This window comes from Halomicrobium urmianum (assembly GCF_020217425.1).
GTDB classification, from domain to species: Archaea; Halobacteriota; Halobacteria; order Halobacteriales; family Haloarculaceae; genus Halomicrobium; species Halomicrobium urmianum.
In genome coordinates this window covers 115,343-172,142 of the sequence record NZ_CP084091.1, presented here as the reverse complement: position 1 = coordinate 172,142, position 56,800 = coordinate 115,343, and the positions used below count along the sequence as shown (strand labels likewise).

59 protein-coding genes and 1 pseudogene (2 of these 60 cut by a window edge) are annotated in these 56,800 nt (G+C 57.0%); 37 read left to right on the top strand and 23 right to left on the bottom strand.

Features of this window, described 5'->3' with window-relative positions; translation table 11 throughout:
• The 5 genes from LCY71_RS17720 to LCY71_RS17700 form a co-directional block, all read left to right on the top strand.
• Positions 1-667, top strand: partial view of an MrfA Zn-binding domain-containing protein gene (locus LCY71_RS17720; RefSeq protein ID WP_225336254.1) — the 3' portion only. Its footprint begins 1,283 nt before the window's first position; only the last 667 of its 1,950 coding nucleotides appear in the window; its start codon lies beyond the left edge, outside the window; its stop codon occupies positions 665-667.
• Positions 664-1,551, top strand: coding sequence for a phospholipase D-like domain-containing protein (locus tag LCY71_RS17715; RefSeq protein ID WP_225336253.1), 888 nt, complete (start codon positions 664-666; stop codon positions 1,549-1,551). The genes LCY71_RS17720 and LCY71_RS17715 overlap by 4 nt, the downstream gene beginning before the upstream one ends.
• A gap of 219 nt (positions 1,552-1,770) precedes the next feature.
• Complete coding sequence (locus LCY71_RS17710) at positions 1,771-2,040, top strand: DUF8139 family protein (protein WP_225336252.1); 270 nt, start codon at positions 1,771-1,773, stop codon at positions 2,038-2,040.
• Positions 2,041-2,376: 336 nt separating this feature from the next.
• The gene (locus LCY71_RS17705; protein ID WP_225336251.1) at positions 2,377-3,384 is read left to right on the top strand and encodes a DUF8098 family protein; all 1,008 of its coding nucleotides are present in this window, start codon (positions 2,377-2,379) and stop codon (positions 3,382-3,384) included.
• Positions 3,377-4,138, top strand: coding sequence for a DUF8169 family protein (locus tag LCY71_RS17700; RefSeq protein WP_225336250.1), 762 nt, complete (start codon positions 3,377-3,379; stop codon positions 4,136-4,138). Before LCY71_RS17705 ends, LCY71_RS17700 begins: the two co-directional genes overlap by 8 nt.
• An 11-nt stretch (positions 4,139-4,149) precedes the next feature.
• On the opposite strand, the gene LCY71_RS17695 is transcribed toward LCY71_RS17700, so the two are convergent.
• From LCY71_RS17695 to LCY71_RS17685, 3 genes are read right to left on the bottom strand one after another with little or no spacing between them, the layout of a single operon-like run.
• Complete coding sequence (locus tag LCY71_RS17695) at positions 4,150-4,839, bottom strand: DUF6339 family protein (RefSeq protein ID WP_225336249.1); 690 nt, start codon at positions 4,837-4,839, stop codon at positions 4,150-4,152.
• A gap of 1 nt (position 4,840) precedes the next feature.
• Complete coding sequence (locus LCY71_RS17690) at positions 4,841-5,878, bottom strand: hypothetical protein (protein ID WP_225336248.1); 1,038 nt, start codon at positions 5,876-5,878, stop codon at positions 4,841-4,843.
• A 2-nt stretch (positions 5,879-5,880) separates the two neighbouring features.
• Complete coding sequence (locus LCY71_RS17685; protein WP_225336247.1) at positions 5,881-7,779, bottom strand: hypothetical protein; 1,899 nt, start codon at positions 7,777-7,779, stop codon at positions 5,881-5,883.
• A gap of 188 nt (positions 7,780-7,967) precedes the next feature.
• On the opposite strand from LCY71_RS17685, the gene LCY71_RS17680 reads away from it, so the two are divergent.
• A complete protein-coding gene (locus LCY71_RS17680; protein WP_225336246.1) occupies positions 7,968-9,083 on the top strand; it encodes a DNA cytosine methyltransferase in 1,116 nt (371 codons plus the stop codon).
• 10 nt (positions 9,084-9,093) lie between these two features.
• The gene (locus LCY71_RS17675) at positions 9,094-9,729 is read left to right on the top strand and encodes an HhH-GPD family protein (protein WP_225336245.1); all 636 of its coding nucleotides are present in this window, start codon (positions 9,094-9,096) and stop codon (positions 9,727-9,729) included.
• Positions 9,730-9,870: 141 nt separating this feature from the next.
• On the opposite strand, the gene LCY71_RS17670 is transcribed toward LCY71_RS17675, so the two are convergent.
• A complete protein-coding gene (locus tag LCY71_RS17670; RefSeq protein WP_225336244.1) occupies positions 9,871-10,605 on the bottom strand; it encodes a hypothetical protein in 735 nt (244 codons plus the stop codon).
• A 180-nt stretch (positions 10,606-10,785) separates the two neighbouring features.
• On the bottom strand, positions 10,786-11,316 hold the full coding sequence (locus LCY71_RS17665; RefSeq protein WP_225336243.1) for a hypothetical protein: 531 nt from the start codon (positions 11,314-11,316) through the stop codon (positions 10,786-10,788).
• 352 nt (positions 11,317-11,668) lie between these two features.
• On the opposite strand from LCY71_RS17665, the gene LCY71_RS17660 reads away from it, so the two are divergent.
• From LCY71_RS17660 to LCY71_RS17640, 5 genes are all read left to right on the top strand, one after another.
• Positions 11,669-12,442, top strand: coding sequence for a hypothetical protein (locus tag LCY71_RS17660; protein WP_225336242.1), 774 nt, complete (start codon positions 11,669-11,671; stop codon positions 12,440-12,442).
• 66 nt (positions 12,443-12,508) lie between these two features.
• A complete protein-coding gene (locus tag LCY71_RS17655; RefSeq protein WP_225336241.1) occupies positions 12,509-14,035 on the top strand; it encodes a DUF8048 family protein in 1,527 nt (508 codons plus the stop codon).
• A gap of 138 nt (positions 14,036-14,173) precedes the next feature.
• Positions 14,174-16,063 carry a hypothetical protein gene (locus LCY71_RS17650; protein ID WP_225336240.1) on the top strand — a complete coding sequence of 630 codons (1,890 nt, stop codon included), beginning with the start codon at positions 14,174-14,176 and terminating at the stop codon, positions 16,061-16,063.
• Positions 16,063-17,133: a hypothetical protein gene (locus LCY71_RS17645; protein ID WP_225336239.1), complete on the top strand. Its 1,071-nt coding sequence runs from the start codon at positions 16,063-16,065 to the stop codon at positions 17,131-17,133. The genes LCY71_RS17650 and LCY71_RS17645 overlap by 1 nt, the downstream gene beginning before the upstream one ends.
• Before the next feature lie 31 nt (positions 17,134-17,164).
• Positions 17,165-17,914 carry a DUF6339 family protein gene (locus tag LCY71_RS17640; RefSeq protein ID WP_225336238.1) on the top strand — a complete coding sequence of 250 codons (750 nt, stop codon included), beginning with the start codon at positions 17,165-17,167 and terminating at the stop codon, positions 17,912-17,914.
• A gap of 198 nt (positions 17,915-18,112) precedes the next feature.
• Here LCY71_RS17640 and LCY71_RS17635 read toward each other — a convergent pair whose 3' ends face one another.
• From LCY71_RS17635 to LCY71_RS17610, 6 genes are all read right to left on the bottom strand, one after another.
• Positions 18,113-18,631, bottom strand: coding sequence for a hypothetical protein (locus tag LCY71_RS17635; protein WP_225336237.1), 519 nt, complete (start codon positions 18,629-18,631; stop codon positions 18,113-18,115).
• A 56-nt stretch (positions 18,632-18,687) separates the two neighbouring features.
• Positions 18,688-21,255: a DNA primase family protein gene (locus LCY71_RS17630; RefSeq protein ID WP_225336236.1), complete on the bottom strand. Its 2,568-nt coding sequence runs from the start codon at positions 21,253-21,255 to the stop codon at positions 18,688-18,690.
• Positions 21,255-21,638: a hypothetical protein gene (locus LCY71_RS17625; RefSeq protein WP_225336235.1), complete on the bottom strand. Its 384-nt coding sequence runs from the start codon at positions 21,636-21,638 to the stop codon at positions 21,255-21,257. The genes LCY71_RS17630 and LCY71_RS17625 overlap by 1 nt, the downstream gene beginning before the upstream one ends.
• Positions 21,639-21,819: 181 nt before the next feature.
• Positions 21,820-22,542, bottom strand: coding sequence for a hypothetical protein (locus LCY71_RS17620; protein ID WP_225336234.1), 723 nt, complete (start codon positions 22,540-22,542; stop codon positions 21,820-21,822).
• Positions 22,543-23,388: 846 nt separating this feature from the next.
• The gene (locus tag LCY71_RS17615) at positions 23,389-24,096 is read right to left on the bottom strand and encodes a recombinase family protein (RefSeq protein WP_225336233.1); all 708 of its coding nucleotides are present in this window, start codon (positions 24,094-24,096) and stop codon (positions 23,389-23,391) included.
• 443 nt (positions 24,097-24,539) lie between these two features.
• Positions 24,540-25,559, bottom strand: coding sequence for a tyrosine-type recombinase/integrase (locus LCY71_RS17610; RefSeq protein ID WP_225336232.1), 1,020 nt, complete (start codon positions 25,557-25,559; stop codon positions 24,540-24,542).
• Between the two features lie 832 nt (positions 25,560-26,391).
• Between LCY71_RS17610 and LCY71_RS17605 the strand changes: the two genes are divergently transcribed.
• From LCY71_RS17605 to LCY71_RS17590, 4 genes are all read left to right on the top strand, one after another.
• Positions 26,392-27,318: a transcription initiation factor IIB gene (locus tag LCY71_RS17605; RefSeq protein WP_225336289.1), complete on the top strand. Its 927-nt coding sequence runs from the start codon at positions 26,392-26,394 to the stop codon at positions 27,316-27,318.
• 77 nt (positions 27,319-27,395) lie between these two features.
• Positions 27,396-27,908 carry a winged helix-turn-helix domain-containing protein gene (locus LCY71_RS17600; RefSeq protein WP_225336231.1) on the top strand — a complete coding sequence of 171 codons (513 nt, stop codon included), beginning with the start codon at positions 27,396-27,398 and terminating at the stop codon, positions 27,906-27,908.
• Entirely contained in the window at positions 27,905-28,357 is a 453-nt protein-coding gene (locus LCY71_RS17595; protein ID WP_225336230.1) for a toxin-antitoxin system TumE family protein, read from the top strand. The genes LCY71_RS17600 and LCY71_RS17595 overlap by 4 nt, the downstream gene beginning before the upstream one ends.
• A gap of 55 nt (positions 28,358-28,412) precedes the next feature.
• Positions 28,413-29,222, top strand: a complete 810-nt coding sequence (locus LCY71_RS17590) for an SWIM zinc finger family protein (protein ID WP_225336288.1) — start codon at positions 28,413-28,415, stop codon at positions 29,220-29,222.
• Positions 29,223-29,279: 57 nt separating this feature from the next.
• On the opposite strand, the gene LCY71_RS17585 is transcribed toward LCY71_RS17590, so the two are convergent.
• Positions 29,280-29,831, bottom strand: a complete 552-nt coding sequence (locus tag LCY71_RS17585) for a DUF7342 family protein (RefSeq protein ID WP_225336229.1) — start codon at positions 29,829-29,831, stop codon at positions 29,280-29,282.
• Positions 29,832-29,967: 136 nt separating this feature from the next.
• Here LCY71_RS17585 and LCY71_RS17580 point away from each other — a divergent pair, with 136 nt between their 5' ends.
• The gene (locus LCY71_RS17580) at positions 29,968-30,846 is read left to right on the top strand and encodes a biosurfactant protein 1 (protein WP_225336228.1); all 879 of its coding nucleotides are present in this window, start codon (positions 29,968-29,970) and stop codon (positions 30,844-30,846) included.
• A 308-nt stretch (positions 30,847-31,154) separates the two neighbouring features.
• Here the strand turns inward: LCY71_RS17580 and LCY71_RS17575 are convergent, their stop codons facing one another.
• From LCY71_RS17575 to LCY71_RS17565, 3 genes are all read right to left on the bottom strand, one after another.
• A complete protein-coding gene (locus LCY71_RS17575; protein ID WP_225333347.1) occupies positions 31,155-31,982 on the bottom strand; it encodes an IS5 family transposase in 828 nt (275 codons plus the stop codon).
• Positions 31,983-32,340: 358 nt separating this feature from the next.
• Positions 32,341-32,718, bottom strand: a complete 378-nt coding sequence (locus LCY71_RS17570; protein ID WP_225336227.1) for a hypothetical protein — start codon at positions 32,716-32,718, stop codon at positions 32,341-32,343.
• Between the two features lie 230 nt (positions 32,719-32,948).
• Positions 32,949-33,503 (bottom strand): hypothetical protein, encoded by a 555-nt coding sequence (locus LCY71_RS17565; protein WP_225336226.1) that lies wholly within the window; start codon positions 33,501-33,503, stop codon positions 32,949-32,951.
• Positions 33,504-33,651: 148 nt separating this feature from the next.
• Between LCY71_RS17565 and LCY71_RS17560 the strand changes: the two genes are divergently transcribed.
• The 5 genes from LCY71_RS17560 to LCY71_RS17540 all read left to right on the top strand — a co-directional run bounded on the left by LCY71_RS17560 (position 33,652) and on the right by LCY71_RS17540 (position 37,183).
• A complete protein-coding gene (locus LCY71_RS17560; protein WP_225336225.1) occupies positions 33,652-34,188 on the top strand; it encodes a hypothetical protein in 537 nt (178 codons plus the stop codon).
• 169 nt (positions 34,189-34,357) lie between these two features.
• The gene (locus tag LCY71_RS17555) at positions 34,358-34,849 is read left to right on the top strand and encodes a DUF7995 family protein (protein WP_225336287.1); all 492 of its coding nucleotides are present in this window, start codon (positions 34,358-34,360) and stop codon (positions 34,847-34,849) included.
• Positions 34,850-34,851: 2 nt separating this feature from the next.
• Entirely contained in the window at positions 34,852-35,217 is a 366-nt protein-coding gene (locus tag LCY71_RS17550) for a DUF7568 family protein (RefSeq protein ID WP_225336224.1), read from the top strand.
• Positions 35,218-35,286: 69 nt separating this feature from the next.
• Positions 35,287-35,682 (top strand): DUF7567 family protein, encoded by a 396-nt coding sequence (locus tag LCY71_RS17545; protein ID WP_225336223.1) that lies wholly within the window; start codon positions 35,287-35,289, stop codon positions 35,680-35,682.
• 178 nt (positions 35,683-35,860) lie between these two features.
• A complete protein-coding gene (locus tag LCY71_RS17540; RefSeq protein WP_225336222.1) occupies positions 35,861-37,183 on the top strand; it encodes a GIY-YIG nuclease family protein in 1,323 nt (440 codons plus the stop codon).
• A gap of 1,508 nt (positions 37,184-38,691) precedes the next feature.
• Here LCY71_RS17540 and LCY71_RS17535 read toward each other — a convergent pair.
• Complete coding sequence (locus tag LCY71_RS17535; RefSeq protein WP_225336221.1) at positions 38,692-39,123, bottom strand: pyridoxamine 5'-phosphate oxidase family protein; 432 nt, start codon at positions 39,121-39,123, stop codon at positions 38,692-38,694.
• 510 nt (positions 39,124-39,633) lie between these two features.
• Between LCY71_RS17535 and LCY71_RS17530 the strand changes: the two genes are divergently transcribed.
• Positions 39,634-40,476: a hypothetical protein gene (locus LCY71_RS17530; RefSeq protein WP_225336220.1), complete on the top strand. Its 843-nt coding sequence runs from the start codon at positions 39,634-39,636 to the stop codon at positions 40,474-40,476.
• A 192-nt stretch (positions 40,477-40,668) separates the two neighbouring features.
• On the opposite strand, the gene LCY71_RS17525 is transcribed toward LCY71_RS17530, so the two are convergent.
• The gene (locus LCY71_RS17525; protein WP_225336219.1) at positions 40,669-41,094 is read right to left on the bottom strand and encodes a DUF6884 domain-containing protein; all 426 of its coding nucleotides are present in this window, start codon (positions 41,092-41,094) and stop codon (positions 40,669-40,671) included.
• A gap of 221 nt (positions 41,095-41,315) precedes the next feature.
• On the opposite strand from LCY71_RS17525, the gene LCY71_RS17520 reads away from it, so the two are divergent.
• The 4 genes from LCY71_RS17520 to LCY71_RS17510 all read left to right on the top strand — a co-directional run bounded on the left by LCY71_RS17520 (position 41,316) and on the right by LCY71_RS17510 (position 44,341).
• The gene (locus tag LCY71_RS17520; protein WP_225336218.1) at positions 41,316-42,263 is read left to right on the top strand and encodes an ArdC-like ssDNA-binding domain-containing protein; all 948 of its coding nucleotides are present in this window, start codon (positions 41,316-41,318) and stop codon (positions 42,261-42,263) included.
• A gap of 386 nt (positions 42,264-42,649) precedes the next feature.
• The gene (locus tag LCY71_RS17515; protein WP_225336217.1) at positions 42,650-43,216 is read left to right on the top strand and encodes a hypothetical protein; all 567 of its coding nucleotides are present in this window, start codon (positions 42,650-42,652) and stop codon (positions 43,214-43,216) included.
• 182 nt (positions 43,217-43,398) lie between these two features.
• On the top strand, positions 43,399-43,530 hold the full coding sequence (locus tag LCY71_RS21515) for a hypothetical protein (RefSeq protein ID WP_263654353.1): 132 nt from the start codon (positions 43,399-43,401) through the stop codon (positions 43,528-43,530).
• Positions 43,531-43,609: 79 nt separating this feature from the next.
• Positions 43,610-44,341 (top strand): hypothetical protein, encoded by a 732-nt coding sequence (locus tag LCY71_RS17510; RefSeq protein WP_225336216.1) that lies wholly within the window; start codon positions 43,610-43,612, stop codon positions 44,339-44,341.
• 383 nt (positions 44,342-44,724) lie between these two features.
• On the opposite strand, the pseudogene LCY71_RS17505 reads toward LCY71_RS17510, so the two are convergent.
• Positions 44,725-44,952 (bottom strand): annotated as a pseudogene (locus LCY71_RS17505) (site-specific integrase); the annotation flags it as partial.
• Between the two features lie 488 nt (positions 44,953-45,440).
• Between LCY71_RS17505 and LCY71_RS17500 the strand changes: the two are divergent.
• On the top strand, positions 45,441-45,728 hold the full coding sequence (locus LCY71_RS17500) for an amphi-Trp domain-containing protein (protein WP_225336215.1): 288 nt from the start codon (positions 45,441-45,443) through the stop codon (positions 45,726-45,728).
• The gene (locus LCY71_RS21740) at positions 45,673-46,137 is read left to right on the top strand and encodes a universal stress protein (protein WP_225336214.1); all 465 of its coding nucleotides are present in this window, start codon (positions 45,673-45,675) and stop codon (positions 46,135-46,137) included. Before LCY71_RS17500 ends, LCY71_RS21740 begins: the two co-directional genes overlap by 56 nt.
• Positions 46,138-46,154: 17 nt before the next feature.
• Here LCY71_RS21740 and LCY71_RS17490 read toward each other — a convergent pair whose 3' ends face one another.
• Positions 46,155-46,784 (bottom strand): class I SAM-dependent methyltransferase, encoded by a 630-nt coding sequence (locus LCY71_RS17490; protein ID WP_225336213.1) that lies wholly within the window; start codon positions 46,782-46,784, stop codon positions 46,155-46,157.
• 90 nt (positions 46,785-46,874) lie between these two features.
• Here LCY71_RS17490 and LCY71_RS17485 point away from each other — a divergent pair, with 90 nt between their 5' ends.
• A complete protein-coding gene (locus LCY71_RS17485; protein WP_225336212.1) occupies positions 46,875-47,879 on the top strand; it encodes a pyridoxal phosphate-dependent aminotransferase in 1,005 nt (334 codons plus the stop codon).
• Positions 47,880-48,188: 309 nt separating this feature from the next.
• Positions 48,189-48,674, top strand: a complete 486-nt coding sequence (locus LCY71_RS17480; RefSeq protein WP_225336211.1) for a DUF6789 family protein — start codon at positions 48,189-48,191, stop codon at positions 48,672-48,674.
• A 62-nt stretch (positions 48,675-48,736) separates the two neighbouring features.
• Here the strand turns inward: LCY71_RS17480 and LCY71_RS17475 are convergent, their stop codons facing one another.
• Positions 48,737-49,267, bottom strand: coding sequence for a methyltransferase family protein (locus tag LCY71_RS17475; RefSeq protein ID WP_225336210.1), 531 nt, complete (start codon positions 49,265-49,267; stop codon positions 48,737-48,739).
• A gap of 184 nt (positions 49,268-49,451) precedes the next feature.
• Here LCY71_RS17475 and LCY71_RS17470 point away from each other — a divergent pair, with 184 nt between their 5' ends.
• From LCY71_RS17470 to LCY71_RS17445, 6 genes are all read left to right on the top strand, one after another.
• Positions 49,452-49,673 (top strand): hypothetical protein, encoded by a 222-nt coding sequence (locus LCY71_RS17470; protein WP_225336209.1) that lies wholly within the window; start codon positions 49,452-49,454, stop codon positions 49,671-49,673.
• A gap of 242 nt (positions 49,674-49,915) precedes the next feature.
• Positions 49,916-50,770, top strand: a complete 855-nt coding sequence (locus tag LCY71_RS17465) for a coenzyme F420-0:L-glutamate ligase (protein ID WP_225336208.1) — start codon at positions 49,916-49,918, stop codon at positions 50,768-50,770.
• Positions 50,771-50,913: 143 nt separating this feature from the next.
• Positions 50,914-51,585 (top strand): peroxiredoxin, encoded by a 672-nt coding sequence (locus tag LCY71_RS17460; protein WP_225336207.1) that lies wholly within the window; start codon positions 50,914-50,916, stop codon positions 51,583-51,585.
• 341 nt (positions 51,586-51,926) lie between these two features.
• Entirely contained in the window at positions 51,927-53,351 is a 1,425-nt protein-coding gene (locus LCY71_RS17455; RefSeq protein ID WP_225336206.1) for a cytochrome ubiquinol oxidase subunit I, read from the top strand.
• Complete coding sequence (locus LCY71_RS17450; protein WP_225336205.1) at positions 53,344-54,345, top strand: cytochrome d ubiquinol oxidase subunit II; 1,002 nt, start codon at positions 53,344-53,346, stop codon at positions 54,343-54,345. Before LCY71_RS17455 ends, LCY71_RS17450 begins: the two co-directional genes overlap by 8 nt.
• Positions 54,345-54,656 (top strand): Rab5-interacting family protein, encoded by a 312-nt coding sequence (locus LCY71_RS17445; protein WP_225336204.1) that lies wholly within the window; start codon positions 54,345-54,347, stop codon positions 54,654-54,656. Before LCY71_RS17450 ends, LCY71_RS17445 begins: the two co-directional genes overlap by 1 nt.
• A gap of 37 nt (positions 54,657-54,693) precedes the next feature.
• Here LCY71_RS17445 and LCY71_RS21905 read toward each other — a convergent pair whose 3' ends face one another.
• The 3 genes from LCY71_RS21905 to LCY71_RS17435 form a co-directional block, all read right to left on the bottom strand.
• Entirely contained in the window at positions 54,694-54,873 is a 180-nt protein-coding gene (locus LCY71_RS21905; protein ID WP_505706971.1) for a DUF8073 family membrane protein, read from the bottom strand.
• A 183-nt stretch (positions 54,874-55,056) separates the two neighbouring features.
• Positions 55,057-55,788 (bottom strand): ZIP family metal transporter, encoded by a 732-nt coding sequence (locus tag LCY71_RS17440; RefSeq protein ID WP_225336203.1) that lies wholly within the window; start codon positions 55,786-55,788, stop codon positions 55,057-55,059.
• A 243-nt stretch (positions 55,789-56,031) separates the two neighbouring features.
• Positions 56,032-56,800, bottom strand: the 3' portion of a protein-coding gene (locus LCY71_RS17435; protein ID WP_225336286.1) for a ZIP family metal transporter. The gene runs 5 nt beyond the window's last position; 769 of the gene's 774 nt are visible here — the last part of the coding sequence; the start codon falls outside the window, past its right edge; it ends in the stop codon at positions 56,032-56,034.

Genomic DNA, 56,800 nt, shown 5'->3' with positions numbered 1-56,800 from the left:
CCGCCCCGAACGGTCGCGGACGGACCTACAGCCCTTCCCGCATCCCCGGGGTGAGGACAGCACCCCTGTGTACGTTGACCAAACTCCCTCTGAGGCCATCGTCCTCCAAGTGGACCGATCCGCGATCATCGAGTGGCTGGACGAAAAGGGAACAATGCGTGGTGTCGAGCGTCCCGATACAGACGATGAGAGTGACCTCAAGGAGTGGTTCTTGGAGAACGTGGACACCAACGAACTCCGTGACCACTACTCGCCCATCGAAGACGATCTCACGCGGGAAGTGTACACGCTCCTCCACTCGATGAGCCACGCGCTGATGCGGACGGCGAGCGGACAGTGTGGTCTCGACAGCAACAGCATCTCGGAGTACGTGATGCCGAGCATTCCGGCTATCTTCCTCTACGCGAGTAGCACCGAACACTTCTCCCTAGGAGGGATGCACACACTGTTCAAGACGAGGATTCACCCGTGGGTTGACGAGACTATCGCGGACGTCCAGCAGTGCGTGTACGACCCCGTATGTGAACACGAGGACGGTGCCTGCCACGCGTGCCTCCACATGAGTGAAGTCGCTTGCGAGGGTGCCAACGGGAACCTCGACCGCCGATATCTAGTCGGCGGCGACAGAGGTCGAATACCCGCGTTCTGGGAGTCAGAATACGTGTGACCGACGACCACGACGCGATTTGCACGAACTTCGCGGTGGTCCGCCAGTTCGACGACCTTGACCGTGTCGTCGCTATCCGGGACACCATCTTGGCTCTCAACCGCAGTGCCGTAACTCGGGCCGACGTAGATCGGGGATTAGAAACACCGCTGACCACCCGAGAAGCGGCTGCCCTCTTCACGTGTCTCCAGAAGAACGGAGCAGCGACTCAATCGGCGACCGACGAGCGGGGTTTTGCGGACTACACCTTCGAGGTCGATCCCTCCGAAGTAGACCGAGTACTGACCCAGCAAGCCGCGGTGATTGCATCAGACGGTCGTTCCTCCCAAACGGGTCAGGACGACGGGGTTGAGTTCGTGGCTACACTTCCGGGAGGATTCGAACCGACCTCCGCACGTGTCCGTTCGATCCCCGACATCGCATCTACCATCCGCAACCAGGTGTTCGACGCCGATTCGTCGGTACGGATCGCCAACCCGTACTTCGACCCATCACTCGAACTCGTGTCCGACCTTGCGAGTCTCCCCCGGCGAGATATCGAGACACGACTACTGACACGAGAAACCGCAGACGAGGAAGGCGATACACGAACGACGCTCAACAAGATGTGGGACCTAATCGACGAGGACCACCGCGACAACTTCGAGGTGAGAGACCTCTACCGATGGGACGAGAAACAGGGATCTCAGGCGTTTGCGACTCACGCGAAGATCGTGATCGTTGACGATAGGGTCTGCTACGTCGGAAGCGCAAACCTGACCGATACGAGTCTCTCGACTAACTTCGAGTTCGGCGTCGTCGTCGAAGGTGACATCGTTGAGGACGCTGCGACAGTGTTCGACGAAGTGTTCGAGTACTCGCACCCAGTTGATCTGCCGATATAGTCGGTGATACTGCTCGTGTTGCGGATTTACCGGCTATTTGTCTGTGAGTTCGTCTGCTTTGTTGAAACCCTTAGGAGAAGATGTGTTTCAGTAGACGCACTGAATCATAGTGGAAGTCTTGCACAGTGGTTGTTCAGGTTGCAGTCGTTGAGTCGGTCAGTACAGAGGCTACACACAACTTGAAGGAGATTTTTGTATGATGGCCCCCGCCTTACCAGTATGGAGAATATTCCCCAGCCTTCTGACTCACCATACGAAGTCGGGCAACGAGTTCGTATTTATCTGAGCGACGATGATATAGATGCACAATATCATGGTCTCGTCTGCGAAGTCATCGGGGACGATCCAGATAGCTTGGGCGACATGACTGGCCGAGATATTGATAGCCATCACTACCGTCTTCGTCGGGTTGAAACCGGTGAGGAACTCCCACTATCCTTTCGACACGAAGACCTCGTACCAGAGTCCGAATGGCCCGTTCGTGAGTGACTGGTCTCTTCCCTCAATTCTCTGAATGATTATACTCCAATAGTGAAACCGTAATGAGCAACTTGTACACGTCTCTGGATCAACTGGCCTGACAGAAACGCCAGCGGTCGGTACACCAGGTCTACTGATCGGCTGATTCATCGCGGTCCAGTTGGAACATACAAAGCCGGCTTGCTGCATCCCCTCTCTGTATTCAACGTCCGCTTCAAATCAGTTGCTGAGGGTTTCAACAGAGCCAGAAAGATACTTATGCGAGTAGCAAATTGGTGTTAGTACACTTACTCTCACGTACTTCGTGTCGAACACTCAAACGCCCATTCCCGAGGTAACACGGTAATGCATCCGGACGCCCCACCGGACGAGTCTAACGTTCTCGAAAAAGTCGAGACTGCCCTGAAACAGGCAGTGAGAGAGAACTCCGACCTAAACTGGGAGTACGGGACTCGGATCAAGCGGCAGAAGTACACGTACCTTGCGGTCAAGCACTTCACCGGTGACGATGAGGCGTTCCCGGTCACGTATAGCTGGTACAAGTTCGGGGCCGTGATGCCAGCAGCTCCGAAGTCGGGAACAGTCGGTCCAGCGAGCACGCAGATGCCCACACCAGACGCACGCGAGTCGGGGATATTCACGGCGGCTTTCGACGACATCGTCGATTTCTACCGACGCAGTGACTTCACACCCGGCTTAGACCAGGACTGGTGGTACGCGAGCGACCTGGACTTCCTCGCGGCATTCTACGAGTCACACGCGCCAGAGGAGTATCGAGACTTGTACCTGGGGAACGTGGCGCTCCGACAGCACCTCGATTCCGCCTTAGAGGAGGTTCGGACGGCTCGACGGGAATCATCAGCAGATCGGCCTTCTCCGGTGTTCGGAATAGAACAGTACGAGGACGTCGGGCGTGCTGCAGCTCGAATGCACCTCGGCTTGGTTGGTATCGACTTCCTGAGTCAGACTCTCGACGAAGTCCGAGAGTTTACGAATCTAGTAGAGGACGCGTTTCTCGTCCTCAGTCAGACGCGTGCTTCAGAAGTCACGGAGTCACAGGTGACCGTGCTGGAAGAACTGAAGCAGGTCTACAACGAATGGATCTGGGAGTATCCCGCCCTTTTGATGTCGAAAGAGACTACGAAGGGCCCGAACGCCCCGACCTTGCGGAAGTGGTCTGCCCAGAAGCACTTCTCTGTGGAGGACAACCTACAGAAACACATCGACAGTGTTAGTCAATCATGTGTGGATGCTGGTCTAGTTCCGACCTCAGATCAGTACCCGGAACACGACGACGACGTGGAAACTATCGGTCGAGCCGTCGCGCTCCAGGCGATGCGTCGAGATGAGTGAAATTGCACCCGCAGGGGACGTAGAGGACGTATTCACCGATACCTGCGTGTTGTTCGCTTACGCTGTCGAAGGGGAGGCAGACGCAAAAAAGCTCTTCGAAGACACCACTCTCGACAAAGTAGCCAGCGAGCGCATCAAACGCGAGTTCGTCTCGGTAGCTGATCGGCACCAAGACATCCACCGCGAGCTCTTAGAGTTAGCCGCGACGGACGATCTGGACGAGTACGAGCCTACCGATCTAGACCAGAAGAACGACGTTCGATACGTCATCAACCTATACTCCGACCTCACAGAGATGGACGACGTTGAAGTGGTTCGTCGATTGAACGAGCTGATCAATCGGCTGGAGAAGGCGAGAAAAGAACTCTTCGACACCGACGGAGTCCTCACTATTCTGGCCCTTGATGGAGTTGACGCTCAGCTGGTTGGCCTGCTACGTGGTGTCGTCGAGAATGAGGACGATATCAGAGTTCTCTGTGATGCAGCCGCGTGGAGCCGAAACGGCGGCTCGGGTACATTCCTCACTGAAGACACTGAAGACCTCTTGGGGAGCGACGACGATGCAGGAAGTGCTGTAGAAGGGGGTGAAGCGGATGAGAGCGGTGATGGTCTACCCGACTCCTTCGCGGATTTCTTGGGCCCAGAAAACAAGTCCGTACCGGAGCGAATCAACGATCAGATAGTAAGTCGCTACGATACTGACTCAGCGTTAGAGATCCTCTCGATAGAAGATTTTCTCACGATTGAGGCCTAAGTGAAACGCCCTTACCGAGACTCGGCAACAATCTGTCTGATCATCTCTCGTGCCTCGTTCTCCGACAGTCCTTCAAGCTGCACGTTCGTCAGTGCGTGATTGAACCGCCGTGTCGTCTCGTCTATGACACGCGACGGTTCGTCTGCGAGTTCATTACACATGGCTCGTACAGCGGGCTGGTAGCGCGCGAACCAGCGGTCGAACACCTTGTTGACCATCGTCTGGTTGGCAAAGACCGCGTCAGTCGTCGAATAATCGTCACCACGCGAAGTGAGTTCCGCGATCCACCAGAGCCGGTGGATGGCGTTCGAGTACAAGTCGGAGCCCGCACCGAGGAATTTCTCTCTCATCGCCTCCTCGGAACGATACTCCCAACGGTGCCGGACGAGATCGGGATACCGCACTACTGCCAGCCAGTGCCAGAGGCCTGGATCGCCCGCGGTTCGTCTCGTGATATCGAGACCACGGTGGATCTCTTCAGCGAGTGCGCCGTCTATAGCTGTATCGTACTCGGGGTACTCCTCTAGCACCTGCTCTACCGCCGAGTCGATCCTGTCGAGATCGGCTGTCGGACGACCCGGCATGGGCTCGACGTACTCGGTCAGTTGTTCGTCGGTGATCGCTGCCTCGCCCTGCATGAACGATTCACCGACGAGGCGACGTCCATCTTCGGTCAGTCGGTGTAATTCTGTTTCGGTCACGTTAGATCTGGAGGCCCTCCTCCATGAGATGGATCAGCTGCTCTCGTGGATCTATGTACTCCTGAAGTTCGCTATCGATCCGCTGCATTACGTGGGGAAGGGTTTGCGGGTCAGAGAGGTCGTCTTTGAGACGGTGTGTCGCTTCTGATACGTCGCTAGTTTCGTAGAGGTTGCTAGCAAACGTCTGGAGTACCATCTCCTGCCACTCGTGTTCGACCTCGCCCTCTACGTCTACAGCACTCCTAGCACGAACAAGGAGTTGTACCCACACACCGTAGCTCACCTGGTCGAGTATCACGTCACGCATCCGCGCCTCGGCCCCGACAGATCCTCTACTCTGTAGTACCTCGGCAATACGGGGATGATCGGAGTTGATCCACAACTTAGGACGACTCTCGTTCCGGAAGTCGAGGTAGTAGAGCTTGTTCCCATCCGGGAGGTGAGCGTTTTGTGAGAAACGCACTTGCTCACCGTCAATTGCAGCTCGCTCGTCGTCTTGGGGTCCATCAACGACGACGTAGTACAGCGTCCCACTGGCGACGCGGAAGTTCTTCTGGTCGGCGTACTCGTTCGAACCATCTCCCGGACGAGATTCAGTACGAACGAGATACGGACGAAGTTCGACCGTGCCCCGGACAGTACTCTTCGGGACTTCTATCGTTACGTCGTATTCCCCTGGAGTCGTAGGTGCCTCGGAGATGACGACCCGATCACGGTAGATCGTTTCGTGACAGCGAATGGTGACGTAGAGTTTGGCAGGGAGGCGTTCCCGTTCATCTTGTGGAAAGACCGCCTGAACCGTCTCCTCGGGCAGTCGAAGCTTCCCGTCGAGAGTGAGGGTCTCCCAGTCCGGATCGCCACTGCTGTCAGAAGACGACAATGCCGATGCGAGGTTGATCTCGGTCTGCCCTGGCTTCAGGCCGAGCGCTTTTCGATTCCCCTGGTCAACAGCGAAGGAGTCGAGTTCAAACTCGACTCCTTCGTCTCGGTAGCTGAACGGAAGTACCGTACTACGGTGTCGTTGGGAACGTCGGCTCACACTTAGTCCCCCTCCGGAGTCTCCAACTCCGCGAGTATCTCTAATTGGGTCGCACCCACGTCACCGTGCACTAAGTCAGCGTCACCGTCTGAATGAGAACGACCAGTGAACGAGATCTCTCGAACGTTTTCGTCGGCGACTAGATGAGCCCGTCCCTCGTCGTACGACACGGTTACGTCCGCTTGTTCGATCTCAAGGTGGTCGATAGGGATGTCGTCGTAACGGGATCCGTCCTCACCGACTCCGGTGAGTGAGATGTCGGCACTCCAACCATCGAACTCCTCTGGAAGTACTTCGACTCGACCAGAGATTGTCCACGCGTCGCCATCGTAGTGGGACGAGCTATCGATCTCGAAGACAGGGTCAGCAGGTGATGTCGTGGACCGTGGATTTCCGCTCCCGTGAATGGGGAACCTGTTCAGAACGTTGTCGGAGAGGGTGTCGCCGTTGCTTCCCTTCGAGATTAGGTGACGAAGGCCGTCACGCAGCGTTCCAAACATGTCGTCGAGTGCCGTCCGGAATCCACGCTGGTACTGTTCGCGGAGGTTCTCGGTGGATTCCCACTCGTCGTGCTCAGGCGGTTCGGCGAACCGCAGGAATCGGTCGATCTCTCGATCACTATCTGATGGGGACCTTTCCGACCGCGCTTCGCCGGCTGCTAGTACGCCGAAGAAGTTCCGGTCACCGTAGGCGACACGACTCTGGTCGTAGTACTTGACCACCATTCCCGCACCCCGGAACAGCGCGACGTTATTCATGTACGTATCGTCGTCCGCAGGGGATGCGAGGCGAGCCGACAACCGTACCGAGCCGTCGGGAGTCTCGGTCCCATCGGCACAAGGCGGTAGATCAACCGGGATGTCGAGTCCAGCAACGTCTCCGGGGTCAACCAACGTCTGAGCGTCTGTAGTCCTCTCGTCGTAAGCCTCGACGAACGGTCGAATCGCCGGGACACTCTCGACGTCGGCCGTCAGGGTCTCGTCGGGCGTTTCGACCGTGATTTCGAGGTCACCCCGATAGATCGCTGGCCAGAAGTACTTGACAGAGGCCTCAACGAACTCCTGTGCGAGGTCTTCGACGTCTGGTCGCTCGTCTCGCGTCGGGTCTTGGAACTCGACGACCATAGCGCTCGTTCCGCTGACTGCGGGCCGTTCCACGTGCAGTTGTTCCGCGAGCCGCGACGCGCGCTCTCCCCAGAAAGACTCGGGGCGCGGGCCATCGTCCGTCTCGATAGGCTGGCAGAGCCACCCCGCACCTTGGTACGTCGTATCTTCCTCCGGTAGTTGGTGTGTAGGGAACTTAGAACGGGCAATCAGTCGCGGGGAATCGTCTTCGCGCTCGCTGTGAGCCAGGTGTGAGTTGAAGACGACCGTCGAAGCGCCCGAGAACGTCCATAGTACGGACTTACCCAGGCCGTACGAGCCGCCGGCAGTGTCGTCCTGCTTGCTGCTGTAAAGCTCGTCCCGTACTAACGCGGCATAGTTCGAATCTTCGTCCCAGGTTCCGGTTAAGCCGGTCGTGTTTCTGTCTTCGACGACGAGGAGGCGGAGTTCGGCATCGGGGTCGTTGACTCGTTCGACGACCCGTTCGTAGCGATGGCCATTGTGTGTGTTTGAGACCGCTCGCATCCGTTCACCGAGTCCATCGTCCCAGCCGAGTCCGTCTAGAAACTCCTCTTTAGCGTCACCAGTGAGCGTGACGAAACGGAACGTCACTTCGACTGGATCGCCGTTCGAGAGGCCCTGATCGTTCGCGTTTTGAAGAACCTCCCGGACGAACGCCTCAGAGTCGTGGTCTACGGCGTGTTTGGTCGGATCGTCGCCATAGCGTGGTGCTCCAGGCCCACCACTGAAGAAGAACCACTTGGCCGCTTCGTTGATATGAAGTTGTTCCTGGTCCATGCTATAAACCGGTATGTTCGTACGGAACTATGACCACCTAGTTAGTATTACTGTTCCGCGTCGATGAGCTCCGACAGACGATGTGTGAAGAGGTCAAAACCGACTGACACCGGGGACGTTCGCGCGGTGGCAGGTGGGGACGACGACTTTGCCGAACGCTTATGTGATGATACGCGGGAAAGAGGGTTATGAAGGTAGCCGCAGTGGACCTGTTCTGTGGGGCCGGCGGGCTCAGTTATGGCCTCCAGCAATCCGGCATCTCGGTCGTCGCAGGGATCGATCAAGACCCGGACTGTAAGTACCCGTACGAACAGAACATAGACGGCGACTACGTCAGAGCGGACGTCCACGCGCTGGCACAGGACCCCGAACCGATTGCACAGATGTACCCGTGGGATGCGGATCTAAAGGTTCTCGCGGCGTGTGCGCCTTGCCAGCCGTACTCTACGATGGGACACTCGAAGGAAAAAGATCATGAGGACCATCAAAAGTGGGGGCTGCTGAATGAGGTATCCCGGATCGCAGAATACGTCGAACCAGACGTGGTGGTCACCGAGAACGTACTCCAGGTGAAACAAGAGGACGGCGTCTACGACTCGTTCATCCAGAGCCTCGAATCCCAAGGTTACCACGTCAACAGTGACGAGAACAAGAACGTCTACTGTCCCGAATACGAGATCCCACAGAAGCGGAAGCGGTGGGTGGTCATGGCATCCAAGCGGGGACCCCTCTCTCTACCCGACCCCCCGATCCAGAACGAGGACGACTACCCGACGGTCAAAGACACGATTGATCACCTACCACCAATCGAAGCAGGGGAAGTCTGTGACGAGAACGACGTACACAGAGCACGTTCTCTCTCAAAGAAGAATCTGGAGCGTATAGACAACATGGAACCCGGTGGAGATTGGACTCTCTGGGAAGAAGAAGGCCTCGACCACCTTCTCGCGGATTGTCACCGGAAGGCGAGCGGACGCTCGTACAAGGCACCCTACAGTCGTATGCGGCCCGACGAACCCTCTCCGACGATCACGACGCAGTTCTACAATTACGGAAGTGGTCGCTTTGGACACTACGATACGGACCAGAACCGAGCACTCTCGATCCTTGAAGGGGCTCTGCTTCAGACGTTCCCAGAAGACTACGACTTCTACGACGATTGGGAGGACGTCGGCGTGTCGAATCTGGGCCGGATGATTGGTAACGCAGTCCCTCCGAAACTCGGTGAGTACATGGGACAGGCAATCCTCTCGCACGTCGGCGCTGCTGCGCCGTCCGTCGAGTCCTCCGTCGCCGACGACTGAGAGAGAACTGATGTCGTCTGAGACGGAGCGCCGGTTTCGGGAAGACCTGCTCGAATGGGGTGAGGAGAACCTCCGTGAGTATCCGTGGCGTGAACCTGATCGAACCCTGTACGAGGTGTTCGTAGCGGAGTTCTTCCTGACTCAGACGCCGGCTGACAACGTCGCAGCAGTCTATCCGGAGTTCCTAGAACGATTCCCCACGCTAGACGAGATAGCGGAGACGAGTGAGGATGAACTCGTCGAAGCTATCGAGCCTCTCGGATTTCAAAACATGCGAGCAGAGGCACTGAAGCAGATTGCCACGACGCACGATCACCTCCCCACCGAGCCAGAATCGCTTATCGAACTTCCGCGAGTGGGCCTGTACGTAGCGAACGCTACGTTGTGCTTCGGCCGTGGTGACCAGTTGCCGGTGCTCGACAGGAACGTTGAGAGGGTGTACAGTCGGGTATTTCGAGACACGTGGCCAGAGACAGAAGCTGATCAGTTAGCGTTCACGCAGAGACTAGTACCTGACGAGGCCCGTCTGTACAATCTCGCTCTGCTTGATTTCGGTGCGCTGGTCTGTCAGACTGAACCGCTGTGTGAGCAGTGTTTCGCCAACGAGTATTGCATCTACTTCCGAGAATCGGCAAAGCAGGCGTAGCGCTACAAAGTCGCCAGCCATGGTTCTCGGGACAGAATGAGTTTCTTGGCCGATCTGCTTACGTCAATTAAAATTGGCATAGTGATCTTTTGAAACGCTCAGCCACTAATAGGACGGGCATGCTAGATAGCGAGAATGTATTCACCAATCAGAACTGCGTAAACGAGGATCGTAGTTCATGATGTCATTGTACATCTTGTTTGAAAGCTCTAGGTCTGTCTTGAACTTGTCCCTAGCATACTCATCAAACCAGTCATAGAAGTCTGCAACGGCCTCTCGGTAGTCCAGAATCTGTTCAGTCACATCAATTCTGTCATCCAGTCCTGTGATATACTCTTGTGCAGTTGCGTTCCACCCATCCCACTCTAAGAGGTCTTCCTTTTGAACGATAACTCGATAAATATCGTCTTCGTCGCCTCCAGGTGAGTGGCTAAAGCGGCGTAACGGTGGTAAGGTCCGTTTCTGGGTGTAGTGACGCAACTGCGTTAGAAAATGGGCGCGCTCCGAAAGCTCATAATCCATTATCGTTGAGGAATACGTGTTTTGGAAGGATTCGTCCCCGTACTTGTTCACGAAGCGTTGGGTATGGTTAATGAGGGAGTATATTGCAGTCACACAATTGTGGAAAAGCCGAGAGTATTCCTGATCAAAGTCTTTTCTTTCTTCAGCTGTTGTCCCCTCATACCCCTCAAATTCGTCCCACCAGCTGAACTGCTCATATAACTCATCGCAGTTCTGCATGACGGCATAAACCATATCGTTGATCCGTTCTAGGTCATTCTCAATCTGAGTTCCTTCCAAGTCCTCATATTCGAGTAGCAGTCTCTCCCGCCGGTCCAAGAGCTGTTGAAGTTGTAATGGTTCCAAATCACTCATGTGTACGTGTTAAGAAGATACATTTTGTAATCTATATTCTCGCTGAAGTTTATTGGGTCCCGGCAAAACACCAACTGATAGTACGTGTGTTTGCATACAGAGGTAGGTTCACCAAAGCCCCTTTAATCATCCACCTTGTCGGATCCATCTCTTTAGCTCATCTTCCGGACATTCAAGCCCTTAATCGTCTTCAATCGGTGCGTTAATCTCCTCCCGTAGCGTTTCTGTCGCCTCTTCATAGGCGTCCATAAACCCAATCCACGGCATCTGACGGTGATTAGGTGGGTTACGTCCTGGGTTTTGTATCTTCCACTGAATGAAATTCAGTGATTCGCGGAACCGTCCCAATGCCTCCTCCATATCATTATACTGGTCATCGGTTAGATAGATCTGGTTCTTCCGCATCACATCCCGATACTCATCTACTGCCGGCTTGATGTCATTCATAAAATCCTGCTGTGAGATTGAGGAGGGGCTGTTTGACGCCGTATTCGAATTATCATTCAAAATCCGGTGAGTCGTATCCAGTTGCTGAAAGAGCTCAACCAACGATTCAACTTTGAATCGGATCCGTTCCTGCGATTGAAGTCGCCGATCCTGGGCCGCCTGCTGCCGGTGAAGGTTCGCTAACGCACCTACGTGCTGAAGCACTGCACCGATCACCACACCCACCACACCTAGAACCGCCGAGTCAGGTAGGCCAAACACCATGAATAGGTGTGGCAAGCAGAGTCATAAGAATACTCGTATCTCTTCCGAGAGCCGGAATATCGGACCGTAGGAGGTCCCAACGCTGGCACCTTAGGAAACAACTTGTTTTGTGTTTCCGAAAACATGCCATGTACCCAGCACGCCTACTGAAACTCATCACCTTACGAGGTTTCTTCAATACAGCTGCGTGAATCGGACTATGCTTGAGTACCGTTTTCAGATAGAGGCTTTAAACTGGGCCACCTTCTAAGCGCATACCAGTGACACTCTACACGGACTCTACACAGATGTACTCTGCAGAGAGCTCTCTTAGCGGATCCCAGAGGTCTGAATACGGGATAGGTGATCCCGTATGACTTCGGATGGGGGACCGGCACGCGAAGAGCCACTAATCCTCCACTGTTTCGCGGACTACGGGACGGAATCAGAGGTCCTCAGCGACTTCGGGAACGTAATTCGTGTCGGAATCGACCCCAAGGACACAAACGAAAGTACGCCGATCAAAGCAGACGCCCACATCGAGGACAAGGAGTGGGACCTCCCGATCAAGGACGACGTTACGTTCGATCTCGGACTGTTCCACCCAGTCTGCTCACGATGGGCGGCGACGACGAGTATCTCGGGGGAACCCGACGAGCACGAGAACATGATCCCGAGCGCACGGATGCTCGCGGAGAAGTACTGTGATCACCACATCATCGAAAACGTTCCGCGCGCACCGCTTGACGATCCCGTCGTTCTGAACGGACGGATGTTCGGTATGCCAATCGAGTACAAGCGCGCTTTCGAGACCTCCTTCGAGGTTCCACAGCCACCACGTGAGAAGCGGCTCTTGACGACAGATGGACCGTCTGAGAAAGCCGAGACCTCGTCGTTCTTCTTCTCAGAACGCTCCAGAGAGTGGTGGGCGGCAGTCAAAAACTACCCACCAGGACCGTATCCGAAGAGTCACATAGCGAAGAATGCGATTCCTGCACCGTTCATCTACTACCTGGTTCGAGTGTGGTTGATGGTGTACGAAGACGAACAAGGGATTTCGGATGGGCGTGTGGACTACTCCGACTACGACGCGCGGATGGACGTCAAGCGTAAAAAGGATGACAATCGCCAGTTGGACGAGTTCTGATTTGCAACCACAGAGAAATCCGATACGGACAAGTGGGTCGCAGGGTTCGGTAAGGGGTACAGTCTGATGGACGAGAACGAGTGTCGAGTATTTCTGGATCCGGATTCGAACTCGTCCTACGTCGGGGACCCATTCGTCGGTGTACCCGTCTCCAGCGATATCGTTGAAGCCGTCGCTGCCCAGTATCACGTAGAGGCCGATTCACTCGCTAGGGGTCTGCGAGAAGTGCAAAGTACGTCTGTAATCGACGTTGAAACGCTCTTCACGGGCTTCGACCCTCTTCCTGTTGGTCGAAGCGACGACGGGTTGTTGTACGTGTTAGCAGAGGCGGACGGATGTTGGGACACTGTGGCCGGTCAAACCGGCCTCACAGAAGTTGGCCGAGACGCCGTTGCGACCGCTCACGACCGGCAGGTCGGAAAGGTGATTGGAGACCGAGAACTGAGCAGTGGGGATGGGTTCGTCGTCTCCTGTTCGGAGTTTCCCGTAGACGCTATTGACGACATCGTAGCGGTGGTGGACAAGAGCAGACTGACGAATCGACAGGCGACGACGTGGATCCTCTCACAGTACGTCCCCGGTAGTGACGCAATCGCCCGGATACTCTCGCTTCCCGAGTCAACCGTTCGGTCGGAACTCGCCACCGTTGATAAGACTACGCGCCGGAGTGCAGCTGAGACACGAACGCTCGACGTCCCGGGACCACTCACTCGACTCGAACCGGATCCCCAGGCCTCAACGTGGATGGGGCTCGATTGGTCAAGATGGTTCGACCTTCGAGACTCGAAGACACTCCGTAAAGAACTGCCACGCCGCCCAGGCCTCTACCGGGTTCGACACTCAGAACTCCCAGGTCTGATGTATGTGGGGGAGTCTGGTTCAGATGGGGGCGTTCGACAGCGCGTAGGGCTTGATCTCTCGGCCGGAGTGAGTGAATCGGGTCGGCAGACGGGAGACAAACACGGTGCTGCCAGTCCCCTTCAGCAAATTACTGAGATCGCGGGGGGTAAGATGGAGGTCTCTGTCACGACACCCCCGATATCGGCGAATCGGAGACATCGTCGGGCCATAGAGGCGACTTTGGTAGCTATTTGTCGGCGGGAGATCGGCTGGACTCCTATGGTCCAATTGAACCGAGAGCCTGCCGAGCACGTGAGCGGTTCCTACGGCGAGTTGCATCAGGAACTAAAGGACATCGCAGAACGGTCCTCGTATACCGTACCGTCCTGGCAGCCTTGGCGTGACGTGACCGCCCAACACTGGTTGGGACTCGGCTGGACCGAGAGCCGTCCGCTCTCCGAGCGAGACATGATCGACAGTAGCGGGATACACGCGTTTCGACTGTGGCGCGGGGACCAAATGGGGGAGCGGTGGAGTCAAACAGTTCAAGAAGTGGGTACGACCGGATCGATATCGAGTCGCCTATTTAAACTACAGAACGAGTATGGAGACGAGGTCCGTTTCTCTGTCGTCGCTCTCGATAGACTAAGTTCAGACACGTATCGTCGGTCCCGTGAACTTAATGAAGTCCGCCTCGATCTCATCGGTGCACACTACTTGGCAACTGGTGCTCCCCCAAGTGAACAGTTCTGATCGCAAACGTGGAACTACACCGAAAGCACACCGCACATATTTATGTCGACGGGGAAGCGTTGTGGCAATTATGAATCGTAGCGCCCACTTCTCTGATACATCTGCAGTCACATTCGCTAACACCGAAGGGGTGTCGTGATGAGCGGTCAGTGGGGATTCACAACCTCTCGACCGACCGATGCGCGATACGGTGACGACGTCGCAAAGTACGCGATGTCGCACGGTGAACCAGGGCTAAAGACGTTCGTTCGAGAGGTTCTGCAGAACTCGAACGACGCACGGTTAGACAACGATCAACCAGCACGGGTCACGTTCAAACTGGAGTCGTTAGAAGGCGACGAGGCCATAGAGTACCTCAGAGCACTCGATATCGATACGTGGTCAGAGCACGCTAAATTAGCGACAGACACAGAGAGCGGCAAGCACATCGCAGAGGCGATCAAGCGTATAAAAGACGACGAGAAGATCCGAATTCTAACTATCGAGGACCAGAACACAGAAGGTCTACTCGGTGAGGAGAACGCCGACGAATCGAACTTCACTGCACTAGTCCGTGACGTCCTGTTCAGCAGTAAATCAGGAGATACCGCCGGCGGGAGCTACGGTCTAGGGAAGGCTGTCCTCTGGCTGTACTCTGGCCTGTCACTCGTCATGTTCAACTCAACGCTGAGCGAGCCCGACCCGAAAGACCAGTCCCCTCGATTGATCGGTCGCACACGCTTACCGACGCACAAGTCGGAGGACGGAGATACGGTGTACCAAGGGCACGGTTGGTACGGCGGTTTGAACGGCGACGAGGAGGGCGCGAGGCCAGAGTCCATCTGGGGAGAAGAAGCCGAATCGATAGCGGACGAACTCCAGTTGAGTCGTCCAGACGGACCGGGAACGAGTATCCAAGTTGTAGACTTCCGCGTACCTACAGCGGAAGAGCGACTAGAAGACGAAGAGTTAGCAGACCAGATCACGGAGATGGCAATCGAATGGTTCTGGCCCGCGATTTATCGTGGTGATCTGGAGGTAGCAGTCGAAGTGGAGGGTGAGACAAAACAAGCAAGTATCGACGAGTATCCGCAGTACGAACCCTTCACAAGCTGTCTCGACGACCGCGTTGACTCGGTCAGTCAGCTGGACGAACCCGGAGATGTCGCGCAGGCGGCCATCTCACTCGACGTCCCCGAGAAGAACGACGGCAGTGGCGGTGCAGATACCCAACTCGACTTGCTGGTCCGACGTGCAGATACCGGAGAGTATCAGCATCGGAACGAGGTGGCGTTCGTCCGAGGTGCGGGGATGGTCGTCGAGTACTACGACCGAGATAGAGTCGTCGTCGGAAATCAGGACTTCCACGCCGTCCTCCTCGGTGGGCGCGCACGACCATGGGGAACCGACGAGAGTCCACGAGATGAAGACACTACCGTAGAGGAATTCCTGACCGCTGCGGAGCCACCTCAGCACGACGAGTGGGTGCGAACGGAGACACTGGCGAACACCTACTCCAGGGGGTTCCGGACCGCAGTAGAGGGTATCAAGTCTGACGTGACCGAAACGTTACGTGGACTCGTCGCGCCCGACGTTGACCGAGGCACGACTGGGCCTCAGCGTCTGGGAAACCGGTTCAATATTGGAAACGAATCACGAGGTGGTCGTTCTGATCGTGAGTCTCCCAGTAGTCAGCGCGTCACCGGAAGCACAAACATCTCGTTCGACGAGGTGTACACACACTGGTCGTTCAACGGTGAGGTGGAGCCTTTGAGCGACCAGAACGAGATACGAGCAGTCACCGTCTCCTTGATCCGGATGGCCGAGGAGAGAGCGACGTCGGACCGTCTTCCCGTGCAGAACATCTCGTCAGATACGGCTGGAGTCTCAATATCACTCCCGGAACAGAATGGAGTCCAAGTCGGGCGGCTGGAACCGGCTCCTGGAACATCGAAGATCTCCTTCGAGGGTGTGTCAACAGAAGATCACCGACAAGTCGAGACCAGATTGAAGGTGTCGGTTGACGTGGCAGAACGGAGGGACGAGTAATGGCGACTGTCAACGAGGGAGTCGAAGGAACAGAACCGGACGAAGAAGGAGAAGATGACGTCCAGACAGGCAGCTTAGTCAACCAGTCTCTCCCGCATGAGTACGAGGAAGAGGGGCTCGAATTCGATGTCGAATCGTTCCGTCTAGATGGGGCTCCTCTCGGTGATAGAGGAAACCTCGACGAGGACGACCAGTTTCTATCGCTGGTGGACGAGGGTAACTGGGAAAGTCTGGAGCTGGAAGGTACGGTTTCCGTCGAACAGGATACTGTTGAGGAGATCTTCCCGTTCGACGAGTGGGAAGAGACGCCGGGTCGCCTCGCACTGGTGAAGGAGAACCCTCTCGCAATGAGTCGGGACCGGCAGATACTCGCCGACTCTCCCCTAGATGGAGGAACCTACGAGTTCACTATGAGCATCAACCGTGACGACCACCGTGGACGAGTGAAGATCAAGCCGTTCCTCACCAGAACCGAGAAAGGCGGCTCTGGTGGGTCGAAACACGCGTCAAAGATCGGTGCACGAGTCGCTGATGGGCTCTCGTGGATCGTTCGACTTGACGAGCGGGAGGACGGTGGAAGCCTTCTTATGCCGATCATAGAGGACTTCAGCGACTACGACAGCTTCCCCGACGAGAACCATATCCACTATCTCAGCCTGGAGGCGCCGCGAAATCCCCAACTCTATCTGAACCAGGAACACCCACAGGTGGTGGAAGTTCTGAACAATACGGGAGCTACGGGTGGGCCACCACGGCTGCGCGATGTACTCTACGACTACATTGAGCACTCCGTCTGGACGCAGCTACTAATGCAGACAGCACGGGACACGAGCCCCGACACCGGCGAACCAGAGTACCGGTGGCAGGAAGACGTGTTAGACATCTTCTTGGACGATTTGTATCCCGATCTCGGGGAGGACGAAGCGGCGATCCGACTTGCCGAAGACGTTCGCAGTCACGTCGATATCCCAGATCTCGTCCAGCGGATCGAACGTGCGGTGCATCAGCAGTACGACATCCCGTCCGACACGACGAATCTTATCGAGGAGGCGATCCAGAGTGGCGACTGAACTTTACCACTTGCAGAGTGCGGCCCACCCGATGATCGACAATCGCTTCCTCGCGGGCGAGCGGGAACTCACCGAGGACGACCTTGGTCCGTACTTACAGCCGCTGGGTCGTTCCATAGACCTCAGTCCTATAGACGAGCGAATAGAGGAAATCCGTGCTGACGACGACATCGACGCTCAGGACTCACTCATAGACGCCGAGTTGGCTCCGACACTTCACCGTACACTCGACCTGACGCGCAACGAGGCGGCGGATGCCGGTCTTTGGCACTACCTTTGTGTCGTTCGATTCCCGGAGTTTGTTCACTACCGGTGGGACCACGTCTTCGATCCAGAGAGTCCAGGGAACATGGAGGAGAAGTTCCTGGGGGCTGGGACGGACGCATACTCTAACGCACTACACCGGATCTGGTGGGGTGCTGAGCTCACCTACGAGGAAGGTGAGTCTGGAGAGGTTGAGGATCGGGACTACAGTAGAACGAAGCAAGTTCTCCGTTTCCAAGAACTCGCCAACGACGTTCTAGACCACGATTTCGCACGGTACATCCCTGTTACGCACGCATGCGGTGACCTTCTCTGTCACGACACACTGAACGAAATCAAGGAGGAGGGAACGTACGACGATCCACCGTCGAACAGTAACATCGTAAGCCGGACGACGACACTACTCCGAGAGGAACTTACGGTTCGACGTGTCGAGATGATGGACGACGACGATATCGTGGAGACAATAGAGGAACTCCGTGACGACGTGATGCGTCGAGAGGCCGGCTGGTCGTAGCGCGGGACTCATTTTCGCAGCTACGCTCACCTGTAGCAGTGAATACTTCTTTGCGAATTGAGATCGTAAAGTGTCCACAAGATAGTCAGGAGAGAGTATCAACGAAGTCTTTCTGTCCGACAAGGAGGACTGTCTGGAGTATCTCTGCGAACCGACGTTACAGCCACTTGACTCAGCTTAGATAGTAGAGAGGCCGGGTTAGTAGACCGTGCCGGTCGGCCGGGCGAGCGAACGTTTCGACAAGGTCGGACCGTCCCACTCGGACGTCGTGTACATACCGAGGGGGAGCGTCCCCTTCGCGGGGTCCTCGTCGTCACTCGGGCCTTTCGCGGCGTGCCGTTCGACTAACTCCATCTCGTCGTCGTCAACCGTCGCGGCGTCACCGGTGAGCGTCACCTGCACTGCTTCACCCGTATGGGCCGGCTGCAGGTCCGTGTCGACACGGGCGTGACTCTGACTATTCGTGACGTCCGTCCCGGACGCGAACAGTTGTTCTTGCCCGAGGGCCGTCCCGAGCGCGTCCTCGCTCACGCCTAACCGGTAGATGACGTAACTCCAGAACCGCTCAGTCGTACGCCACCGCTCGGTCTCACCGTCCTTCACTATCAGATCGTGCGACGCTAGGCGCTGCTGCAGGCTGGGGTCGAGATCGCACTCGACCCACTCCCATGACCGACCGGGGCGTGGGAGATTCTCCTTCAGGTCGTCCGCGTACACCCGAACTAACCGCACTATCGACGGGTCCACACTGACCGGGGGACCGCCCGCTCGGCTCATTCTGCGGTCACCCGCAGGTGGTCTGCTGTCGATTCGAACAGTTCACCCTTCATCAGCAGCTTCTTAATCTCCTTCTCGGCCTTCTCCGGGTCGATACTGGCCTTCGCCAGTTCCGCCTTCACCCTGGCGACCGGCGCGCCCTTCCCGCCGTCACCGACTGTCTTCACTGCTTTCTTCACCGTCTGCACGCGGTCGTTCTGTGGGACCGACTCGCCCGCGTCTCCTCGGTCCTCCTCACCGTTCGGCTCACTCACGCCGTCGTCTGCGGCGTCCATCGGTTCCTGGTCATCATCCCGCGACCCGTCCTTGATGAACCGAACGTCCGTCATACCGGGCACGATCTGCAGCTTCAGGTCGGCGTCATCCGGCTGTACGACCGCGTCCATCAAGTGGTACACCGCCCCTTCCTCTAACTGCTCGCCTTCCGGGATTTCGTACCGAATCACGTCCGAGTCGTCACCGACCACTCCTTGGTCGAACAACCACGGCGCGGGGTCCTCGCGGACGTTCTTCACCGTCACGCGGACGTCGTGCCGACCGGGATCCAGATCCTCAACGTCGGTGAACTCAACTGACTCACTCACGTCCTCGTCGTCCGTGGCGTGCGGGTTCTCTAACCCGTCGTACTGCTCCCAGAACGCATTCGCTGGGAGGTACTCCGCGACTGCACCCGTGAACCGGATTCCCTTGTACACGGCCGTCCGGTCACCCTCTTCTTCCGTCCAGCTACGCGGGTCCGACCGTCGAATCTGCAGGTCACGCGCTCGCTCCAACTGGCCTTTAATCGTGTTCCGCGGCTTCTCCGGGTGGTCGTGCTCCAACGCGTACGCGTCGTATGCGTCCTTGATGTCATCCAGCGCGACACCGGGCCCGTGCGGGTCCTCCTCAATGCACGTCCGCGCGAAGTCCGCCATCGGGTCGGCGTCTTCCTCGTACGCTTCCAGGCGTTCATCCGGGCTCAGTTCCTGCCCGAGCGTGAATTCGTCGTTCACCTGCAGTCTCCGGGCACCCTCCGCCATGCGGACCGCTGCGGCGGCGAGCGTGGCCGGTGCGGTCAACTCACTCAGCAACTCCGGCTTCGACCGTTTCTGCTTCTGCCGCGGGTCGTTCGGGTCCGGGTCGTCGTGGAACGTGTACGGCGCTTCGACCGGGTACAGGCGACGCTTCAACGCGCGAGATTTCTCCGTGAACGCCGGCGGGTTGTTTGACCCGAACATCATCGTCGCCGAGTTCCGCACGTCGTACGCGGCCTTGTGCTTCGGCTCAACTTCCATCATGTCCGCACCGGTCATCGACTTCAACTCGCTGATGTCGTGAATGACGGCGTCGGACCCGCCGATTTCCGGGGCGATGTTCGCTCGCGCTTCCGCGACGCGCCACGTGCTGAATTGCCCGTCTGCGATCTTCTCCAATGTTGTCCCGGTGTGGTTATCGTCACCGAGGGCTTCCTGCACGACCGTGAAGAACACGGTCTTCCCGTCCCCGCCTTCACCGCTGAAGATTAGGAACGCCTCCGGGTGGTAGTACTCGAAGAACGAGTGCCCGGCGAACTCCCACAGCGTGCGGATGTCCGTCGTCTGGTCGGTTGCACCGAACGGCCCTGTGATGTCGCGCATGAACTCGTCGATGACGTCAAACTGGGCGAGCGACGGGTTCCACGCGGCTTCGAACCGGAACGTGAACTTGAACGCCGGGTCGTGCTCCAGCAGCGTGTACTGCCCGGTCTTCATGTAACCGTCTTCGTCCAGTTCGATGCTCTCCAGCACTAACACGCCGTTCTCGAACGGGATGAGCGTCCGGTCGTCACCCGTGGCGTTCAACTCATCGCTGTGAACCGGGTTCGCCGTTGCGACGAGGTCTCGAACCTTGTTCCACTCGGCCTTATCGCACAGCGACCCGAGTTCCTCGCGGAGTTTCTGCCTGATCCACAGCGTCCCGTCATCCTTCCACCGATTCTCACTGTGGTCGTACCGCCACAGCTCCGTGTGCTGCTCGTCCGACCGGTCGGTGATCCACATCCACTCCGTCTCCGCTTCCAACGCCTCAGCGACCTTCTCACGCGCCGTCTCTTTCCGGTGGTCACCGTACACGGCTTCCTCGTACGCGTTCTTCACGCTTCCCCACAAGACACCGGCACTAAACGCGTCACCGTCCAGGTTCAACGTGTCCACTTCACCAGTGTTCGACTCACTTACAGCGTCGCTCGGGGTGGGTTCCTCCCACTCAGTCGCGGGGCTCGACTCCTCCGCGGTATCCTTGATGAACGCGAACAGTTCCGCGGTATCGACCGACTCACTCACCCGACGACCGTCCGGGCGAAGCATCTCACGCATACTGCTCACGCCGATCCCGCTATCCTCACGGTCAGCGAACCGGATTCCGTTCTGCAGGACTTCAATGTTCTCCATACTCACCGAATTCGCGTCACTCACGTATTCACGGGCGAGCTCCTCCACGTCCGCGTCTGGGTCCGTCGGCTCGTTATCGATGAGCTCCGCATCGTACCCGTCCGCGCCCGGGATGTTCGTCCCGTCGAACTCGTCGTTCAGTTCCTCACCTGCCATTAGAGTAGCACCCTGCTCGTCTTCAATTCATTCAGCTCTCGGTACTCCTGCTCCTCCTGCCAGTACCCGTCTGCGGCGCGCATCGACTCACTCACGCGATCCTCGACCACGTCCACTCCATCGATCTCGGCTGCTTCACACTCACCGCACCGCCAGCACACGCCACCGAGCGCGACGAGTTGACCGCACTCGCACCGGGCGAGTGCCGAATCACTCACATAAATTTCACCTGTCTCGGTCTTCAGCCACAAGTCGCTCTCGGTGACCGTGTCGACACGGACCGTGCGCGGTGCACCGACCGCGACGGCGTCGATCTCCCAGCGACCGCGGCTCATGCGCGGCTGCACCGACTCACCCGGCTCGACATCGATGTTCCGAGTCATTTGGGCGTAGCACCTCCACACACGTCGTTATCCATCGTCACGTCCTCAAACGCGGCTACGGTCGAACGATCCGCCTGGCACCCGTCGCAGATCGCGGGCATGTCCGTGACGATACCGAACCGGTCAATCTCCGTGATCCACTCGGTCGTCTGCCCACAGTCCGGACACTGAGGTTCTCGGGTCACCGGTCACCACCCCCGTTACGGGAACACTCGTCGCACCGAGCGTCGTCGTACACCATCAGGGTTTCACACTCGACGCACCGAGACAGATCCTCGATGTCTTCGTCCTCAATGTGTACCTTCTCCGGGTCACCCTCGCCATCCTGACCGACCGCGTAGATTTCGACCGTGTCGCGGACCGGCGCGACGTGACCGACTCGGTACGTCTGCGAGACCGCCGTCCACTCGCCGGTGCGTGGGTCCGTGAACGTCTCGCGGTACCGAACCGGGTCGTCACGGTCGATGCTGCTCGTCTCGACGTGCAGTGATTCGCGGTGCTTGACGAGTTGGTGGTCTGCTTCGTCGCCGGTGAGCGTGAGCTGCCCGACCGGGCCTCCACCGTCCGCGACGAGCGTCTCGTCCTCGTCCTCGTCGTCCTCAATCATTGGCGGTGTCGCACCCGTACCCATCACCTGCATTGTGACGGGCGCATCCGCCATGTCATCGACACGCTCAACCTCGTCACCGTCGCCGTCGCTGGTGTCGATGTACAGCACCGCCGACGCCGGGAACCGGTAATCAATTCCGCCGTCCCGCGACTCGACGTACGCGAACACCCACCGGTCCGACTCGGTCCGGTCGTGATGCGCGACGTCGAACGCCTCGCCATTCTTCAGCACTATGCGAGCTGGCTCCAACTCATACCCGCTGGGTTCTTGACGCGGGCTCGCGTTGTCGTACATGTCTGGTTCACACGCTCCTGCGAGCGAATCACGCGAACCGGACACCGCGGGGCGGTGGTGCGCCCCGCACTTTGTTCCGACACTCACGCCCAGCCGCAGGCCCCGAGTGCGTCGATGTTTCCCGTCCGCGCTTACCCAATACTCTGCCCGTGATACGTATGAAACCTCACCAGCAACGAAAACCGAACTTCCGAGATTTAAAATTACACACTAAGCTAAACGCGGCGTGAAACACTCCTACACCGAGAATATGCCCAAATCAAGTTAGGAGATCGGATCGAAAAACAGTCAGATTAGAAGTTCCAATCCAATCGAGGCTTTAAACGTGGGGCGGCGAGCGGCCGGTTCGACCGCGGGTGTTGCCGGCGACGCGCGGTGTACGAACTTTTCATCGCACCGGCGGTCGGGCGACGTGGTCGAACGTGTCGAGTGACTGTGGTAGAGGGTGGTAGAGGCTTGCCTCACCCCCACCCTCTACCAAGAAAATCGCTACATTGCGCGGTGATTGTCTAAGGGTGGTAGAGGTGGTAGAGGGTGTTTTCAAAGTGCAGAATTCAAGACAAATACAAACACTCAGTACCCTACAGTACTCGACACACTGTGTGTCAGCTATATTGAAATTCGGAAATAGCCTCTCCCGCCTCTACCATCGTCACTCGATCATTCCGCAGCACCGGGGTTTTGCTGGTAGAGGGTTGCCCATTCCGGACCCTCTACCACCCTCTATCACTGTACGCTGATACGTCGAGCCTTCGACGGAGTTCCTGTCGAACCACCTGCGCGCGCCTCACCGTCACGGTAACACGGCGGGTTGCAGTGACTCGACTCAGAAAAACAGTGGCGGCGTTACTGCGACGGGAGCGCGGCGTCTTCGGGGAGGTCGTACAACTCGGGTCGCTTCTCGACCGCGTTCCTGATCGTCGTTCGACTCACGTTCAGGCGCGCGGCGGCACGGTGAATCGACATCTTCCCGTTCACGACTTCGTGCAGCGTGGCTTCCACCTTGTCGTACTCTGGGCCGGGGCGACGGTACCCGTTCTCAACGACGTATCCCGCTGGCGGGCGACCTCCCTTGTGTCGTTCACCGGCCGTGATCGGGTCCAAATTGCGAGCGTTATCCTTCCGTTCGAACTCGGCACAGTCTGCGAGAAGTGAGCGCAGGCGGCTGTTCGTGGGTTTCAGTGCGACGCGCCGGCTGGCGACGTGAACGCTCACGCCAGCGGCGTGCAGGCTGTCGATGGTCTTGTGAACGTCTCGAAGCGATTCACTCAGCGTGTACAGGTGCGGGACAATGATGTGGTCGTACTGCTCGTCGCGCGCCTTCCGAAGCTCTGCTTCGAGCTTCTCCGGGTACGTTTCTTCGTCGTCGCCGGTCCACGTGACGTTCGCTGTGTCGCGGAGCGTCTCGTACGTGTTGCGGTCGAACGGTGGTTGAGTGGCTTCGGTGGGGATTTCGACTAACCGGTCTCGGACGTACTCGATGGTGTCGGCGAGCTGTTCGGTGCTGTCGTTGACGTCGGTCCTGATGTAAATCAGGGTCTTGGGAAGGGGCATGATTACAGGGGGAGATAGCGTGTCATGCCTCAAAAACCGGGTAACAGGTTTCTGCCTGGGTATCTTCCTTGGTAGCTTCCGGGGTTTCTGCCAATTTACTCACTCAGAAACTGATTTGCGAGGGGTAACTACCCGGGTAAGTGCCTTTCGCAGCGGTACAGTTACCCGGGCAGATACCCGCATATCACTTCTTTGATGTGCAAAATCGGCCTTGTCATTCTAAGGCTGGTTAGAGGGTCTAAGAAACTCTCTCGTCGCTTAATCGGGGGTGTTTTACTTGTTTCTGAGGGGGGTTCTTGACACTAAGATGGGGGTAGGGTGGGCCTGAGGGATTTACCCTCCGTATCAGAAAATAGAGGTAACGCGGTGGCTGGGTTCACTCGCCACCCGGGCTTCAACTCACTCACCGCGAATCGGCTCACCGGTCACGCACCGGGCCACAACTACATACGGTAGAGTGCGTCCCTCCTCTGGTCCGGGGGCACCTGGTCATATTTGAGGGTCGTCTTACTGCTCTTGTGCCGGAGCTGGGCTTTCGTCGCCGCTAAGTCCCGCTCCGCGGTCAAATAGGTGCCTGTACTGTGCCGTAGGGAGTACAGGGTGAGCGACCGCCCGGCCGAGTCGATGCCTGCAGCGCTGCACATGCGTTTAACGAGCCGTGAGAGCGACCGACTGGAGTATCTCGTTCCTACCCGAGTGAGCCATAACGCGTCCGTGTCGTCGTACCTGTCGTCGTCTGCGCGGACATCTAACCACTCACCGAGTGCGTTCGCGGATCGTGTCGTGATGCTCGTCCGCCAGTCCTGCTCGTTCTTCGAGCTCTCTTCGCGCGGGATGCGTAGTAGTTCGTTATCGACATCGACCCACTCAGGTCTCGCGCGTCGAACCTCTACAGGACGGAGTGCGGCATCCAGGCACGCTAGGATGATCGACGCTTCCCGCCAGTCACCGGTTTCGAGAGCGGCTTCGCGCACCCGCCGGCGTTCACGCCGGGTTAGAAAGTCTCGCGGCGCGTCTCCGCCTGACGAGTTGAAGATCTGCTCGTGATCCCACTCGTCAACGTGGTGCGTCCGGTGAATCCAGTCGTGGTACCGTGCCAGCGCTTCCTCGACCTTCCCTTTCGTCGAATTGGCGACGTCTCGGTACGCGACGTTGTTCTCGACGTACGCGGTAGCGTGCGCGGGTGCCGGTGGGGTGGTGTATCGGTCCTCTCGGTCCCATACCCACGCGTCGTAACGCGCAGTCCTGTACGCGGTCTCGTACGCAGTGTAGTCGCTGTATCCTTCGTACGCTTCGGGGTTCTTCCCCTCGCGCCGAATCCAGTTGATGAACTCGTATCGGTACTCTCGGTAGTCGGCGAGTTGCTGTTCGTTGAGGTACTCGGTGTTCGCTTTCGGGGCGAGTTTGATGGTGCGACTCGGCTCGATCTCAATGGCACAGCGTTCGTTTTGCTCGGCGGTCATGCTTGGTTGCGCAAGCAAAACCGCGAGACGGGAGCGATGTTGAGTGCGCGGGACCGGATTTGAACCGGCGGACTCCTACGAGACAGCGTCCTAAGCGCTGTCCGGATAGAGTATTCAGTTTGTTGTAGAGGGAGATAATCGCGGGACTAGATCAGGCTATGTTAAAATTCAACCATTTCCGGTAAATTCTCTCAGACCTCATCTCACCCTTGATAGGGATCAGCGAACTCTAACTGCTTGATGGATTGGAACGACACAAATCGTTGATTCGATTCCTGGAGCAATCGATTCTTAGGGGAACTTGGTTGGAATTGGACAGAAACATCTCGTTCGAGGATACGCTCAGACACGTTTATTAACATAAAACCTGGTGGAAATGACATTACCTCATCTATCTGTCCTTCAATGATGTAGCGTGTCTCTTTTGTTTTCCCAAGGACGGGTAATGTCTGTGATGGACACTTTCTATCTGAACGTGTCTACCCATGTAATTTCGCCAATATTCTAGTTGGTCAGAAATTCCGCTAAGTAAACCTAACAACCCAGAAAGGCCGGCTGATGTACTTACTGGCTCCATATCGGCTTTTATCTAAGTAAATGTATATGGATTTCTACAGGATTCACGGAGAACTCTTGGAATTGGGAACGTCATCTTCACCATTTGTTAAACAGGATCTTGCTTCAGTAGTCATACAGGAAGAATCAGTCCTGACTCAGCTGGCCTAATTTCATAACCCCTTGTCAGTATAACCGTATTCCGGTAGTTTTTATTGTCCCCTCAATGGGTGAGGGGCTCGCTGTACTGGCGAGTTCCCTGATCACGGTGAGAACGATGGCAACCAGAGACATTTACGAAACTGGCTTCGACGAAGACGTCCAGACGGAATCAAGCGGTAACCAGTGTCCCGAGTGCGACGGACGGGTCACGACGAACGCGGTCGAAACGGTCTGTGAGGACTGTGGCTTGGTCATCGATGAACAGCGTATCGATCACGGGCCGGAGTGGCGGGCACACGACGACGAGGAGTGCGAACGAACGGGCGCCCCACTCACCGCCACCCGGCACGATCGAGGCTTACCGACGAAAATCGGTCGTGGTACCGACGCGAAGGGGAACACACTCTCTGGGAAGAAGCGACGGCGGCTCGCTCGGATGCGCCGTGAGCAGAGCCGTGGCCGGTGGCGATCCAAAGCCGAACGGAATCTCGCATACGGGTTGAGCGAAGTCCGCCGGCTTGTGAGCGCCCTCGATATCTCTGATTCAGTGCGCGACCAGGCGTGTCAGCTCTTCCGGAGTGCCCAGAACGAGGATTTGCTTCGTGGCAGATCCATCGAGGCCATCGCCGCGGCCAGCGTGTACGGGGCCTGCCGGTGCAACGGACTCTCCCGGTTGCTGGGCGAGGTCAGCGAGATGGCCCACGTCGCGGAATCGCGCGTCACGAACGCGTACAGAACGCTGAACGAGGAGCTGGGGCTCCCTGCCCAGCCCGTCACCCCCAGTATGTACGTTCCGCGACTCGCCTCGGACCTTGAGTGTCCCGACGAGATCCGGCAGCGGGCCCGACGGCTCGCGGAGCGGGCTGAGGACCTCGATGTGACGACTGGTGTCAATCCTGCCGGATTTGCGGCCGCCTGCCTCTACAAAGCGGGGCAGGAACAGGAGGAGGGGGTGACACAAAGTGACGTTGCCGAGTCTGGAAACGTCTCGCCAACGACTGTCCGAGCGCATCGCGAGACGTTAGAGAAGCAGGTAGCCTGACAACGCTCGCCTACAAGCACTGAGGTTAGATATTTTTCTCAGAAAACTATTTGTTCCTCTACCCCGTAACAACCAGTATGACCGAGACGTGGGATGACGTCAACGAACAGGTCAAGGCGGACTGGAAAGAAGAGACCACACCGTTCGAGCGAGTGTACGAAATCGTCGAACAGACCCACGACGGGCAGTCGGCAGCAGAGATCGCCGACCGCGCCCTCGTGAGCGAGCCAACGGCACGTCGCCACTGCAAGACGCTCGTGAACACCAGGTTCGCCGAGACGGAGCAAGACGGCCAAACGACGCTGTACAAGCGCAACAGCGACCGGGTGTTGATGTCACGGATCCGTGAACTGCGTGAGGAAGTCGATCAGCCGGAGTTACTCGACAGCATCCAGGACATGAAGGCCGAGATCCGGCGCTACGAGGACCGCTACGACGTGGTGTCACCGGAGGAACTCGCCCAGCAACTCGACGCTGACGAGACGGACGGCTGGGACGATCTTAGCGCGTGGCGCACGACGCGGCAGAATCTCGCCGTCGCGCAAGCCGCACTTGCCTACGACGAGGCTAGCCACCAGCTCGCAGTATGAACGGCGACGACCGTGCCGGCGAGTTCGGGCCGATCTATCTCCCGGCGCTCCAGCGGATTCGTGATCTGTGGCTCGAACTCGAACCGCTCGTCGACGAAACGGCGTATGACGATGCCGTCGCCCCCACGGAACTGCAGATCAGTCTTAGCGATGGACTCGGCGACGCCGAGAGCGCTCGGCTCGATATCCAGTGGAGCGAACTGGGGATGTATTCGTTTCACTACGTCGATAGCGACGACGTCAACTGGCGCTTCGATCGCCACCCCAATACACATTCTCCCGAGATTCATTTCCACTCTCCGCCCGCGGCCACGACGACGGATGCCGAGCCGTCCTGTATCGATGTGACCGAGGTCTCGCTCGTGACGCGTGCCGTCCATACGATGTGGCGAGCAGCATACGAGAACGATGAGTTAGAACGGCTGAACAGTGCGTCAAACCCACCGTAGGGATGAGATCGACGTTTCAATTTTTCCCGCTTGCGCCGGAGCACCACCCACGCACATGGACGTAACTGAGGACACAGTTCGAGATGTCTGTACGGACACGGTCTTCGAACGCGGCGAACGATATCTTTCTGAGGGCCGTATCCACGAGATTCACCGCGTCGACAGCACCGTCACCGCTGTCGTGAGCGGCAGCCGTCAGCACGACGTTCGTGTGGACCTCGCTACCGACGAGTTTGATCCGTGGTGCAACTGTCCGTACGACGGGCCGGGAGCGTGCAAGCACGTCGTCGCCGTGTTGCTTCGGTGTGTTGACGACCCACCGCCAGACGACGGCGATCAACTCGACGCTACGCTCGACGACGCCGACGCCGACGAACTCCGCACGTTCCTGCGTGACGAACTCGCGGCCGATGCGGATCTCCGCGAGCGGTTTCTCGCCCGCGTCGGTGAGCCGACGACACAGTCGGTCGACGAGCTTCGCACCGCGATCGACCGGCGATTCGAAGAAACAAATCCTGAGTACCACGTCGTCTTCGAGCCCATCGACTTCACGCAGTGGTTCGATCTCGCGAACGAGTACCGCAAGCAAGGGCGGTACGCGTCAGCGGCGACCGTCTATCGGGCCCTCGTCGAGTCGCTCGACGACAACATGGAGCGCGTCGACGGCGCCTACGGCCACTTCTCGCGTGCGTTCAGTCGGGCACTCGACGGGTATGTCGACTGTGTCGCGACTGCAGAACGGGACGCTGATGCGGTCACTGACGCCGTCGGATTCCTTGAGGAGCGGGTGACGTCGGGAACGCCGTTCCTCGCGGACCACTTCGAGAAGGCAGCAGCCGATCTCCGGGAAAGGGGGGATGAGTAGTCCTGCGAGTAGCTGTGTCGCCTTCGATGACGCCCACAAGTTCGAAGATCACGAAAATTAGTTTGTGCCGCGGCCAGCCACGTCGATCCGCTGTTCGCGAGCGGCTTCGACATCCGAGTAGAGCGCCAACGCGTGCTTGACCAGGTGACGGTCCTCCAGATTCTCCTCCCACCGCGTGATCACGTCACGGCGCTCGTGGAGTTCGTCACTTGTGAGGTCGCCGTCGGCGAGCGACTGTTCGAGCTCCTCCCATGTCTCGACGTCGTAGGTCGCCTGCCACTCCTCGATCTCCTCGGTGATCGCGGCCAGTTCGTTGCGCAGTTCCTCGCGGGTGTTCTCCTCGATGAGCATCCGGATTTCCTCGAAGAGCAGTCGCGTGTAGTCCGGCTGGTAGCGCGTCGTCTCGCCGGCCTCGACGCGACGCAGCTGGCCCTGCTCGACGAGCGCCTGGAGTTCTTCGTTGGTCGTGCTCCAGGCGGCGTCGCCCTGCTCGCTGATCCAGTTGATCGATCGGGGTTCGCGGAGTGTCTCGGCAACCGCCCGAATGCGGTCGCGGGCGCTCATCGACTCACTCCACGACCGACCGCCATCTCGCGAGGATTCTGGCATGCTTGGTACCTCTTGGAACACTGTTCGCGCTTCACTCCCACATATATTTGTACTATCTTGTATAATCAAGAGTACATTGCAGGCGAGGGCGTCCGGACGTTGAAATGCGATACCGACAGAAGCTATGAGTCAACCGATGCACAACCGATATTCCGACTTCGAGGAACTGCGGCCCACCGGCGAGGCGTCTCACATTCCGGACGAGCAGGTCAACAGGGGGTGTAACGGTGACCCCCAGCGACAACGCATGGCGACGAGTACGTGGGACTACCCCGACGAGTCGACGGACGCCGACAGGGAGTGCCAGTCCTGTGGCGCGTCGATTCCGGCTGGACAGACGAAATGTCGGTTCTGTCTCTCAAACCACCTCGATACCGAAGCCGCCAGTGCGGATGAGACGACGGACGAAACGTTCCTCGGGATCGTCCACATGGTCGTCGAGTCGACCAACCTCTACGGCGCCGTAGCGAAGGGCGAGGTTGCCGCGAACTTTCTCGCTTCCAACGACGCGGAACCGGCTGTCGACGACTACACGCTCATCTACGATCTCGACGAGACGCCTGCGACTCAACTGTCTGATCGATGGCCGTCGCTCCCCGCCGCGGTACAGCTTGACTCAACAGAGAGTGAGCAACTGCTCACAGCCGCCCGTGACCGAACAGGGTGGCACGGACAGGACGCGGTCGGGAACCAACAGCAGGCGCCGACACGGCTCTACGATCACCGTGGGAATGGCATCCGTGACCAAGTACGCCTCAAAGAGATCATTGACGACGCCGACGACGAGATATGGTTGGTCCCAGCGATCGCCCTCACTGCGATAGCAGACGAGCGTTCGGAGAGCCGACTATCATTGATACCGACGAAGACCTGTCTCGACTGTCAAGACTGCGGACGAGCGACCAACCATCAGTTCAAGGGCCAGGAATCGATTCCTGACGAGGAGTGGACGGCGCAGCCGATCTGGGAGTGCCAGGTATGCGGAACACCTCGCTACGGGCCCGTTCCCGAGTAGTGCAGCTATCAGGCGGGTTAACCAACACAGTCTGGGGTCTTTCGAGTTTCGTTGGATAATATACTGCTCGCCCCCGAAGCTGGTGAAAGTAATGTGACGCCCTTGAACTCCAATTCTTCAGATGGCATTTTGCCTGAAACAGCTGGTCAATCGGTCTGCTCACCGATCGGGCTCAGTATAATAATCCTGAGATGGATCGTAGGAAAATGGGGCATTCCTGTAGGGATGCCCTGTCTGGCTATTTGATTCAGAAAATGTGCGAGTATATGTCCCTTCGGCCGTGGTGAATCGCCAGACGTAGCTTGATTTCACGGTGTCACGGCTCGCTTGATGTTGTGAACGACACATTTCAGGACGATTTCGCGGAACTCCCGAAACCACGCTCGCGCACGCACGGCGTCGCCGAGCGTGCGCTTGATCGTCGAGAAGACGGTTTCACACGTCGATCGTTGGCGGTAGCGAGGCCCATCGATCCGCGCGTTGTGCGCGTGATCGATGGGCCGGAACTCGCGGTGTTTGATCAGTGGTCTCACGCCCTCATCGCGGAGTTTCTCGCGTAATTCCATCCAGTCGTAGCCTTTGTCTGCAGCGAGGCTGGCGAGGTCGCCCGCGTTGCGGCGGGCGACCTGCCAGCCGAGCTGTGTGTCGTGGCGTTTCTCGGTCGTACAGTGAACGTCCAGAATCGCGTGGCTTTCTGTGTCGACGAGCGCAGTCGTTTTGAGCGTCTGGACGCGGTAATTCGTCCGGCGGCAGTAGTGTTTGCTGGCGGTTTCGCGGTCGAAGAACGTCGCGTCGATGGCGGCGTGACCGCTTGGCTCGTGCAGCTGCGCCGAGAGGCGCAGCAGTACTCGCCAGAGCGCTGTCTTGATTCTGTCAAACCACTTGACTAGCGTGGAGTGGTCGGGAAGATCGGCCGCGTTGAGGCCGATCTCCCCGAGTATTTGTGGCATCTCACTCAGCAAATCGAGTGCTTCTCGGTAGGATTTTTCCAGGTAAACCCGCAGACAGTGCAGCGACACTACCGCATACTCGGCGAAGCCGCCACCCCCTTCGGGGGCGGCGACTTCGCCTCGCCCACCAACAGCATTTTTAGCTAACTGAACGACTTTGCTCGTGAAGCGGGAAATTTTCGACATAGGCATCGACGGTTTCCCGCTTCACTTTCCTCGTTCTGACGGTCGAAGCCGACGCCGTCTAGCGATTCACCAGAGCCGGACGAAGGACAACTCTGTCTGGGATGACATCGGAATCGAACACGAGCCGAATCAGGGATTCACATGGGAATTTCCCGTTACCCGAGACGGACTCTCAAATATTGCAGAAAACAACGGTTACGGAGTCTGCGCTCCAATTAATACCGGAACGTACCGATTCGTGTACTGGGGTATCTCCACAGAACAAGAGGAGAAGGAGGACTACGAAACGGATTATGCTCTTGGCACTTCTTTCACCGTTACTGACGACTAACTGAATAGGTAGCGGTTTCCCCTATGATTACATCACTTCTACGACTTTGATGATATATTCATCCCCCTCCCACGTTAGGTAGTATCCAGACTCCTCGCCCTCATGCAGAGTCTCTGCCCCATCTGGAATGGCTTCAAATACCGCGTCAACACTTTCCTTGTTTGGAAGCCCAGTAGTTGATGAACCATTCTTTTTTGCCTCCCTGAGCCCCGCAAGTAACTCCTCCGACTGATTCACCTCGGAGCCATTCAGTACCACAGGATCTTCATCGGAATACCCACTCGGTGAGTGGTATACCTCGATATAGGCGCCTTCGAATGAGTCATTCATCTCCATGGCGACGTACCCCCCACCAGCCACAACCAGCAGAAAAGCTACGACTGCGACACCGTATTTGTATTTCACACGCTACTTTTTGCATTTGAGATGTATAAAAACTAGGACATAATTAGGGTTGCTGATCGACTGCTTATGCTACGGACTGGCTAGAGGGAAAATTGCCACTAACGGTCACTGTACTTACCGAGCGATTCACCAAATCGAGGCCAGTTCTCACCACCGTATTTGGTGTGAAACAGCCGGTAAGTCGGATTGCGTAGGTACCGCGCTTATTTTCGATAAAAAGAATTGGCGTATCAAGTGGGCTCCGGTTGGCGTCGATCCAGTCGCCAATCTCTGCCAAGTACGTACAATGGAATGCCGAATACAAGCGAGTAGAGGGTGAAGATCGTAGGAACCCATACTTCTGGTGCGGCGGAGGAGAACGGACGACCGATTACGACCGTCCCGATACTGATCGGTATAACAACTAACGAAACTGCAACTAATCGGCTCTTAGTTGTGTCCATGGTTCCGACGATCAACGGAACCACCACTCCAGCCGAGAGCGCGAAGTTCCGGAAGATCGCAGATTCACTACTAAGAAGAATCGCCAGAAGAAGAGCACACACGCAGGCAACCGCGACTCCTATGACTCTGTTAATAGTGGACTGAGTAGATGGGTCAGACTGAAGATTCCACTCAACAAGAACTCCAGCGGCGATGTAGACTGCACCCCACCATCGTAAAAACGGGAAAGACGCAATATCAATACCGGGGAGGAGAGAGAGGAAATCCAAGACACTCGACGGAAAAGCCAACGCTACGAGTCCCATAGACACCACTAACGCGGCTATCTTGGAGCGGAGCATATCTGAGATAATCTCAGCCAAAGGGAAGTGCTTTGTGCGGGTGTAGAATTATTGAGTTTACCTCGGTAGAGAGTAGTTCTGCTGAATCAGTCAAACAACCCTTTGACTGACCCACAGGTATATTCCGGTATGTATATTATCTACAAACATGAACCGGCGGAAGTTGCTTATAGCGGGGGGAGGTACGGTCGGCGCGTTAGTAGGCGGGACAGCGGTCGCAAGTGCAACAAGAGCAGACATTCTCGCTGATGACGAACTGACTCAAGGAGAGGGGGAATCGGAGGAGATGGAGAACAACATCACCCGAGAGTCTGTTGAATATCTGGAATCCACGAACGAAGTTAGGGAGAACGGTCATGCACAATCGTTCAAAAAGTGGGCACGGAGAGAGTCAGCAGAAATCGGCGCGAGCGAAGTGGTGTCTGTCGCAGAGAACCGCCTCGATAAACAATTAGAGGGTGTTGGTTCAGGAGTCCGGTATTTAATTTTCGGCCCCGTTATTACCGTTGACCACTACGTTACCCGAGATCGAGACGGCTCGATAGAGAGCGAACCCAACGTCACGCTCGAACAACTGATTTCAGTAACTCCTCAAAAGATGACCATCACAGTCACCGTCGATGGTCATACCTTCACGAAAGGAATTCCCGTCGGTGTGGGACATAGTGATGTGTATCAGGGCTGATTCCGAGGAGTTAGGTGCTTTGCCTGTACTGAACGAATCTATCTACTGAGTAAGGCCTGTTTCGTACGGTCTCCTAAATCATCCTCTCCTCTGGTAGCTGTTTATTCGCGCCAGCGAGAAGGTGGCGCGCGTCGGCCCATCGACGCCGACGGGCGTCGGAGTGGTTCAGATGCATATGGTCATCTATGCGCTCGTAGAGGCATCGACAGAAAACGAAGCACTGGCTGCAGGGAAAACAGTGTTCAATCGGTTGGTTGGCGCTGAGCCGCATTCCTGCGCAGTATTCGACTATTTTGTGACCTTCGACGAGGAGGACACGTCCGTTGCGGGGAAGGCACGATGGGGGGAGTTGCCGACGGCAGCCCCCGTCGACTCCGATGACGGCGAAGACCTGCTCGAGCGTGGCTGGGAGGCAACGAAGGAAGAGTTCGAGCGTAATCTCGACCGGGTGAAGGAGGCCATCGACGAGTTCTCCGACGAGGAGATCATGCGCGACGAGGACCTCGCCCGGCACGCCTTCCACCAGGTCGGTGCGTACGACGGCCCGACGATCTTCATCTACACCGAACACGGAACCGGCATTCGCCACCGGGGACAACTGGATCGACTCCTCGAGGCGAGTGAAGAGCTCTGGATCGTACCCGCTGACGTCCACTTCTGAATATGCCCCCCATCACAAACTGGCGACGCGAAAGCCGCTCGCCAACACTCGCGTATCGGAACACCGAGACTGGTGCGCGAGCCGTCCTGCATCGAGCGCCGGATTCCTACCGGTACAAGTGGCGTGGGGCAATCCTCGTCGACGGCTACCCGATCTGGTCGCGGGGATACGAGACGAAGGACGCGACGTCGTTCCGTGACGAACTCCGGGAGCGGCCGGCTCCGGACCTCAGCTGCCCGGAATGTCCGAACGACGACGTTCGCGTCGGCGAGAAGGTAGCAGACGGGGCGAAAGTCCAGCGGTGGTACGACTGTCCCCACTGTGGGTACGAAGCCCCCTCCCGCATCATTTACGGCGCCGAACGGTGAGTGAGCGGTGGGCGCTGTTTTTCGGCCGGGCACGAGGTGGTGGCCCGGGACGGCCGGGTTTGTCAACCAATGACCCTCGAAGTACTTGACCGACACAGTGAGGCACTGTTCGAGTTCCTCTGGTGCCCCGTCTGCGGGCAGGAGGTCTTCACTCACATCCCCTTCGAGGGGGTGTTCTGCAAGAACTGCAACACCCAAGTCGAACTCCAGGAATCCCGGGAGACGCGCGGCTACGAGGAGGCCGTGCTCGCCTGCTTCGATACAACCACGACCTGGAACCTCCACGTCGACGAGAAACTGCGACGCGACCTGCCTGATGGATCGGCACGTGTGAAGATCCTCGGCGAACCCGGCGCCTACGAGGTCGACTGGTGGAGTCCGGAGCCGGGTGAGGACTGGGAGCCTGTCGAGCGCGGCGAGTTCGACGACGTGGAGGAGCCCGACGACGTGTCCGATCTAGCATAGCCTCTTCGTGGAGAACTGATAATCGAGTATTGCACTGACTCGTTGCAACTTTATCATCGTATGGTGTCTTCCCCCATCAATGTCGGATAGAGAATCGAAAGAGGATGTATGGGATCAGTGGGTGCGGAGGACAATCCTCCCAGATATCCACTCGACCACAACCCCCGATCCGGTGCCAATGGTCGACGACACCGATTCGGAACTATCGATGACCGAAGAGTACGATTCGTATCGACTGGGTCGGGGGAGTGGTGACTATCTGTATATGCTGTATCTCCTCGACGAGCCCGCAGAGGGGCCCTCTGATGTGATCCCAGTGTACATCGGTGAAACGAGCAACGTCGCGAGTCGGCTGTTGAACCACTTCAGGAAGCTTCGGGACGCCCTTCCCATTTCTGAGTGGGAAGACGATGGGTCGTGGGGCAGTTACGGGAAGTACGACCATATCGCGACTGTCTACGAGAAATCGGCGTCACAACTGTACGCGTGGGTGGTCAACGTCGACGATCTGGAGGTGGGTCCGTACGGGTATCCCACCTATCGTCACGAACTCGAGGGCAAGATGGTCGGCCTCGTCCACTCCATTCCGCGGTTCGATCACGTCTTCGCCAACCGCGATTTCGTTCCCAACCGCGTCCCTCACGAGATGGGGAAAGTGGGCCCCGACTGGGTCGATGGCGACAATCTGCCGCCCAACGAGGAAGCACAGCGCCTCGCTGACTGCTCCATCGATTCGGTGTCTGCAGAGCGCAAGAGCGATCTATGGCACGATTGGGTAGAGGACACCATCTGTCGTGACATCGACGACTCCGACGAGGCGGATCCGATTCCACTCTTCGAGACCGACGGGAATCTCACTGTCGAGACGAAGACGGCTGGCTCGTCGACGGTACTCAAGCGAAGTGACGCCATCGACGAGCGGATCCGCCGGGAGGGGAAACAATGTGTCCACAGCAATGGCGTGAGAGACGGTGAGAGCGGGCTACTGTATGTTCTGTACCAGATCCCCTCGAACACCGAGCAACCGTCACCGTCGGATATCGTTCCCCGATACATCGGGAAAGCCGAGGCGTACGGGAAGAAGAATGAACTAAGCGCGAACTTTGAGGAGATCGCCAAAGACCGTGGCGCAACGCGGAGCTTCGCTCGCTGGGGTGACGGAAGTTACTGGCACGTCGGTGAACTCTCAGAGACGGTGTTCGGGGAGACGTCGAAGAAGCTCAGCTGGGCGAGCGAACTCTTCGAAGAGGGGACGCAGACACTCAAGGAGCAGACCTACCTGTGGATCCGCGCGTGGGATTCGGACACCTATCCCGGCCCGTACGGCTATCCAGCCTACCTTGCCGAGGTCGAGCCGTTGTTGGTCGGGCTGGCCTACGAGGCATACCCCGAGCAATTACTCAATCACAACGAGGTGCCCGATCACGCCCCGGCGAATAGCCGAGACTTCGAGTTTCAACCCGTCGAGGCCCGTTCTGCGGAGACTCTCGACCAAGTGTAGTACCCTCTATGCTCGGTATTCGCTTTTCCCGCCCCTTTTGAAACCCAATTAGATCGACACTTCCCCTACTGAAACAGCTGTTAGGTAGGTATTCCTACTGACAAGAGTTGATGGTATTGGATCCAGAGTAACCACAGCGAAAGCACACGAGGCGGCTACTGCCCCGCGTGCGGGGAATGGCTATCCGAACTGTGGGGGTTGTGGGGGTGCCGGCATCCGGGGGGATTCCGGCAGGTGGAGAAACGACTTCAATTGTAAAGTATGATCGGTCGATATCCATTGCTGAAAGCGAAGTATACCACTTCGTTGTACGAAATGGGTGGGATGAATCCCCGGTTCGTCCCAACCTCCACAGCTGCCTTCCCACGGGATGTGGGAGAGTCAGTTCACCGGCCAAAAGAGGTCAGACGCTCTCGTGGCGGTGACCCGCTTTGGTCAATGGGTGTGGGTGGGTCGGGGCAGCATCGGAACCCCGGCATAGCTACGTTTGGTGGCCATTTAGAAAATATACGTCACTAAACATCTAGAGTGGGGATGGTAGTAGGCGAGGACGACCTTCGGATCACACCGGAGCGAATCGTCACCGATGCGTAGCAACCGGCCAACGATGAAACACGGGGAAAGTCCCCGTGCGGTGGGGATGGTGGGGAGGAGATGCCGGGATCCACTGTGAGGGGGTAGGACTCCGGCAAATAGTGATCCCCATTCAGCCGTCAAGAAGGTTCTCACTTTTCCCACGGATGACAAATTAATTTCCAATTCTGATTATCAACGCTGACTCCGCCAGTATCTGGCGGCGCGAGTAGCGGTTCGGACTACCTATCTACCGGTGAAGTAGCGCACGCCGGATTGGTTGAGGCGCCTGCGAAGCATGTCGCGGAACCACTTGAGGCGGTGGGCCTCCCTCAGCCGGGCGCCGCAGGCGATGAGGATGCCGGCGAGCAGCATCACAGTCAGGAGCGGTACCGGTCGCTAGTCGACGAGAATTGCATCAGAATGTTGCATCGTCTCGAGCTGGTTGTTTTCAGGCCGACGCAGTTAGAAGACCTGTTGGGTCTGTGAGCCATATTGACCACTTCATAAGATCTGCTTCCCGGTACAGCTCCGGAAACTAGTATTATAATCAGGGCCCCATCCAGCGAAATAGACAGTCAGTAGACGTGGTACAGATCACGTTGTGCACTACTTTTCTATCACTGTGACAAGGGTGTTAATGCCGAACAGAACGAGCAGAATAGCGATTCCCACGGTTGAGAGCGTCGTTTCATGGTATTAATTTGCAGATGGTAATTGAATTATGATGAGAAATCCACTTATAACTCCGATCACTCCAATCACTAACGCTGCTTTTTCCAGCGCACTTTCCACCATGAACACCACTACAGGTAAGGACATAATAGGAGCGGTGGAAGATCAAATATTACTCGCAGTTTAACACTGATACTACTCTTTCACTTGGACCAATCGGTACTTCCCACGCGTATTGACCGATCCGTGGGTCCCCTGTATTAAACCTCAGCACCAAACTTTCGACCGGTGATTTCAACAGGACGCAACCGATAAAAATCGAAGTCAAGCTCGTCGACGGACTTGTGTATGGATACGTTGAGCATGGGGACGACAGAGTTCTCCGAGAAGGCTCGCGACGCTCGAACTATTTCAGTTTCAGGCACAGCCTCGATCTCCCCCTGGACGATGACGCTGTAGGCTGTCATATCATCGGTGAATACAGTGAATGTGGCCATGTCAGTCGTTTCGATGAACGACATTTTCCGACTATCCTCGGAGTGAACAAGCTGGAAATAGAGATCCTCTCCATCGAACGCGAACGATTGCGGGACAGCGTACGTTTCTGTTCCATCACTCAATGATAGAACTCCCGTATTTTCGTCCCGTAGTAACGATTCAACTTTGGACTGCTCCATCAGCGCAGCATCCATTAATTATATCTGTTTTCTATTTCCCCTTATATTTATCCCAATCTAAAAATAATTTGTATTGGGATTGAGACATCACAACATAAAGCTCAAATGACTGTGTCCATCGAGTAGACCAAAATTTGAAGAGCCAGTCAATTAGTGCAGTGGTGGATAAAAAACAAAATGGTTATTTAACCATCTCCTTCAAGTAACCTTTCCAATAATTGGAGCGATTCCCGAATATGATACTTTTGTGTGTCACTATCATCACTTGATAGCGATAGCTCAAGATGTGATTTTATATCTCTAACAGTTCGCTCTTCACAGCTATTCATAGTTTGCTGTTGGTCATCACCTAATAAGTGCGATTCCACAATTTTCACTGATTGGGATAGCCACAGCTTGATACAGCTATTTCATGTACTGACCACCATAGGGGCAGAACCCATCAATTTCCAAGGGTTTCAACAGAGGCCTTTTCCCCGACCTTGATGCCGCAGGACGGTGGAATTACACAGCGCTTGCTAGACTATGATCACTGATCCCTCCGAGCTCGATGACCTCCTCCCCAGGATTATGAGTGACTACAACGCTAGACAGCGATTTTTCGCCGATCATCGTCTCCCTGAATATGAAGTGCTGGAGGAGTTAGAGCTGGAGGGTCGAAACCTTGCCCTGTTTCTCACGCTGACCTGTGTCACGAACCACATCCACAACGAGTCCGGTGAGAGCAAGAAGACGGACGGGACCGACGGTCTGTGGCACGTCTGTGCAGATCTCTATCAGCGACACCAGTGGGTGTATCATCCGGAGCAACTCGTCGACGACGACCGCAGAGACGAACTCGACGAGCTGTTTCAGTCACTCGATCTCATGAATAGTCGCGATCCGGACTGGTGGTATCGGAACGCGAAGGCGCTATACGAGTACTGGGACAGCGATCCACGGGACCTCCTCTCGGAGCCGAACGCTTCGTCAGCGACGACCACAACAGGCAGCTTCGATGCCCCGGCGATAGAACAGGCCGTCGAGGCGAACGACTTCCCTGCTCTCAGTGGTGAGAAGATTCGGCCGCTCTGGCTTCGCTTGATGCATGAGGAAGTACACGAACTCGAACGGATTGAGGAAGTACACATCCCCGTCGATTACCACATCGTCGGGATGACGAATCGGCTCCGCGGGGACGAGAGTACGTTTGATCCATACGAGGAAGCCGATAGAGAGACGCTGAGAAGATTCTGGCACCTCGTCTGTCAGCGGAATGGCCTCGTCCCAGTTCAAGTCGATAAACCACTCTGGTTGCTGAACAAGTACTGGGACAACGGCGGGCGAGTATACGTCGCTGAGACGTTGCGTGAGATCCGATCGAACTAGGTAGGATTACTACGCGGGTCAGGATAGCGGTCCAGATTCATCGAAGGGACGGGAGTCGGATGTAGATCTAGACGACGTTCTTCATTGAACTCTCCTGCCGTTCATGGCTTCGTTGATTGTTCGAAGCGACCAAAAGCCGTGGTAACAGGGACGTGCGGGATCTCTCCTCCGAGCTAATCGACAGGATAGAACCTAGATTCGTTCATTGTACCACGACAGTGTCTCGCCCATCCGTAGTCCCTCGGTCGGAATCTCGACGTCGACGGGCTCGTCGTTGAGTAGCGGCAGGAGCGTCTCGTAGTATGACTTCCCCGTGTGAATAACGAGAGTGTTCTCCGCTGCGAGCAGGCTATGTTCCCGGAGCTGTTCGACAACGGTTTGACTCCACTCCCGTCGCTCTTCGACGCCAGCATTGTTCAGCGTCTCGTCGTAGGGTTCGATCGGCGAGCCGTCTGGATCGAGAACATGGTGCTTCGCCGAAAGCACGTACCATTCGTCGTGGTTCTCCTCGACGTACTTCCGGGCCTTCCGGAACAGTGCGGAGGGATTGTAGAGTTCCCGTGGCGTCGACGCCGAGTCCGCCTTTGCCTTCGTGCAGCTTACTAGCCCAATCTCCATACCCCAGCGGTCCACCGTTACGGGAAAATACGTTCCCTTCGTGAACAGGTAGCCACCAGCTGCAGCAAATCGACCTTCCCACACGCCCTCTGCTTTGCCACTGCCGAGCAAAGTGTCCACTTCCCACCGGCGTCCCACGCGTTCTGTTTTTTGAACGCCTCTGAGGGGCGCGGCGCGGTCTGAACAGACGTAGTCGCGGTGAACTCAATTCGGTGTATACGATGTCTACGATCAGTGACTCGTCGGTCTCCTTCGAGCAGACCGACACGCGATCCGAGGAGATGCACAGCACAATCGAACAGTGGATCGACGAGCTCGTCGCCGGCGTCGACGACGCACAGGCCAGTGACGAGTTCCAAGAATGGCTCGACGTCCAGAGTCGGTTCCACGACTATTCGTATCGGAACACGCTCCTGATCAAGTGCCAGTGTCCCGAGGCAACGAAGGTCGCCGGCTATCGGACGTGGCAAGAGGAGTTTGACCGCCACGTCCAGGAAGGCGAGTCGGCCATCTGGATCTGGGCGCCGATCATCACTAAGCAGTGCCCGGAGTGCGAGAATTCCCCGAGCTACCACGAGGAGAGTGACTGTGAGTACGATGAGACGCCGCCCGAAGAGTGGTCGAAAGGCCTCGTCGGGTTCAAACCCGCGCCAGTGTTCGACGTTTCCCAGACCGAGGGCGAACCACTCCCGGATCTTGACCGGGAAGCGACCGGTGATTCTGACGATCTCGTCCCACGGCTCATTGACGCCGCTGACGAGCTGGACGTGACCGTTCGTATTGTCCCCCAGGAGGAATGGACTCACGGCGCCGCCAGAGGCGTCTGTGAGCAGCTCAGTCTCATTGACGCCCAGCCAATCGTGGAAGTCCGCGACCGAGCGAACGAGGCCGACCTCGCCCGGACGCTCATCCACGAATACGCACATGCCCTGTTGCACTTCGACGTCGACGACGACACCGAGCGGTCGAAACGCGAAGTCGAGGCTGAAGCCGTTGCGTACGTCGTCGGTCGGTACTGCGGGCTCGACACTAGTGGATCGGCGTTCTACCTGGCTGCGTGGGAGTCGGACGATCCGGAAATCGTTCGTGATCGACTCGACAGGATCAGCCGGACGGTCCGGGAACTCATTGAGGTTCTCGAGGGCGAGGGCGATACCTCCATAGCTTAACCAACACCAGGATACGATACTCGCTTCTATTGGTTAAGCATAGAGGCGAACTTTCCTTTTCACCTGCCTGCTCCTCCGCTCGCGATAGTTTATCTGCCCTCAATGGGCGAAGGGCGCAGTATACAGCGCACTTCTGATTACTGATGTCGACAGAACATTCCACTCGTGATAGTACAGAGACGGTCAACCAGTTCCCCGACGAGATCGACAGCTGTCCTGTCTGTGGTGACGCACTCGAACGGCGCAGTCAGGAGTCGTCGCCGAATCGCCAGACGATCTACTTCGGGTGTTCGGCATGTCGGGTTGGGACGGTCGCGATACTCGACCAGGAGGGGCCGCTCTCCGATCGGTCCCGTGATCGCCTCGAGCGAGCCCAGAGTCGGGCCATGACCGGACTCACTGCGCATCGGGTTGCCGCGTTCATCACGGATACCTTTCCAAACGGCCGCTATACGATCCAGCGGACCGACGAGCATCAGTTCACGATTGCGCTCCCTGAGACAGCTTCCCCCTGGGACGTCCTTCGGTTGGTGGAGCCCCTCTCAGTTGGCCCCCTGTCCGCTGTTCGTCACGACGGCGACGTCTTGGTCAGTGACACTCGCTGGTCGTCCGTCGACGTCGAGAACGAGCCTGATGCGGTTACTGATGGTGGAGTAGTTCCAGCGACAGTCGACAACGAGCACTCATCCGGTGAAGCGGGGAACCTCTTTACAGTCACGAGTGACGACGAGCCCAGGACAGAACGAGCAAAGACAGAGGACATGGACGTCTCGTTGCTCGAAAAGGGTGGCATCTACGAGGTTCACTCCGCGTCGGATAGCTACTATGACGTCGACGTAGTGTCGGGCGAGTGTTCCTGCCCCGATACCGCTGATCGGTGCAAGCATCTCCGGCGCGTCGATCTGGAGATCAAGGGTGGCCTCGTTCCCCGTCCCGACGGTCGGCTTCCCTAAGTACGAACAGGCGGCGACCACGCGACAGCACTCGGCTGATCACACCGTGTTTCTCGTGAATTGTCCGAACACTATCACTATTCGTGACGGTTTTTGGCTTCCTCGATAGGTGGAGGAGCAGTGCTTCTCCGGTGACTACCATGACCCAAAGACTTACCAACGAATACCGTCTACGAGTAGGTATGCAACGGCAGTCTGAGTCGGATGGGAACCAGACGCGTTCCCTTCCGGACGGCGCTCACGAGGAGATGAGCACTGCGGAGTTCTACGAGCAGATCGGCGACGAGCTCGAACGCGCCCTCGCCTCTGAGTAATCCGGCTTAGCATCTGGTGTTTCTCCCACGTATTCAGAAGTCCAAATCCTTTTGAGCGTTTCCTGTGCGTATGTAGGCGATGACATATACTCCGTCAGTATCTTCAGTCTATAACCGATATACTGACGATACATACCGTAATAACTCGCTCAAAGGGTGCGGACGAGACGCATTCTTCGGTGCAATCTATATTCTTCGCAAAGAATACGAGATTCTTGAGGCGAATTTCAAACAAGTCAGTACCGCCGCGACTGACCACTATTACTACATGGTCCCATCAGGCAAAGTTAATCAACCACGATTCCATGCGCAAATGCTTCTTTCGCGGTACTTGTCTGCCATCTACAGAACAATTGAAGTAATGAAGGTTTGCCTCGCAACCGCAGTACAATCATCCCCTACTGATGTTTTTCTCCATCCACCAATGAGTCCGGCATTGTCTCGGTGGGATAACTCCACCCAGACCGGAAAGCAACCGTGGAATCAGGCATGTGATGAAGTGATGACGCGATTCACCTATCTCCGTGGGATACGGAATGCCGCCGTTCACGCGTCTCTCAAGGGATTCACACTAGATTATGATGACACGAACGACACGGTACTGATCTCGATCAACCCAAACCAGCTTGATCAAGACCAGGCTCTCCAAGGATACGACCCGCAACACCAGTCAGCGACGTACTCCTTCACAGATACGTATCTGCGATTCGAAACCGATACAGATGAAGCCCTTCACCCAGTCGATAACATCTTTGAGTACCACAACGCCATCATCGAACCATTCATCCAAAAGTTCGCAACCGAGCTCTAACTCCATAGAAAAGGATCGACACTAGTAGAAGAGCTCGACACTATATAACGACTATCCCCATCAGTGCTAAGCAGTTCTTCAGGGCACGGTTCTTTTAGGTGGTTCTCTCCGCCTACAGCGAGAGTCTTCTCGATCGTCGGCTCATGTGGGCGTCCCTGTGGTGTCACTGACCCCTTCGGGATAGGAATTTCTTCCTCGCTAGTGTCCGAAGGATGGTCAGCTATTCCATCGAGGCTAAAGAAAGCAGGGGCATCCAGCACCGGTGTCAGAAAGGGCCTCCCGCCGACAGAATGGATTTCTGTGAAGCCGCTAATCCTATCAACTCAAATCCAACCTAGTTGTTGTGGGCACCCCCTCGCGGAGATATTGCGGTAATTGGTTTATACCGTATTCTGCTTGAGTCCTCTATCTCCAGCTGAAATGCCGAGCGTACTCCCGAGATACTCGTTCATTGAGATCGTTGACGATCGGCACTCGGTCGACGTCGTCGGGGGATGACCCCGGCCCAGTTGTCGTCACCACGGTCGCTGGCGGCCCACTCGGAGAACCGCTCGAGTTTACCCGATGCGTCGATAGTTCCCGTCGTTGCCACCGCGGCCTTTCCCCTCGTTCTAGGGGGAGCGCTCGAAGGTCGTTGAGCGACAGCACTCAGTCAGCTAATGACCAACCCTCAACAGTACTGCGAGGGCAGTCTCGACGTCTCTACCCTATAGGAAGTGCTGTCGTGAGGCAGTTGCAGCATTCGTGCTTCCCCGATGGCGCCGGGACGTATCAAAGTGGTCGTGATTACCGAGATAATCACGACCATCAAAGTTAGGGTCGGTATACCCTGTATCCCTGCGGTAGAACGGTTCTACTGGCCATTAACTAGCACCGACCCCATGTATAAATCCCATTATGCTATATTAACTTGTGAAGATGAGAAGTTGAGACTGAGGCTCTCAATGCATACGCGTTGAGACTGTTGGTTGGTAAGAAAACTGAAACGCCTCATCAACCTGGCTTATGCAGCGTATCTCTGATCTGGCACCGGTGAGCGATTCCTCCGAATAGAGAATGTCCCCTTTCGTTTATCGGGACTTCCCGCGTATCCGTACGTATGGGAGAACTCGAAACAGAAGCCGAGAAAACGCGGTCCGAAATTGTATCGTACCTCCGCAAACTCGCCGAGCAACTCGACGGCGACGACGCTGTGACGCTCGAACTCGGTGGGCAGCAGGTTCAGTTGGACCCGACGAACCCGGTGACGTTCAAACTGGAAGGGGAGTCGGACTGGTCTGAAGGAGATACCGAGTCAAAACAGAGTATCGAGTTCGAGCTCGTCTGGTGGCGTGAGGCCCAAACGGCAGAAGAAGGGGCGTTGGATATCACTACCGAGGGTCAGTAACGCCCATTCTTCCCTCAGTCCATCCTATGTACGACCAGATCCTCTTTCCCACAGACGGGAGCGAGCCAGCAGGGTCGATCCTCGACTACGCCTCCAGATAGCCGCCGAACACGAGGCAACGATCGACGTCCTCAATGTCGTAGACACCAGCCACGACAGCCTTAGCGGAATGCAAGACGATGTGGATGACGCTCTAGAGCAGGAAGGGACGAATAGCGTGAAGGAAGCAGCCCAGCGCGCGACAGAACGTGGCAATACTGTGGTCTCGGAGGTACTCCATGGTGACCCCTACGAGGCGATTGTCGAGTATAGTACGCAGTCAGGCATCGATTTGATCGTGATACCGACCCACGGACAGCGTGGATTGCAACAGTCCCTTATGGAAACTTCGAGGACGAATACACACTGAGTGGAGACCGACCGCCGCTACCGACTAGCCTTGATCCCGACGAACGACCCATCGCCATAGCCCTCTTCGATCGGCTCGATGCCGTCTACCTCATCGAGCCAGTGATAGATCGTTTGTACGAACTCGAAGTCAGTGAATCCGGCCGCTTCGAGCGCCTTGAGGAGTTCTTCGGTCGAGACGAATGTCGCCTCCCTATAGAAGGGATTCTGCTCTTTCTTTTCTTGGTAGATCCGACCGACAGGGCTGTCCTTGTCGATGTAGCCGATCACGAGATCCCCTGACTGCGAGAGGATTCGATCGGCTTCGGCCAACGTTCTGGGAATGTCGTCGACAAAGCAAATCGTCGTCACGATCAGCGCGGTATCGAAGGTGTCGTCCTGGAAAGGGAGATGCTCGGCAACACCTCTGACCACGTTGACTCCTCGCTCGCGAGCATGTTCGAGCATCGCTTCGGCCGGGTCGATCCCGACGTCGATTCCCAGCGGGGCGGCGAACCGCGCGCTCCCGACGCCGATCTCGATTCCGCGCCCGGTCGCTGGCACGAGCCGATCCAAAGCAGCCAGTTCGGACTGGTAGGCATCGTCGTGTTCCTCGAACCACCCTTCGTATCGGTCGGTATGGGTCTCGAACGGTTCTGATTTCGGCATACTCGAACGTAGACTGCGTGGCACTACCAACGTTGGGTATGGAGTTCGGAGCCGAGAAAGCTTGTTACGGACACATCCCGTCGTTCTCGTATGACAGACTCAACGACGGAGAAAGGCGGCGCTGACTTCGACGGCGTCAAACTCCTGCTGTGTGAGAACCCTTTGCCCCCGATCGACGAGGCGATCGAAGCCGCTGCGGACGAACTGCCGAGAAGTAATCACTATACAGAGCCGTACTCTGAACCGTTACGCGAGTTGCTTGGAGACCGTCTCGGCGTCCCGACCGAACACATTCACGTCAACGCTGGATCCGAGCTCATTCTCCGCCAGCTATTCGATCGATTTGGTCAGCACGTCCACCTTCTGACACCGACGTACCCGCTATTCACGGAAATCGCCGAACAGTACACCGAAACCCGGCTTCGACCAGACGAAGACTTTCAGTACGACCTTCAGGAACTGGAGTTTCCCAACGAGACGACGCTCGCAGTTATCGTCAATCCGAACAATCCGAACGGAGGCGCGTTTGACATGAGTCCGCTTCCGGATCTCCTCGAAACCAACCCTGAAACCCGGTTTCTAGTCGACGAGGCGTTCGTCGATTTCGTCGGCGAATCAGTCGCTCCTCTCGTCCCCGAGTACGACAATCTGTTCGTGACCCAGACGTTGTCGAAAGCCCACAGCCTCGCTGGCTTTCGCATTGGCTATGCGGTTCTTCCCGCCTCCGTCACCGAAGACCTGAACACAAACAACGATGCTTATCCGCTCGCACGGCCGAGCCAGGCTGCCGCGATCGCGACGCTTCAGCACGAGGCGAAGATTCGGAAGCGAATCGAACGACTCCGGTCGTGGACGACTCAACTGGCCACGGAACTCGAATCGCTTGGCGTCAGAACGTTCACAACTGAGACGTACTTTTTCCTCGCGGATTTCAGCCCGCACGATGCAACCGACGTCGCTACACAACTACGAGAGCGGAACATCTTCGTGAAACCGCTCGAAGACAGCCAGCTCGGTCCTGGATACATGCGAGTGACGACGGCCAGGCCCGAGGACAACGATCGAGTCGTCGCCGCACTCGAAGAGATTCTGTAGCCGCGTTACTGCGAGTAACCGCACAGGTTCGTGATTGAGCGAAGCCCGACAAAGCGTGGGACCTCGCGACGGTACGCTTCGTATTCATCACCGAACTGTTCTTCCAGCCACAGTTCCTCGGCTACTGACGGTTGTGCTAACGGTAGTTGTTAGTACGAGTTCTTTATTCATACATTCCTGAAACTGGAATGGCTGAATCGCTAAGTCGGATTTCGAATTAAGTGGACTGTATCTCCGTAAGAGAAGCACGCCCGTCACCTGAATCAGATACAGGCATACGTTTAACCTGCATACCGACGAAGAGTACGTATGGAGCCAGTCAGAAGTGCCCTCGGTGGCGGTGTCGCCGCTACGATTGCCTTAACGGTATTTCTTCTGGCTCTTGACGTATTTCTACAGGGAACAAATCTATTTGTCTTCGCCACCTTCACCAGTCTGTGTGCAGTCGGCGGACCCCCATACTGTGAAGCGGGCAGCACAACAGCAGCAGCAATTACATTCTTCTGGTTTCTTGCCCTCTACGTTATCGCATGGCCGCTTCTATTCGCTGGATTCACGTGGGGACTCCCCGGAGAATCGGGCTTTGCTCACGGTGTAGTTTACGGGCTAATTCTCTGGTCAGGTTATGGTATCACCGTCATCTACGAGATGGGACTTGGAGGCGAAACACTCGCCGAGAACCTCCCGATGTTGGTCATCACGGTAGTCGCGTACCTCATCTATGGACTCGTTCTCGGCGGAGGATATGACCATCTCGCGGGCCATCGAACGTTCTTGAGTCAAGAAACAACATAGGACGGGCCATATACGGTCCTCTCGAAAAACCTGCGATTCCTAACAGTGATTGACATTATGACTTAATTACTCTCTGAGGGATTTTGATAATACTGTTTAGTCCAGATGTACGGAACGGCTGTTCCATCCCTTTCTTTTAATAGTGGAATCGTTCCGGCACCTACTACTATCCAAGCAAATACTGGCAGGGTGCCGACGACCAGGTAGCTCGAGTTCACGGCGAACAGTACTCCGACGAGAACTGCGGACAGTCCAACGAGTTGTGGGTTGCGCGTATACTGGTACGGACCGTCGGTCTGAAGCTCCCCTTCGAGACCGACGGTCGTGTGTATCTGAAGTGTTCGCCCAGCCCAGCCGGCAAAGGCCGCTCCTGTCACGATGAGCAGGCCTCCTATCCAGGTCCAGAGGCGACCCGTAAACACGAAATTCCCGGCGTCGGCGTATCCGACGGTGGCGAGAGCGACGGCCGTGATTGCCACGTTGCCCCAATAGTACCAGAACGTCCAAGAGATGTCGCCGGGCGGCCATATGCGGTGCGACGGGCGGACGATACTCACGATGAGGGCCGCGATGACCGCACCCTCGGCTCCCAAGAGCAAGTACGAGCGGCCCTGCGAGTGTTAATTGCTGAGACATCTCTCCAGAGTCTTGTACATCATATCGTCCGCAACTCCCCTCAGAATGACGGTCTTGGTATCGCTGAATTAAATACCACCCTCGTTCAGTGAAGCTGACAGGAAGCACTTATTGCAAACCGTGACGTATAATACAGTTGCTATGGACCCGGAAGACCTTCAGTCGATGCTCAAGGAGAATGGAGAACTCATGGTAAAAGTCGCTGAGTTCGATGAAACCATCGAACTTCACCTTCACGACACAGAAATCGGTGACGAAACTGTGCATCTCGAACTTACCGATGGGACCCTAGAGTTCGATATCGACGCCGTCTCAGGGGCGTGGCAGCACACTCACTCCCTCGAGGATCTCGGGCTCGAATAGTCACGCCGCGTTCGACACCTACTTTCTTGCCTCAGTACGCTACTGCGGTGATGAATGGCTTCAATCCCGCAGTTCGAGACTTTGTTACACGCGAGGGTATCATAGAAGACTTCCCACACCAAATAGGAACCGCTCAGCACAGCCGGTAGGCTGGGCGGGATACATCTCAAAAAGACCTCATTTATTTCCCTCAATATGCAATAGCCCCGGCGTTGAAGTGTGATAGCTCTAATATTCAAGTGATGCCAGAAGTAACATTCCACGGCCTCGACATCGGGCGAGTTGAGCCGAACGACGACCTCGTCGATCGAATCGTCGAAACGACGGCTGAAGAGTATCCCCTGTCAGACGGCGACGTCGTCGTCGTCACCGCGAAGGTCGTATCGTTCGCCGAGGATCGACTCGTCGAGGCCGATGAGGTCGAAGTTACTGACCGCGATCGGCGAGTGGCAGACATCACTGGCATCGATCCGCGGGAAGTCTCCGTGATCTACGATGAAAGCGAAGTCATCGGTGCGATCCCGATCGCAGAGATCGGCGAAGACCTGCTGTTGGAACACGCTGTCGACCCCGAGGCGGCGCAGGAAGCACTCGAGGAGGTCCCAGCGATGCTCGTGACCGAGCGCAACGGACGACTCTGTACAAACGCGGGTGTCGATTGGTCGAACAGTCCGGGCGGGATGATGACGTTGCTGCCTGAAGATCCCGACGAGAGTGCCCGTTGTCTCCGCGAGGGGATCGAAGAACGGACAGATACAGAATTGGCCGTCGTCGTGGCTGACTCGGAAATCGCTGGCCCAGGTTCGATGGACCTGGCGATCGGGTGTTCGGGAATCGAAGCGATCGATAGCAACTTCGGACAAACAGACCTGTATGATCAGCCGAAGATTGGCGGCGTTGACCTCGTCGCAGACGAGCTCACAGCCGGGTCAGCATTACTGTTCGGACAGGCGGACGAACAGATCCCCGTTACGGTCGTTCGAGGGCTAGAGTATGAAGATGGAGAGGGTGTGCCGAATTCGGGCGGTGTCGTCCGCCGCGGACTTCGCAAGAGTGTACAACTGACGGCCCGCCTGAAGGCCCGTGAATGGTTCTGACAGCAACTCTAGGAGATACACACATCGATAATAAATTGCCATTACGTCTAACTCTTCTCTCAGACTGTCTATCCTGAAATTGTTCCCGTCGTGCAAGAACGCTCAATAGTAATAAGAACGCTCACGCCGATGTTTAACTGACGATGGAATTCGAAGAGACTTCCCGACAACCCGGTCTAGGCGACCGATTCCCCGATCTCACCGTTCAAACCTCTCACGGAGAAGTATCACTTCCGGATGCATACGAGGGCGAGTGGTTCGTCCTGTTCAGCCACCCCGGTGACTTCACTCCTGTCTGTACCACCGAGTTCGTCGCGTTCCAGCAGCGCAGCGACGAGTTCGAAGATCTGGGTGTCAACCTGATCGGGCTCTCGGTCGATCGCGTGCACTCTCACATCAAGTGGATCGAGTGGATCGAAGACGAGCTCGACGTGCAAATCGAGTTCCCCATCATCGCCGACGAGGGGGGCGAGGTGGCGACGCGGCTCGGCATGCTCCATCCCGAGATGGGGTCGAGCACAGTCCGGTCGGTCTACGTCGTCGACCCGGACGGCGTGATTCGGCTCGAACTCCAGTATCCCATGGAGATCGGCCGAAACATCGACGAGATACTCCGGTCGATACGGGCGCTGCAGACTTCTGACGAGAACGATGTTGCCGTCCCAGCTGACTGGCCAAACAACGCGAATTTCGGCGATCAGGTCCTTCTCGAACCGCCTTCCGATGTCGCAACTGCTGAAGAGCGCCTTCAGCGGGCTGACGAAGAAGACTACGACTGTCTGGACTGGTGGTTCTGCCTCAAAGACCTCGATTGACATCCTCTTGCGCCTGAAGACGCAGGACTCCCGATCGGTGGGACAACGGGGACTCGGGTTTCTCGTCGCGATTGCTCGGGCCACCGGGGAGCAACTCCCGGAAGACGATGGGGCAGACAGATCTCCCGACGGAGGGCAATGACGGTAACTCATCACCACGCCGTTGCGATAGTCGCCCAGTTCAGAAGACTGCTCTCGCAGATCTTCTGTGAACGCACCACAACAGCCAATAGATATCCCCCCGTAAAGTGGTGTAAGAGCACTTTCCGAAGGATCGCTTCACGATCCGCACTCATCCTTCCGTCTGGAAACACAGCGGAGGCGGCTATCCGACTCCACCTATGATTGACCCAGTCATCGCAAGCCGACTCCAGTTCGCCGTTACGACCATCGTTCACATCATCTTTCCCGTGATGAGTATGGGGCTTGCCCCGTTTCTCGTCTATTTCACCTGGAAGGATATTCGCACGGGCAAGCCCATCTATGAACAACTCAGACGGTTCTGGACGAAGATCTTCGCGATCTCGTTCGTCGTCGGGACCGTGACGGGCATCGTGCTCGAATTCGAGTTCGGGACGAACTTTGCTGTGTTCTCGACGACCGCCGGGGATCTGTTCGGCGGGCCGCTCGCGTTCGAAGGCATGATGGCGTTTATGCTGGAGGCAACGTTCCTGGGCATCTTCGTGTTCGGCCGCCAGCGGGTCGGCGACGCGCTGTACATGGCCTCGGCGGTTCTGGTCGGTATCGGAACCTGGCTGTCGGCCGTCTGGATCCTGATGGCGAACTCCTGGATGCAGACGCCGCGGGGGTACGAACTGGTCTCGGAGAACGGCCAGCAGCTGGTCACGCTCGTAGACCCACTGGCGGCGTACTTCAATCCGCGATTCTTCTGGATGTACGTTCACATGCAGAACGCCGCCGTCGAGTCGGTGGCGCTCGTTATGGCGGGGGTGGGCGCCTACTACGTCTTCCGCCACCACGTCTGGGGCTATCCGGTCGAACAGGTCGGGTTCTGGGAGACTACGCTCAAGTTCGGTCTCATCGCTCTCATCATCACCGCGCCGCTGCAGGTCATCCACGGCGACCTCTATGCTCGCCACGTCTTCGAGACCCAACCCCAGAAGTTCGCCGCCATGGAGGCCATCTGGGAGACTGACTCCTACGTCCCCGAGTACATCATCGCCTTCCCCACGAGCGTCCAGGATCTGCTCGATCCACGGGCGAAGGACATCTTCGGCATCGGCATCCCGGGTGGGGCCTCCTGGCTCGCCAGCGGTGGCGACCCACAGGCGACGATTCGGGGCCTCGAAGAGTTCGAGGGGCCACAGCCACCGGTTGCGCTCATTTTTTGGTCGTTCCGCATCATGGTCGCCCTCGGCTTCTGGTTCATCCTGCTGGCCTTCTGGGGAGCCTACCGCTGGTGGAGCGGGGAACTCCTCGAGGACGATCTCTTGCACAAGGCGTTGATGGTCTCGACGCCGCTGGGTATTCTCGCCGTCCACCTAGGGTGGATCGTCACCGAGGTCGGGCGTCAGCCTTGGATCATCCAGGACGTCATGAAGACCAGCGAAGGTGTCTCCTCGAATCTCTCCAGCACCGAGGCGACGATCACGTTGGTCGGGTTCGTCTTCGTCTACCTAGTGCTGCTCGTGCTGTACCTCTACGTCGTCGTCCGTCTCGTCCGTGCTGGCCCCCCCAGCGTATCTTCCTCGGCGACACCTGACCGTCCATCTGATAGCTCGACGGAGGCGACCGTCAATGACTAACCCGAACTGGCTCGCCGACGGTCCGCTCTTCGGACTCCCACTTGCGGATATCTGGTTCGGACTGCTGTTTTTCATCTTCGCGATGTTTCTGTTTCTCGATGGCTTCGACTTCGGTGCGGGCCTCCTGTTTGCGACCCGCTCGGATGAACACGAACGCGAGCAGCTCCTGGCCGCTATCGGACCGTTCTGGGACGGCAACGAGGTATGGCTGGTCGTCTTCGGCGGAGCCATGTTCGCCGCGTTCCCGGCAGTGTACGCCAACCTGTTCAGTCGCCACTACTTGCTGATGTTCGCCATCCTCGGTGCACTCATCGTTCGAGGACTGGCACCTGAAATGTACGAACAGCGCGAGGACGACCGCTGGAAGCGCTGGTGGGGGCGAGCGTTCGTCGTCGGGAGCGTCACTGCCCCATTTTTTCTCGGGATGTTCACCGCCAACTGGTTACTCGGGTCGACGACGATCGTGACGCTGCCCGGCATCGTCGTCGGTCTCGCCGTTGTCGCACTCACTGTCGTCGACGGGGTCGCGTTCCTGCGGCTGAAAACCCGCGGCAATCTCCGTGCGGACCTCCAGACGGACGGGTACCGTGCTTTGGGCGCGTATCTCGTCCTCATCGTTCTAGTATTGGGATACATTTACGTACAGATACCGGATCTCAGGTCAGCACTGCTTTCTCCCCTCGTCATGCTACTTGTCGTGTTGACGCTCGTTCTCGCCGCGGTGTACGCCGTGGCCACGTACAGCGACCGCTATTATCTCGCGTTCGGCGCAGGTGCAGGTCTGGTTTTCGCCCTAGTCAGCATCGTCGCTGCCCTCATGTATCCGACAGTCGATCCAGCCGTCGGATTGACCGTCGATTCGGCTGTCGTTTCGACGATACCCCTCAATCTTATGACTGTCGGTGCGGTCCTTCTGCTGCCGCTAGTATTTTTGTATTTCGGGATCCTCTACTCGGCGTTCAGTGGGCCGATCGACGTGGAGGAATCGTACTGATGGACGAAGGTACGCGCACGGACGAGAAACGAGAGATTCCTGAGGACGAAACGATTCCGGGCTCGAAGCAACCGCGCCAGGCCCATTCGATAGCGGGACAGTCACAGCCTCGACTCGGCTCGCGGATTCTGCTCACGTGGCTGGAGTTGACAGTCTTTGGCATCACGGGTGGGATACTCGGTACCACAGTCGGTGGGCCACCAGGATTCATCGTCTATCTCGCCACGTCACTCGCCACCGTCGGGATCATCTTCTACAACGTGAACGAACTGGTTAAAGGCTGGATGGACGTAACCACGAGTAATCAGTAGACGGATAGTGGTTTCCGACGGGTCGGCAATCCGTTGGTCAGTCTATTTCGGGGGCAAGTTCGTTACTCCATTGTCGATAGAGTGCGATGGTAAATACGAGGAGGATAACCGCAATAGCGAAGTAGCGGAGTACGGATCCGACTGGCTCTCTCAGGTATACTCGCAGAATCCCGGTTCCGACGAGGAGTCCAATAACGAGAAGCGACAGAACTAGCATGGCTGTCGGCGTATCGAATTGGGTTCTGTTACTCATTGGTCACATTGTCACGAACGAGATGACGGAAGCGTCCACTGTTCGTCAATGAGTACCTCATACCGAGATAGACGGGCTAATTCGTGTTGAATCTACCGCACCAACGGGTCACCGAGAGTAATCTCACCACCGTCTTTCGGAATCAATTCACGACGCCCGCGCGAACACGATGAACAACGCCAAGCCGACACCAGCTAGGAGGGCGAGCATCGAATGCTCTTTCTCATAGGACTGGGCCTCCGGGAGCAGATGGGCTGCGGAGACGTAGATCAACACTCCTGAAACGAACCCAAGCATGAGACCCAGATGGCTTTGGCCCAGCCGACTCACCAGCGGGTAGGCGACGAAGGCGCCGATTGGCGTCGTCAATGCGGCAATGAAGAACGCATACGTTGCCGCCGTTCGTTCCGTCACGTCTCCCTTCAGCAAGACAAGATAGGTGATAACCCCCTCGGCGAATTCGTGGACGACCAGCCCGGTTCCGGCTAGCACACCGGTCAGAAGGGAAATCTTGAACGTGATAGTGTAGATTACTCCATCGACAAGCGAGTGAATCCCGATGCCCTCCGCAGCAGTCACCCCGAACGCGAGCGTCTCCTCGCCGGTACGCTGTTTGATCACCCGGTTGGAGAGATACATGAAGAGGAACCCGCCCAGAGCTGTGAAACCTGCGTCAGCGTTGTTCGCGATCGCATTCGGTAGTGCGTTGATCAACGGTGTCGTGATGAGAATTCCCGCAGCAAAGCACATCAGGTAGGGAAGCGATCGTTCGGCCCACTCTCGGTGTTGAAAGATCGCCAGGATGCCTGCGCTGTTCACCACTGCGGCGACGATGGCGAACGCCGCAATCCAGTAGAACTCTCCTGGAAACACTACCATAGTCGATTCCTGCCTTCCTTTGAGAGCCTCGATTGCTCGCTTTCGACTACGGGAAGAACCCTCTGACTCGTCACTTCGGGACACTCCAGCCGTCTCATACTGAGGACTACAACAGTTGCAATACTAAACGTGGTGCTCGTTCGGCTGCCGTCGTCTTGGGTCACGCTGGCATCGAGATTCGACATCCACCGAGATGGAGACGCTGTTTCGTATATTCCTGTTGAGACGCATGATGGAGGAGCGTCAGATTACGAGCGACCACGCGATGGCGACCGCGACGCCGCCGAGAATCGAACTCAGGGCGGCGTGTCGGTGGAGTCGGTCCTGTAACTGGTGAAGGTCGCCGTCGTGGTCCGCGGTGTCGACCGGGCACGTCTCGCTCCCCGTGGTGCACTCGGGGAGCAGGTCGACGGCGACGTGGAGGAACACACCAGCCGCGACACCGAACAGGAGCCCGCGTAGTTCGCTCCCCGGTGAGAAGCCGACGATACCCACCGGGAGGGCAACGAGGCCGACCGCCGCTGCGGGCAACAGGAGGGGCGCGACGGACTGCCCGCGTTCGGCAAGGCGGCGAGCGGCGGCATATCCCGCGGGTGCCTTATGGGAGATCAACGCGATTCCGAGGATGGAGGTGAGCGACGGCATCGCCGTGTAGATCGCACCGATGATGGCCCCAGCCGAGAGGGCGTGGACCGTCAGCTCCGTCGCCGTCCGATCGACGGGTAGGTCTAGGTGTGCAAAGCGGTGGCCCACGGTGTGACCGACATACCCGCCGAGGAAGCCGATCGCGATACCCAAGCTACCGAGGCGGCCGTGCTGGCCGAGCGCTTGGGGCACCAGAAAGAGCGCGGCGCTGGTCACCATCGCGCCGCTGGCCAGCCCGTATCCCCAAACGGGCTCTAACGGGTGGCTGCTCCGTACTGCACGTGCTCCAAGCGGCGCGCCGATGGCCATTGCCGCAAACGCCGTCCAGGATATCGCCACGAGTTTCCAGTTGACACCGGCGATCGTC

Bases quoted from the DNA above. Each gene is read 5' to 3' on its own strand.
- LCY71_RS17500 (WP_225336215.1), top strand. From the start codon at position 45,441: ATGGGAGAACTCGAAACAGAAGCCGAGAAAACGCGGTCCGAAATTGTA.
- LCY71_RS17450 (WP_225336205.1), top strand. From the start codon at position 53,344: ATGACTAACCCGAACTGGCTCGCCGACGGTCCGCTCTTCGGACTCCCA.
- LCY71_RS17515 (WP_225336217.1), top strand. From the start codon at position 42,650: ATGACCGGACTCACTGCGCATCGGGTTGCCGCGTTCATCACGGATACC.
- LCY71_RS17655 (WP_225336241.1), top strand. From the start codon at position 12,509: ATGGACGAGAACGAGTGTCGAGTATTTCTGGATCCGGATTCGAACTCG.
- LCY71_RS17700 (WP_225336250.1), top strand. From the start codon at position 3,377: ATGAGTGAAATTGCACCCGCAGGGGACGTAGAGGACGTATTCACCGAT.
- LCY71_RS17465 (WP_225336208.1), top strand. From the start codon at position 49,916: ATGCCAGAAGTAACATTCCACGGCCTCGACATCGGGCGAGTTGAGCCG.
- LCY71_RS17625 (WP_225336235.1), bottom strand. From the start codon at position 21,638: ATGACTCGGAACATCGATGTCGAGCCGGGTGAGTCGGTGCAGCCGCGC.
- LCY71_RS17610 (WP_225336232.1), bottom strand. From the start codon at position 25,559: ATGACCGCCGAGCAAAACGAACGCTGTGCCATTGAGATCGAGCCGAGT.
- LCY71_RS17615 (WP_225336233.1), bottom strand. From the start codon at position 24,096: ATGCCCCTTCCCAAGACCCTGATTTACATCAGGACCGACGTCAACGAC.
- LCY71_RS17535 (WP_225336221.1), bottom strand. From the start codon at position 39,123: ATGGATGCTGCGCTGATGGAGCAGTCCAAAGTTGAATCGTTACTACGG.
- LCY71_RS17640 (WP_225336238.1), top strand. From the start codon at position 17,165: ATGATCGACAATCGCTTCCTCGCGGGCGAGCGGGAACTCACCGAGGAC.
- LCY71_RS17510 (WP_225336216.1), top strand. From the start codon at position 43,610: ATGACATATACTCCGTCAGTATCTTCAGTCTATAACCGATATACTGAC.
- LCY71_RS21905 (WP_505706971.1), bottom strand. From the start codon at position 54,873: ATGCTAGTTCTGTCGCTTCTCGTTATTGGACTCCTCGTCGGAACCGGG.
- LCY71_RS17560 (WP_225336225.1), top strand. From the start codon at position 33,652: ATGAACCGGCGGAAGTTGCTTATAGCGGGGGGAGGTACGGTCGGCGCG.
- LCY71_RS17710 (WP_225336252.1), top strand. From the start codon at position 1,771: ATGGAGAATATTCCCCAGCCTTCTGACTCACCATACGAAGTCGGGCAA.
- LCY71_RS17670 (WP_225336244.1), bottom strand. From the start codon at position 10,605: ATGAGTGATTTGGAACCATTACAACTTCAACAGCTCTTGGACCGGCGG.
- LCY71_RS17680 (WP_225336246.1), top strand. From the start codon at position 7,968: ATGAAGGTAGCCGCAGTGGACCTGTTCTGTGGGGCCGGCGGGCTCAGT.
- LCY71_RS17595 (WP_225336230.1), top strand. From the start codon at position 27,905: ATGAACGGCGACGACCGTGCCGGCGAGTTCGGGCCGATCTATCTCCCG.
- LCY71_RS17685 (WP_225336247.1), bottom strand. From the start codon at position 7,779: ATGGACCAGGAACAACTTCATATCAACGAAGCGGCCAAGTGGTTCTTC.
- LCY71_RS17470 (WP_225336209.1), top strand. From the start codon at position 49,452: ATGGACCCGGAAGACCTTCAGTCGATGCTCAAGGAGAATGGAGAACTC.
- LCY71_RS17590 (WP_225336288.1), top strand. From the start codon at position 28,413: ATGGACGTAACTGAGGACACAGTTCGAGATGTCTGTACGGACACGGTC.
- LCY71_RS17530 (WP_225336220.1), top strand. From the start codon at position 39,634: ATGATCACTGATCCCTCCGAGCTCGATGACCTCCTCCCCAGGATTATG.
- LCY71_RS17565 (WP_225336226.1), bottom strand. From the start codon at position 33,503: ATGCTCCGCTCCAAGATAGCCGCGTTAGTGGTGTCTATGGGACTCGTA.
- LCY71_RS17460 (WP_225336207.1), top strand. From the start codon at position 50,914: ATGGAATTCGAAGAGACTTCCCGACAACCCGGTCTAGGCGACCGATTC.
- LCY71_RS17455 (WP_225336206.1), top strand. From the start codon at position 51,927: ATGATTGACCCAGTCATCGCAAGCCGACTCCAGTTCGCCGTTACGACC.
- LCY71_RS17645 (WP_225336239.1), top strand. From the start codon at position 16,063: ATGGCGACTGTCAACGAGGGAGTCGAAGGAACAGAACCGGACGAAGAA.
- LCY71_RS17660 (WP_225336242.1), top strand. From the start codon at position 11,669: ATGACTTCGGATGGGGGACCGGCACGCGAAGAGCCACTAATCCTCCAC.
- LCY71_RS17575 (WP_225333347.1), bottom strand. From the start codon at position 31,982: ATGTCGAAAATTTCCCGCTTCACGAGCAAAGTCGTTCAGTTAGCTAAA.
- LCY71_RS17580 (WP_225336228.1), top strand. From the start codon at position 29,968: ATGCACAACCGATATTCCGACTTCGAGGAACTGCGGCCCACCGGCGAG.
- LCY71_RS17650 (WP_225336240.1), top strand. From the start codon at position 14,174: ATGAGCGGTCAGTGGGGATTCACAACCTCTCGACCGACCGATGCGCGA.
- LCY71_RS17550 (WP_225336224.1), top strand. From the start codon at position 34,852: ATGCCCCCCATCACAAACTGGCGACGCGAAAGCCGCTCGCCAACACTC.
- LCY71_RS17480 (WP_225336211.1), top strand. From the start codon at position 48,189: ATGGAGCCAGTCAGAAGTGCCCTCGGTGGCGGTGTCGCCGCTACGATT.
- LCY71_RS17490 (WP_225336213.1), bottom strand. From the start codon at position 46,784: ATGCCGAAATCAGAACCGTTCGAGACCCATACCGACCGATACGAAGGG.
- LCY71_RS17520 (WP_225336218.1), top strand. From the start codon at position 41,316: ATGTCTACGATCAGTGACTCGTCGGTCTCCTTCGAGCAGACCGACACG.
- LCY71_RS17555 (WP_225336287.1), top strand. From the start codon at position 34,358: ATGCATATGGTCATCTATGCGCTCGTAGAGGCATCGACAGAAAACGAA.
- LCY71_RS17440 (WP_225336203.1), bottom strand. From the start codon at position 55,788: ATGGTAGTGTTTCCAGGAGAGTTCTACTGGATTGCGGCGTTCGCCATC.
- LCY71_RS17525 (WP_225336219.1), bottom strand. From the start codon at position 41,094: ATGGAGATTGGGCTAGTAAGCTGCACGAAGGCAAAGGCGGACTCGGCG.
- LCY71_RS17545 (WP_225336223.1), top strand. From the start codon at position 35,287: ATGACCCTCGAAGTACTTGACCGACACAGTGAGGCACTGTTCGAGTTC.
- LCY71_RS17665 (WP_225336243.1), bottom strand. From the start codon at position 11,316: ATGGTGTTTGGCCTACCTGACTCGGCGGTTCTAGGTGTGGTGGGTGTG.
- LCY71_RS17600 (WP_225336231.1), top strand. From the start codon at position 27,396: ATGACCGAGACGTGGGATGACGTCAACGAACAGGTCAAGGCGGACTGG.
- LCY71_RS17585 (WP_225336229.1), bottom strand. From the start codon at position 29,831: ATGCCAGAATCCTCGCGAGATGGCGGTCGGTCGTGGAGTGAGTCGATG.
- LCY71_RS17445 (WP_225336204.1), top strand. From the start codon at position 54,345: ATGGACGAAGGTACGCGCACGGACGAGAAACGAGAGATTCCTGAGGAC.
- LCY71_RS17675 (WP_225336245.1), top strand. From the start codon at position 9,094: ATGTCGTCTGAGACGGAGCGCCGGTTTCGGGAAGACCTGCTCGAATGG.
- LCY71_RS17630 (WP_225336236.1), bottom strand. From the start codon at position 21,255: ATGGCAGGTGAGGAACTGAACGACGAGTTCGACGGGACGAACATCCCG.
- LCY71_RS21515 (WP_263654353.1), top strand. From the start codon at position 43,399: ATGCAACGGCAGTCTGAGTCGGATGGGAACCAGACGCGTTCCCTTCCG.
- LCY71_RS17705 (WP_225336251.1), top strand. From the start codon at position 2,377: ATGCATCCGGACGCCCCACCGGACGAGTCTAACGTTCTCGAAAAAGTC.
- LCY71_RS17485 (WP_225336212.1), top strand. From the start codon at position 46,875: ATGACAGACTCAACGACGGAGAAAGGCGGCGCTGACTTCGACGGCGTC.
- LCY71_RS17620 (WP_225336234.1), bottom strand. From the start codon at position 22,542: ATGTACGACAACGCGAGCCCGCGTCAAGAACCCAGCGGGTATGAGTTG.
- LCY71_RS17540 (WP_225336222.1), top strand. From the start codon at position 35,861: ATGGTCGACGACACCGATTCGGAACTATCGATGACCGAAGAGTACGAT.
- LCY71_RS17605 (WP_225336289.1), top strand. From the start codon at position 26,392: ATGGCAACCAGAGACATTTACGAAACTGGCTTCGACGAAGACGTCCAG.